Origin of the sequence: Sphaerisporangium perillae (assembly GCF_023276435.1) — a bacterium.
Taxonomy (GTDB): Bacteria; Actinomycetota; Actinomycetes; order Streptosporangiales; family Streptosporangiaceae; genus Sphaerisporangium; species Sphaerisporangium perillae.
Genome location: NZ_JALLPO010000020.1, coordinates 1 through 56,163 on the forward strand (window position 1 = coordinate 1; position 56,163 = coordinate 56,163).

Consider the following 56,163-nt stretch of genomic DNA (forward strand, 5'->3'; position numbering starts at 1 on the left):
GCGCGTGGCGCGCGCCCTGATCGCCGGGGACGTCCGTGACGGGGCCGTCATCCGGGTCGACGAGTCCGGCGGCGAGATCACCGTCTCCTACCAGAACCCGGCAGACGAGGAAGCCGAGCAGGCGGCCTCCGGCCGGAGCGCCGCGTACTGATCCGGCGCGTCCACGCGTGCCGGCGCGCACCAAGAGGGGAGGCCAAGCGATGTCATCCTCGACCGTCGTGAAATGCCGCGTGTGCGGGCACCAGAACCGGGTGCCCGCCGCCGCGGACGGCAAACCGCGCTGCGGGAACTGCCACGAGCCGCTGCCGTGGATCGCCGAGGCCGGCGACGACGACTTCGCCGAGGTCGTGGAGGCCGCCGCGATTCCGGTCGTCCTGGACCTGTGGGCGGTCTGGTGCGGCCCGTGCCGGGCCGTGAGCCCCGTCCTGGAGGAGCTCGCGGGCGAGATGGCGGGCAAGATCAAGCTGGTCAAGGTCGACATCGACCACGCGCCCAAGCTGGCCGACCGGTTCGGCGTCCAGGCCGTGCCCACCTTGATGGTCATGAAGCGCGGCCGGGTCGTCGCCCAGCGCGCGGGCGCCGCCCCGGCCCCCGTCCTGCGCGCGTGGATCGACGAATCCCTGCGCGCCGCCTGAGCATCCCGGGTACGGGCGGACGGGCACAGGAACGGGGACGGCATGAGCGAGCGGACACAGGAGACGCCGGACCTCTACGGGGCCTATCCCCGGCTGAGCGAGCAGATGATCGCGATGCTCGCGAACCACGGCGAGCTACGGTCCACGCGGGTGGGGGACGTCCTTTTCCAGGAGGGAGAACGCGACGCGCCCTTCTACGTGGTCGTTTCCGGCACCGTGGCGACCGTCGAGCCGTACGGCGAGGAGGAGCACGTGCTCGGCGTCCACGGCCGCGGCCGGTTCCTCGGCGAGCTGGGCCTGCTCACCGGCCAGCCCGGTTTCCTCCGGGCCGTGGTGCGCGAAGCGGGCGAAGTGCTCGCGGTGCCGGTGGAGGAGCTGCGCGCCCTGGTCAGCGGCAACCCCGTGCTGGGCGACCTGATCCTGCGGGCCTACCTGATCCGCCGCAGCATCTTGATCGAGCTCGGGGCCGGGTTCCGGATCATCGGGTCGCGGTACTCGCTGGACACCCGGCGGCTGCGCGAGTTCGCGGCGCGCAACCGCCTGCCGCACAAGTGGATCGACCTGGAGGAGGACAAGGACGCCGAGAGGCTGCTCGACCAGCTCGGCTTCGGGCCGGAGGACACCCCGATCCTGATCCTGCGAGGCGAGCACGTACTGCGCAACCCTTCCAACGCCGAGCTGGCACGGGTGATGGGCCTGTGCACGCCGCTCGCGCGGGAGATCGTCGGTGATCTCATCATCGTCGGCGCGGGACCGGCCGGCCTGGCCGCCGCCGTGTACGGGGCATCGGAGGGGCTCGCGACCGTGGTGATCGACTCCGTGGCGACCGGCGGGCAGGCGGCGACGTCCTCGCGCATCGAGAACTACCTCGGCTTCCCCTCCGGCATCTCGGGAGGGGAGCTCGCCGACCGGGCCGTCGTCCAGGCGGAGAAGTTCGGCGCGCACATCTCGGTGCCGGCCGAGGCCCTCTCGCTCGGCCGGCGTGAGGGGTACTACGTGGTCGGCCTGGATGAGGGCAAGGAGGTCAGCGCCCACGCAGTGATCATCGCGACGGGGGTGCGCTACCGCAAGCTGGACGTGCCGCGCCTGGAGCGGTTCGAGGGCGAGGGCGTCTACTACGCCGCGACCCTGTTCGAGGCGCAGATGTGCCTGCGCGACCCCGTGGTCGTGGTCGGAGGGGGCAACTCGGCCGGCCAGGCGGCCGTCTTCCTGTCCCGGCACGCCGCGATCGTCCGGCTGCTGGTGCGCTCGGACGACCTGAGCCGGGACATGTCCCGCTACCTCATCGACGAGATCGCGCGCAACCCCGGCGTCCAGGTGCTGTTAAACACCGAGGTGCGGGAGCTGGTCGGCGAGCGGGTGCTGGAGGGGGTCATCGCCGAGAACAACCGCACAGGGGAGCGGCGGGAGATCGAGGCCAAGGCGCTCTTCGTCTTCATCGGCGCCGTGCCGCACACTCAGTGGCTGGCCGGCGACGTGGTGCTGGACGAGAAGGGATTCGTCCTCACCGGGCACGACGCCGTACGCGCCGGGCTCGACGGCGAGCGGTGGGCCAAGGAGGGAAGGCCGTTCCTGCTGGAGACCAGCAGCCCCGGCGTCTTCGCCGCGGGGGACGTGCGCAGCGGGTCGATCAAGCGCGTCGCCTCGGCGGTGGGCGAGGGGGCGATGGCCGTCCGCCTCGTCCACGAACACCTCGAGACCGGCGGACTGCCGCCTCTGTGACGCAGGCGGTTTCTCCACCCAGGGGTGGAGAAACCGATGTCCACCGCTGCGCCGATCCCTCCAGGCGCGCGCGTTTCTACTGTTCAACTCATGAACCCCATCGAAACCGCCCCCTTGGCGATCGCCGTGACCGCCTTCGTGGTCTACCGCCAGATGAGGATCCGGGTCGCGACCGGCTACGGCCTGCAGATCTTCGCCCTGATCATGATCGCGGTAGGGCTGCTGTCCGGCGGTCTCATCGACACACGCGACCTGGCGCTCAGCGTGGCGTTGATGGCCGTGGACCTCGCCTGCGCCGTCGCCTTCGGTTTCCTGCGCGCCGCGACCGTACGCGTGTGGCGCGACGAGAAGGGGGTGACATGGTGCGGGGGAACCGTCTGGACGCTGCTCGGCTGGCTGGCGTCCATGGTCGCCCGGATCGCCCTCTACGTCGTGGGCCGGGCCTTCGGGATGGCGCCCGCCCCGACCGCCATGCTGCTCTTCGTCGGCGTGACCATCGGCGCGCAGGCGTTGCTCGTCGCCCGGCGTGCTCGCGCGCTCTCCGCCTCCGGTGCGGCCTCCGTCCCCGCCGGAGTCTGAGTACCGCCGGCTTGTCGGTATGTTTCACAGCATGGCGGGACTGCGAGGGCGGACGGCGACCATCGCGGCGCCCTCGCGAATCCTGCTGGTCATCGCCTTCGTGGCGGCCCAGGCCGGGCAGAACCCGGGATTCCCCCTCACCGGCCGCGGGATGCTCGACGCGGGGCTGACGCTGACGGTCGCCGGCCTGCTGGGCGCCGCGCCCCGGCGCGGTGCTCCCAATGCGTCGTCGCCGAAGACGGTGCTCGGGATCCCGGTCAGGCTCGGCACGGTGACGCTGGCCTCGCTCACGCTCCTCGTGGCGTCTCCGGACAGCAAGCCCCCCATCGCCGCCCTGCTCTTCGCGGTGGGAGCGGCCGCCATCAGGTATCCGCTGCTCAGGGCCCTCCCCGTAGGGCTGCTCACCCTCGCCGGCCTGATCGTGGTCGGCATGGCCGGCGGGCACTGGGACCAGGAGCTCAGCCTCGCGGTCAGCGCGTGCGTGGTGTTCCTGTTCGCCTACTCGATCCGGCAGGGCCGCGCGGCCAAGGACGCCGAGGACAGGGAGGCCGTGCTCGCCGAGCGGGCGAGGATCGCCAGGGAGATCCACGACATCCTGGCCCACTCCCTGTCCGCGCAGATCGTCCACCTGGAAGGTGCGCGCCTGCTCCTGCGGGCCGACCGCCCGCAGGAGGCGCTGGACCGGGTGGAACGGGCCAGGGACCTGGCCAAGAGCGGCCTGGAGGAGGCCCGCAGGGCCGTCTCCGCGCTGCGGGAGGACATCCCGCCGCTGCCGGAGGCGCTCAAGGTCCTCGCCGAGGAGTTCCGGGCCACGACCGGCGAGGAGTGCACGCTCACCGTGACCGGCGCCGAGCGCCGCCTCGCCCCCGAGGCCGAGCTCGCGGTGATCCGCACCGCGCAGGAGGCGCTCACCAACGTCCGCCGTCACGCGCCGGGCGCGGCGGCGGCCGTACGGCTGTGCGCCGAGGACCGGGGGTGCGAGCTGGAGGTCACCAACCCCGCCGGTGACACGCCTGGGACCCCGGGTGGAGGATATGGCCTCGTGGGGATGCGGGAACGGGCCGAGCTGCTCGGCGGCGAGCTGGAGGCCGGAGCGGTGGACGGCGGCTTCCGGGTCCGCCTGCGCCTGCCCGTGACCGGTGCGCGGGCATGACGAACGGGCTCGTGCCGACCGGCGGCGTGCGGACGGGGTCCGCATGACCGCCCTGTGTGCGGACGGGGCGCACATGGCCGCCCGCGTAGGGATGAGGGCCGCGTGACCGCCCGGGTGCTGGTGGTCGACGACCAGACGGTCGTGCGCGAAGGGCTCACGCTGCTGCTCGGGCTGCTGCCCGGCATCGAGGTGGTCGGCTCGGCCGGCGACGGCGAGGCGGCTCTGCGGCTGGTCGAATCCGAGCGGCCGGACGTGGTGCTGATGGACCTGCGAATGCCGAGGATGGACGGCGTCGAGGCGACGAGGCGCGTCCGGGCGGCCTATCCGGACACCCAGGTGGTCGTCCTCACCACCTACTCCGACGACGAGTCGGTGTTCGCCGCACTCCAGGCGGGAGCCCGGGGATTCCTCACCAAGAGCGCCGAGGCGGAGGAGATCGCCCGGGCCGTCGAAACCGTGATGCGGGGCGGCGCCCAGCTCGACCCGTCCGTGCAGCGCCGCCTCCTGGAGACCATGGCCCCGCCGGCCGCTACAGGTACGACCGGCGGCTCCGAAGCGGGGCATCGCGGCGGTAGAGGGCCGGGCGATGTGCCCGGTGGCCTCACCCGGCGGGAGGCCGAGGTACTGCGGATCATGGCGCGGGGAAGGTCCAACGCCGAGATCGCGGCGGACCTGTTCATCAGCGAGGCCACGGTCAAGACGCACATCAACAACCTCTTCGCCAAGATCGGGGTGCGCGACCGAGCGCAGGCCGTCGCGTACGCTTACCGCCAGGGCCTGGCAGACCTCTGACCAGCACAGACCACACCTGACCGCCCAAAAGCACATCTGACCGGCGCGAACCAGACCTGACCGGCACGCAGGCGCGAGGGCGCGTCCGGGAGCCGGTGGAGCATGGCGACCATGCCGGAGGTGGACTACGAGCAGGATGAGATCTTGCCGGTGGCCACGCTTCCGGAGGAGATCCGGGGAGGACCTCAAGACTCGTCGAAGATAAAGATGTCAAGGAAAATTCATTGTAAGCGGAATACGTTTAAAGCTGAATTCGCCTTCAGTGAAAATGTGCCGACAGTGAAAAAGGTGTCAGCCGGTCGGGATTCCTGGCACGGTGGAAGTCGTATTTCGTCGCGGGTAATACCGCGGCGAGCAGACGACCCATCTGGGAGCAGGTGACAGCGGTGACCCCGAGCAGTCCTTTCCGCGACCCCTTCGCGACGACCTTCCAGGCCGCCTCGCGCCCCGTCGAGACACCCCCGGCCGCGCTGTTCGACCCCATCGGGCAGCGGTTGCTGCGCGAGCGCATCATCTTCCTCGGCCAGGAAGTGGACGACGAGATCGCGAACAAGATCTGCGGGGAGTTGCTGCTGCTCTCCGCCGAGGACGCCAGGCGGGACATTTTCCTTTACATCAACTCGCCGGGCGGTTCCGTCTCAGCGGGCATGGCCATTTACGACATCATGCAATATGTCCCGAATGAAATCTCGACGGTGGCGATGGGCCTCGCCGCGTCGATGGGGCAGTTTCTGCTCTGCGCCGGCACCGCGGGCAAGCGTTACGCGCTGCCGCACACCCGCATCCTGATGCACCAGCCCCTCGGCGGCATCGGCGGCACGGCGTCCGACATCAAGATCCAGGCCGAGCAGATGCTCTACACGAAGAAGCTGCTCGCCGAGCGCATCGCCTTCCACACCGGCCAGCCGCTCGAGCAGATCGAGAAGGACTCCGACCACGACCGGTGGTTCACGGCCCAGGAAGCCAAGGATTACGGCTTCGTGGACCAGGTCGTGGGCAGCGCGAACCTGGTCTCCTCCGCCGGCCCGGTCTCCTGACCTCGTGCAGGCGATGACCACAGACGACGAAGGGAACCGCCATGCCTGAAAACCGACGCCCGGCCCTCGGAGGTGTCGCGCCCATCCACGGCCGGTACATCATGCCGACCTTCACGGAGCGCACGTCTTACGGCGTGAAGGAGATGAGCCCGTACAACAAGCTCTTCGAGGACCGCATCATCTTCCTCGGCGTGCAGATCGACGACACCTCGGCCAACGACGTGATGGCCCAGTTGCTGACCCTGGAGTCGCTGGACCCCGATCGTGACATCAGCATCTACATCAACTCGCCCGGCGGGTCGTTCACGGCCATGACGGCGATCTACGACACGATGCAGTTCGTCCGCCCGGAGATCCAGACCGTCTGCATCGGCCAGGCGGCCTCCGCGGCGGCCGTCCTTCTCGCGGCCGGCACGCCGGGCAAGCGGGGGGCGCTGCCGCAGTCGCGCGTCCTGCTCCACCAGCCGGCCATGGAGGGCAGCTTCGGGCCCTCCAGCGACATGGAGATCCAGGCCCGCGAGATCCTGCGGATGCGCTCGCTCCTGGAGGAGCTCATCGCCAGGCACTCCGGCCGGACGGAGCTGAGCGTGCGCGCCGACATCGAACGGGACAAGATCCTCACGGCCGCCGAGTCGAAGGCCTACGGCTTGATCGACGACGTCTTCTCCAACAGGAAGCGCACCCCGGCCCTGGTCCGCTGAGGCGCCGGCCCTGGTCCGCTGAGGCGCCGGCCCTGGTCCGCTGAGGCGACCGGCACCACGAAACGGCGAAGGCGCCGCCCGCCGAGGAGACCCTCGACGAGACGGCGCCATCGCCATGAGATCCGGACTGCCCGGCGTCAGGCCTGGCCGGCCTTCTCCAGGGCGGCGCAGCAGGTGCCCACGATCAGGCGGGTGACCACGTACGGGTCGCAGTTGGCGTTGGGCCGGCGGTCCTCGATGTAGCCGTGCTTGTCGACCTCGACCTGCCACGGGATGCGCACCGACGCGCCGCGGTCGGACACGCCGTAGCTGAACTCGCTCCACGGAGCGGTCTCGTGCATGCCGGTGAGGCGGTGCTCGATGTCGGCGCCGTACCCCTTGACGTGCTCCTGGGCCTTCTGGGCGAGCGCCTCGCAGGCGGTGATGATCGGGTCGTAGCCCTCACGCATCGCCTTGGTGGAGAAGTTCGTGTGCGCGCCCGCGCCGTTCCAGTCGCCCTTCACCGGCTTGGGGTCGAGCGTGGCCGACACGCCGAAGTCCTCGGCGATGCGGTACAGCAGCCAGCGGGCGACCCAGAGCTGGTCGGCCACGGCGATCGGCCCGGCCGGGCCTACCTGGAACTCCCACTGGCCGGGCATGACCTCGGCGTTGATGCCGGAGATCGCCAGACCGGCCTCGAGGCAGGCGTCGAGGTGGGCCTCGACGACTTCGCGGCCGTACACCTCGTCGGCGCCGACGCCGCAGTAGTAGAAGCCCTGCGGGGCGGGGAAGCCGCCGACCGGGAAGCCGAGCGGGCGGCCGTCCTTGAAGAAGGTGTACTCCTGCTCGATGCCGAACCAGGAGTCCTGGTCGGCGAAGCGCTCCGCGATCGGGGTGAGCGCCGCGCGGGTGTTGGTCGGGTGCGGCGTCATGTCGGTGAGCAGCACCTCGCACAGGACGAGGACGTTGTCACCGCCCCTGATGGGGTCGGGACAGGTGAACACCGGCTTGAGCACGCAGTCGGACGCCTTGCCCGGTGCCTGGTTGGTGCTGGAGCCGTCGAAGCCCCAGATCGGCAGTTCGGCTCCATCGGCAAGAATCCTGGTCTTCGACCTGAGCCGCGCGGTGGGCTCGGTGCCGTCGATCCAGATGTACTCGGCCTTGTAGGTCACGACGATCCCTTCAGCAGGTCAGACTCCACACGTGTCCGCAACGCCGAGATTGTCAACCAGCCGTTTCGAAGCTGTTGCCCGTTTATGAACGCCATGTGAAATCGTGCACGAGCCGGAGTGGCGTTCCTCACACATCATGCCTGGTCAGGTACCCCGTCCGGGATGCCGTCCGATGTGGATGCGGGCGAGGTCGGCCGCGTAGGCGCGCAGGAGGTCGTGCATGGCGTACGTGCCGGTCCGGCCGCCGGGGCCGATCAGGTGTGCGTGGGCCAGCACGCCGAGCAGACGGCGCGCCTCCTCCGGCCCTTCCCCGATGAGCGCGGCGGCGGCGTGGGCGTCCAGGTCGGGGCCGGGATGCAGGCCGAGCACCCGGAACGCGCGCGCGGCGTCCGCGGGAAGGCGCCGGTAGGACCAGGAGAAGACCGCCCGTATCGCCGCGTGGGCATCCCCGCCCGCGTCGAGGAGGTCCAGCCGCCGTCGCTGGTCGGCCAGTTCGGTGACCAGATCCGCCAGAGTGCCGGCCGGGCGTGCGGTGGCCAGTTCGGCCGCGACGCGCAGCGCCAGCGGTAATCGCGCGCACTGGCCGGCCAGCACGGCGGCGGCCTCGGGTTCGTCCTCGACCCGCGCGCCGATGAGGGTGCGCAGGAGCGCGGCGGCGTCGGCGGGGGCGAGCAGGTCGAGGTGCAGCCGGTGCGCGCCGTGCAGGGCGACGAGGCCGGCCAGGGAGTCCCTGCTGGTCACCACGACCACGCATGACGGCGTGCCGGGCAGGAGCGGGCGGACGTGCTCGACCGACGACGCGTTGTCCAGCACGATGAGCATCCTGCGGCCACTGAGCTCGGTGCGGTAGCGCGCCGACCGCCCGTCCAGGTTCGCCGGTACGTCCCGCGAGGGCACGCCGAGGGCGGACAGGAACCCCGCCAGCGCGCCGGCGGCCGACACCGGTTGCCGAGGAGCGTAGCCACGCAGGTCGACGTAGAGCTGGCCGTCGGGGAAGTGCTCGCGCGCCCGGTGCGCCCACCGGATGGCGAGGGCGCTCTTGCCCACTCCCGCCGTGCCGGACACCGTGACGACGGCCATCGTCGGCCGGGCACCGCCCGCCCGCCTGGTCTTCGCGGGAAGGAACAGGGAGAGCTCCGCCAGCTCGGCGTCCCTGCCGACGAAGCCGGGTACCTCGGCGGGCAACTGGGCCGGGATCGCCCACCTCCTGCCGATATCCCTGGCCGCACCGCCGGAGTGCCCAGCGGTGCCGCCGGCTTGGCCGGCCGCACCGCCGGTGGTCTGCCGGAGGGTGCCGCGGAGGATCGCCTGGTGGATCTCGCGCAGCTCCGGGCCGGGTTCGGTGCCGAGACGGTCGACGAGCTGGGCCCGGACGACGGCGTAATGGTCCAGCGCCTCGGCGTCCCTGCCCGTCGCGGCGAGCGCCCGCATGAGCACCCCGGCGAGCGGCTCGGCGAACGGGTACTCGGACGACAGTTCCCCGACCGGCGCGAGCACCCGGTCCGGCCGGCCCAGCCGCAGCTCGGCGCGGCCCCACTGCACGGCGGCGTCGAGCCGCTGCCGGTTCCAGCTTTCGCGCATCCGCGCCGCCCACGCCCCGGGAAGATCGGCGAGCGCGGTCCCCGCCCACAGGCCTAGTGCCTCCCTGAGCAGCTCTGACCGTTCGGGGTCAGGACGCCTGTGGTCGTAGGCGGCGAGAACGAGCCTGCGGAACCGGTGCAGGTCCACCGATTCGAGCTCCACTTCGAGCGCGTACCCGCCGGTCCGGCGCACGAGTGCCGCCGCCTGCTCCCTGGCCGGGGGTCCCCGCTCCAGCACCCGGCGGATCCGGTTGACGTAGGTGTAAAGGACGCTCCGGGCGTCCGTCGTCGGGGCCTGGTCCCAGACACGGTCGATGAGCGCCGACCAGGGCACCAGCCGTCCGGCGTCGGTGAGCAGCACGGCGAGGACCGTCCGCTGCTTGGCCGACCCGAGATCGACCACGCGGCCGTCCACCGTCCACGCGACCGGCCCCAGCAGCTGGAACACCGCTACTCCCCGTTAATCCGCCAAAGGCGACATAGCGCTTGAAAATGGCGCTTCAAATTTAATCCAGATTCCTTCCAGGCACCTCGTGGATGATCCAGATCGATGAGTTGATCACCGCTCGCGCGGCTCGAGAAGGGTGCATTCCATGGGGGTACGACAGGGTGTACGACACGGTGTCGCGGGGCTTTCCATCGTCTTCGCCGCCATCACCTCAGGGTTGCTGACCGCGTCCCCGGCCTACGCCGAGCTGTCCTCCGCCGAGCTCGCGGCGAAGACCGACGAGTACATCTTCCAGGTCTCCATCGAGAGCTTCCTCAGTGCGCGGGCCGCACAGCCGTACGCCGACCAGCTCGACTGGTCTTCGGACGGTTGCTCCTGGGCGCCGGACAAGCCGGAAGGGTTCAACTTCCTGCCCTCCTGCCAGCGTCACGACTTCGGTTCCCGCAACTACAAGCGGCAGGGCCGAATGAACGAGGATGCTCGCGGACAGATCGACCTGAACTTCAAGGACGACATGTACGACGTCTGCCGTAAGTACAGCGGGCTGCAGTCGTACAAGGGCGTGATCTGCCGCCGCACGGCGGACGTCTACTACACGACGGTGCGCAACCTCGGCGGCTCATGAGGTCAGATGCCGCGCCGCATCGTGCGGGTGCCCCAGGCCAAGGCGGCGGCGCTGCCCGCCGGAGAGGGTGCCCGGCTTGCGGGCCGCCAGCGGTTCGAGGTCCAGCATGCCGAGCACCTCGTCTGCCCGCCGTCGCGTAAACATGAACGTCGCGTTTACATTTCTCCGCTACCTGCGAGAACGCGTTTCGGCATGCCGCCGGCAAGGGCGTTCACGGGCCTTTTTCCGCGGCGGAACACGTCCCCGGCCTGCGCTTTTCCACAGGCGATGAAGGGGAGGCGAAAAAATATCTCCGCGATTTCCCTGGAGTGGGTCAGGCCCGCCGGTCGTTCAGCCGGCGGGCTTCAGGGAAACGCGCGCCCAGAATGGGGAGCGGACGCCGGGCAGGTACGGGCTGTCGAGGCGTTTGGCGAGGACGGCGGGGATGCCCTGCTCCTTGGCGACCTTCAGCACGGACTTCCCGTCGCCGGGGAACCACGGGGTCGGCTGCCAGTGCGGGCCACGGAGCGAGAGATGGTCGAGCGTCCGCCTCCGGTCCTGGTAACTCCTGCCGAGCAGGTCCCCGGTGTTCAGGCGCAGCACATCGAAGATCATGTAGATGGAGGCGCCGCCAATCTCCGCGATCTGACCGTCGAGCACGGCGGGCAGGCCCCAGATGCTCTTGCCGAGACCTTCCAGGCCCGGATGATCCTCCAGGGAGAGCGCCGCGCCGTCCGCGCCGACGAAGCGCGCCCGCCCGTCGCCGAGGACGGCCAGGGCCCGCGTCCCGCCGAGGTCGAACTCGAAGCCGTACGCCTCCTGGTCGCGCGGCAGACGCTTGCGCTCCTCGGCGAGCATCGGGCGCAGCTCGCTCGCGGGCGGCAGCGCGTCCTCCGGCGCCGGGTCCATCCGGTGGATCATCCAGTTCTTGCCGTTGGTCGGGAACAGCACGTACCGGCCGGCGGCCCGCGAGCCGTGCAGGACCACCTTGACCTCGCGGTCGGTCCACTTCTCCGTCTCGTAGGTGCCCCGATCCCAGATGAGCATCAGGCCGCCGCCGTACTCGCCCTTGGCGATCTCGCCCTCGAACGTGGCGTACTCCAGCGGGTGGTCCTCGGTGTGCACGGCGAGGTGGTTGGTCTTCGGGTCGAGCGGCAGGCCCTTCGGCACCGCCCAGGAGACCAGCACGCCGTCGCGTTCCAGACGCAGGTCCCAGTGCAGGCGGCGCGCGTGGTGCTCCTGGATCACGAAGGTGTCGTCATGCCCGGTCGGGAGCGGACCCGGCTCGGGCACGGGCTCGGGCGTGCGGGCGGCGTCGCGCTTGCTCCGGTAGGGGTCCAGCTTGTCGGGCGACATTGCCGTTTCGTACCCATACTCCAGTGGTGACGCACCCGCCACCTGACCGGCGCTTAGCTTTCCCCCATCGCCGCGTGCCCGTCGGCGGGAAGCTCGTGCCGATCCGCCGGGGCGCCGGCGGGCGGGTCCGCTTCGGGGATGGGAGTCCAGGCGGCGGTCAGGGCGCCGCCGAGCAGGCCGAGGATCATCCCGATCAGGAAGCCGCCGATGTTGGCGTAGATCACCGACATGATGGACAGCAGTATGGCCACCACGCCCAGGAACACCCGCTGCGCCGGCTGGAACAGGATGAGCAGGCCCACCATGATCATCGTGATGGAGAGCAGGTACGTCAGCCCTGCTTGGGGCGAGCGAATGATCAGCGTGATGGCATCGAGCGTGAACGGGATGCTGAGCAGTTCGACCCCGGCCACAACGATGATCAGCCCGCCCCAGAACGGCCGCGAGCGCCGCCACGACTTCACGTTCCTCCGTCCTTTCGGGCGCGGGGCGAGTATGGATGCGCCTGGCTCCCGGCCGCGCTCCTGGCGGCGATCCCGGCTGTGCTCGTCGTCGCGATCCTGGTTGTGCTCGCGGTGAGATTCTTCGATGACTAGAAGCACGGGTGATCGCCGACCAGAACGCGCAACCTGCTGTCCGGAAGAGTGATCTTGGCGGCGCTCAGGGCGAGCAGGATCTGCCTGGAGTTCCGCGTGACCACCGTGGTCGACTGCTGGCCGAAGGTCCCTGGCGGTCCGGTGATGCCGGGAACGGTGTCCAAGGTGCTGGCGTCCCGGCCGACCTCGAGGTCGGTGTAGGTGGTATCCCCCGCGATCATGAGCGCCTTGGTGACCTGATGCTCGCTGGTCACCGGCTCGCCCTGATCACCGGCGGTGGTCTTGAGGGTCACCGGCCCCAGGGGGGTGGGAAACTTGACGCTCTGGCAGAGGTCGAACGTCTCCACGCGCCGAGCGCCGACGACGTACACGGGGATCACCTTGCCGTTCTTCATCTCGACGGTGCTGCCGAACTCGACGACCCCCAGCGCCTTGATCAGGCTGGCGGAGATCTTGATCGGTGTTCCCGCGACGACGAACGAAGCGCCGATGGCGCCCTGCACCGCGGCGCCGACCAGCAACGTCGCCACCACTGTCGCGGGCACGAAAAGCAAAGCGAAGCGCTTCCACCGCACGCGACCCTGTTCACGCATGGTCACACCTCATATCGCCTGCTCGGTGACGGACGCCTGCCGGCGATCCGCACGGCTTCGAAGCGACTATGAGGATCTTTCCCCCCGCTCATCAACCGGCCACGCCGGACATCACCGTACGTTTGCGCCGATCAGAGTCGCGTCCGTGAAATAGGGACCGCCACGGCAGGGCGCTTGACACGCCGCGGCGCACGGCATGAATCGCCTCTCCCGATGCTCCCGCCGCTCCCGCCGCTCCGGCGCCGGTCACCCGGTGCCGGAGCGGGTCCCGCGCGGGTCGGAACGGTTCCCGGAGGCGGTCAGGAGGACGGACCCCACTGGGCCCCGACACCGGCGCTAGCTACCCGCCGGTTCCTCCGGCGTCCAGGCCTCGGCGCCGGTGGTGACGCTCGTCCCGGTGCGGAGGGACTCGCCGATCGCCAGGCTGATCAGGTGGTCCTGGCAGCCGTCGGCCAGGGAGTAGGGCTCCGGCGCGTCCCCCCGGCACCACGCCGTCATCCGGCACAGGAGCGAGACGACGGCCAGGTCGTCCTCCGAGAAGCGCGCACCCTGGTACTCGTTGCGGTAGACCACCCGGCCGTCGAAGGAGATGTGGTCCAGGTCGAAGCCTTCGAGGTTCAGGTCGATCCCGGTCTGGCGCCGGATCAGGTGCGACTCCACGGGCGTGCTCGGATCGACCAGGCGCACGACCCGGTCGTCCACGATCTCACCCAGCGATCCCCGGATGACGATCCGGCGCGCGCGCAGCGGATTCCACCACTGGTTGTCGGTGAAGTCGTAGAGCCCCATCCCCGCGGGGAACTCCAGGGTGGCGATCGTGGTCGCCATGTCCTTCGGCGTCGCGCCACCCGTCCAGCCGTCCTTGGACAGCGGGTCGGCCAGCGGCGCGGTGAACGAGCGCGCGTTCACCGTCGCGTCCTGGAAACCGGCGCCGAGCAGGTGCCGGATGACCGACACGGCGTGGTACAGGTGCGTCGAGGACATCTGCACCGAGGTCACCTCGCCGATCACCCCCTCGCGGACCAGCGCCAGCCGCGCCGCGTGCCCTGGCATGTGCAGGTACTGCTCCGCCACCTGCACCAGGCCGCTGGAGCCCACCGCCGCCCACAGGTCGCGCAGCCCGTCCAGGTCGGCCGCCGGCGGAGTCTCCGCCAGCACCGGGACGCCGGACGCCACCAGCTCCTTGGTCACCTCCGGGGTGACCGGCCACGGCACCGAGGGGATGACGAACTCCGGGCGTTCCGCGGCGAGCAGGTCCCCGACCGAGCGGAACGTCGGCACCCCCCAGCGGGACTCCACCTCGGCACCTCGTTCGGCCGTCCGGGTCACCACTCCCGACACCGACAACCGCTCCGGCAGTTGCCTGGCCAGCCGCAGAAAGAACTCCGACCGCCACCCGCTCCCCACCAGGCCGAAGCGACCTGCTGCCTGCCTACTCATGATTTTCCCCTCATATGGCCATATGGCGAACCGGCCGGCGGCCTGGCTCGGACCGGAGCCGCGTCATCCCAGCCAGTCCTCTTTCGGCGCCGCAGATGCGCCGCTCGCTGTCGCCGCCGCCGTACCCGTTCGAGGTGTCCACGAAGTTGATCTGACCCTCGAACACCTCGAGCATGATTGTGACCGCGCGCTCCGCGCTCATCTCGTAGCCGTAGAGCCCGGCATGCTCGCCAGCGGGCTCGTCCCGACACACAAGGGCGTCACCGCCGGCCCCGTGGCTCCCAGCGGACCAGTCCGCACGAGCACCCCGTCCTTCCGAGTCGCGTACCGCCGGCGCCCCACCCGGCGTCCGCCGGACTTTCGCCCGGCCGGAAAGAATCATTGCCTAACAGCGGACAAAACGGAATCACAGCGGCTCGTCCCTCGAAGAGCGGCCAGCGTCATCTCCTGGCTGTGGGCGTAGAGGTTGACGCCCGACGCGACGACGGCCCGCAGGGCGCGCACTGGCACGGAGAACAAAGGCGCACCCCGAGCGCCGCGTAGGGGAGCGGGAGTGGGGTGTGAAGTCGGGGGATACAGCACGATCGGGATGTTCGTGGGCGAGGAGGGCGGGCGATACTGGGCGGCATGGAGCCGGAGACGGAGAAGGCTGTTGAGTGCGACGTGACCGATCAAAAGGCTGTCAACGGCGACGTGACCGATCAAAAGGCTGTCGACGGCGACGTGACCGCTCAGAAGGTCGTCGAGGGCGACGTGGCCGGGCAGCAGGCCGTCGAGTTCGACGCGTTCGAGCGGGCCGGGTGGCGGGGCCGTAGTGAGGCGTACGGCCGAGGGGTCGCGCAGATCACCGGTCAGATTGTGGGGCCGCTCCTTGACGCGGCGCAGGTCGGTGCCGGGATCCGGGTCCTGGACATCGGCTGTGGCCCCGGCGGCGTGAGCGCGGCGGCCCTGGCCCGCGGCGCGGTCGTCACCGCCGCCGACGCCGAACCGGAGATGGTGGCGGCCACAGCCCGGCGCCTCCCGGGGATATGGGTCGAGCACGCGATCCTGCCGGTCCTCCCGTTCGAGGATGGCGAGTTCGACACGGCCGTCGGCAACCTCGTCATCAACCACGTCGGTGACCCGCCCGCCGCCGTGCGAGAGATCCGCCGGGTGGTCCGAACGGGCGGCCGGGTGGCTTTGAGCTGCTGGTTCTACCCGGCGATGCGCGCCACTGTCGTCTTCGACGAGGCGGTCGCCCTGGTGGGCCTGCCGCGCCCCGCCGACGTTCCGCAGACGGCCCCGTTCCAGGTGTACGCCCAGCCCGAGCCCTTCGCCGAGTTGCTCGCGAGTGCCGGCCTCACCCAGGTACGCGTGGAACTCCTGGAGTGGCGGCATCGGGTCGATCCGGACGCCTGGTGGACCGCCATCCTCACCGGAACGGCCCGGACCGCCGCTGTGATCGCCCGCCAGAACCCGGCCACCATCGAGCGGGTGAAGGAGGCGTACCACGAGATCCTCATTCCGTACCTGACCGGCGACGGCCACGCCGACCTCCCCGCCGCCGCCCTCATCGCCTCCGGCACCGCTTGAGCACGCCGCCTCCGGCCGACCGGCGGAGGCCGGCTCAGGTAACAGCCGCCCGACGCCAAGTCCCACGGACGTCCAGTCAGCCAAGTCAGCGGAGTCAGCCGAGTCAGCCGAGGTCGAAGCGGACGCCGGTGAGCTGCTCGGACAGGGTCCAGAGCCGTCTGGCGGTCTCGGGGTTCTTGGCCGCTTCGATGGGGACCACCAGCGTCGGATAGCCCCTGGACTCATTGCGACCATCCGGGCCGATGAACTGGCCGGTGGCAGCGTCCGGATCGGTGGCGGCGTACAGCTGGGGCAGCACCCCCATGCGGACGTCCTGCGCCGCGAGCCGGTTGCCCACCTTCATCAGCAGGTTGAGCAGGCCGGTCGGGCCGCTGGACTGGAGGTTCGTGTCCGTGTAGCCCGGGTGGGCGAGGATGCTCTTCACCGGGTTCCCGGCGGCGCGCAGCCGACGGTCCAGTTCCAGGGCGAAGAGGACGTTGGCGATCTTCGACTGGGCGTACGCCCCCATCGGCGAGTACTTGCGCTCGCTGTTGATGTCGTCGAAGTTGATGGACCCGCGCCTGTGCAAGGTCGAGCTGATGGTGACCACTCGCGCGTCTGAGCCGCTTTTCATCGTGCCGAGCAGCAGGCCGGTGAGTGCGAAATGTCCCAGGTGATTGGTCGCGAACTGCAGCTCGAACCCCTGTTTCGTCAGCGACCGCGGGCACATCATGATCCCGGCGTTGTTGACCAGCACGTCCACCGGCGTACCGTCGGCGATGACCGTCTCGGCGAAGGAGCGCACCGAGTCCAGGTCGGAGAGGTCGAGGTGGCGTAGGTCGAGCGCTGCCTCGGGCTGCTCGGCACGTAGGTCGTCCAGCGCCTGCCGGCCCTTGTCCAGGTTGCGCACCGCCATGATGACCCGCGCGCCGCGGCGGCTGAGCGCCCGGGTGGTCTCCAGGCCCAGGCCGCTGTTGGCCCCGGTCACGATGAAGGTTCTGCCGGTCTGGTCTGGAATGTTGTCCGCTGTCCAGCGTTCCACGATGATCCCTCACGTATTGGGCGGCGTCCTGCTGCCGTCACATGATATCGACGCTTTGGCAGAAACTGTCAATCATGACAGAGTCTGCCTGAGAGTGCGGTCCTTGCTGCCTCACCTCGGTATGGTGGTCGCCGTGACACCTCCAGGGCAGCCCGGACGACCATCGAGCCTCGCCGAGAGCAAGCGGAGGCTCGTGCGCGACGAACTGTCCTCGGCCGCCCTGAAACTGCTCGCGGTTCAGGGCTTCGAGAACACCACGATCGACCAGATCGTCGCCGCCGCGGGCGTGTCGCAGCGGACGTTCTTCCGGTACTTCAAGTCCAAGGAAGACGTCATCATCGAGTTCATCGGTGACCTCGGCGCCTGCCTCCGCACCGGGCTGGCCGCCCGCCCGGCGGCCGAACCGGCCGGTGTGGCCCTGCGGCACACGTTGTCGGTCTTCGTGGACGCCTACACGGCCTTCCCCGCGAAGTCGCTGTCGCTGGTCCGGCTCACGCTGGGCACCCCCGCGCTGCACGCCCGCTACCTGGAACGCAAGGCTCGGTGGCAAGCCGAACTCGCCGCCGAGCTGGGCCGCCGCGCCGCACTCGACCCGGACACCGACCTGCGTCCCGCCCTCACGGCCGCCGTCGCCCTCGACGCGTTCGACATCGCCCTGGCCCACTGGGCGGCCGGTGACGGAAAGTCCGCTCTCGCCGATCTCCTCGACGAGGCCTTCGCCCTCGTCGCCCACACGCTCACGATGATCGACCCCGAGTAGGGGCGTGTCGGGGCCGATCTCAGCCGATCTCAGCCGATCGGACGGCATCGACCGCCGGCGTCAGCCGAACCGGTCTTACACGCGGCCGGCCATCGTGCGGCAAATCAGGTGACTCAGGTGGTAGGCCCCGGTTAGCCTTCCGGTGATGTTGGTCCGCGCCTGGAGGTAGTGATGCAGCAGAGCAAGGTCACGGCCACCGCTTCGACGCGAGGGCGCGCCCGCTAGCAAGCAGGCTGACGCTCCTCGCCGCGAGGCGGTCTCCGGCCCATTGACCGCTTCCTTTGCTGAGGAGCTCTGTTTTGCGTGCCCTCCTGTCCGTGCGACTCGGCGCGGACTTCTCCAAGCTCTGGACCGCCTCGGCGGTGTCCAACGTCGGCGACGGCATCACCATGGCGGCAGGACCGCTGCTCGTCGCCGCACTCACCAACGACCCCGCGAGCGTCGCGGGAGCCGCGCTCGCCCAGCAGTTGCCTTGGGTGATCATCGCCCTGTTCAGCGGCGTCTACGTCGACCGGCTCGACCGCCGTCGTCTCGTCATTGTCGTGAACGTGCTTCGCGGCCTCGCGCTGACCGTACTGGCAGCGACGATCGCCACCTCCACCGTCTCGGTCCCGCTCATCTACATCGTGTTCTTCCTGCTCGGCGTCGGTGAGACCCTCGCTGATACGGCGTTCTCCGCGCTGATACCCGCCACGGTCGCACCGGAGCAACTGACCTCGGCCAACTCCCGGCTCACAGCCACCACCATCCTGGGCAACCAGATCCTGGCCAAGCCGCTGGGTGGGTGGCTGTTCGCGGCCGGCGCGACGCTTCCGTTCGCCGCCGACGCGCTCACCTTCCTGATCGCGGCGGCACTGACCTCAGCCGTACGCATCCCCCCGCCAGGGCCGGCCGCGGACGACGGCGCACGCATCTCCTCGCCGGAGTCCACGGCGGACGGCGGCACACGCGTCTCATCGGCGGAGCCCACGGTGGCGCGGCGCAGCGTACGTGAGGACATGCTCGCCGGGATCCGCTGGCTGTGGCGGCATCGGCTGCTCCGGACCCTCGCGATGAGCATGGGCATGGCCAACGTGGCCTTCTGCGCGCCGTTCGCGGTCTTCGCGCTCTACGCCCAGCAGCGGCTGGACCTGAACGAGGTCGGGTACGGCCTGCTGCTCACCGCGTTCGGCGCCGGCGGTCTGGCAGGCAGCGCGCTTGCCACCAGGCTGCAGGCCAGGTTCCGGGCCACGGTGCTGCTGCGCGGCGGCCTGATCGTCGAGATCGTCACCCACGCCGTACTGGCCGCCACCACGGAGCCACTGGTCGCGGCGATGATCCTGACCATCTTCAGCCTGCACAGTGTGAACTGGGGCATCATCGTGGCCACCCGGTTCCAGAGGGAGGTGCCGGACGGACTGCGCGGCCGAGTCGGCAGCGTCTACGCGTTCATCCAGGTGGGCGGTGCGGCGGCAGGTTCACTGCTGGGTGGCCTGATCGCCCAGACGGTGACGATCACCACCCCGTTCTGGGCGGCGGCAGCCGCCATGACCATTATCACGGCAATCGCTTGGCGCCCCCTGCGTACCGCCTGAACAGGGACCCCGCCGATAGGACGAGAGCCCGCCGGCGTCGAGCCGCCTCGACACCGGCGCCGGCGGGTGGACTCCAACCGCGATCGTTTACTCGAAACGGGACGGGTCTCCTGCTCCTCTGCGGAGGATCTCCGGTTCGTCCTGTGAGAAGTCGATGACCGTCGTCGGCACGGCGCCGCACTCACCGGCGTCGATCACGGCGTCCACCACGTGGTCGAGCCTTTCCTTGATCTCCCAGCCTTGTGTCATGGCGTCGGTCTCGCCGGGCAGGAGCAGGGTGCTCGACAGCAACGGTTCGCCGAGTTCGGTCAGCAACGCCTGCGCGACGACGTGATCGGGGATCCGGACGCCGACGGTCTGCTTTCTGGGGTGCATCAACCGGCGCGGCACCTCCTTCGTCGCAGGCAGGATGAACGTGTAGCTGCCGGGAGTCGCCGCCTTGATCGAGCGGAACAGCGCGTTGCTGACGTGGACGAACTGGCCGAGCTGAGCGAAGTCCTTGCACACCAGGGTGAAGTGGTGGTGGCTGTCGAGCTGGCGGATCTCCCTGATCCGGTCGATGCCCTCCTTGTTGCCCACTCGGCAGCCGAGTGCGAAGCACGAGTCGGTCGGGTACACGATCAGCCCGTCCGCACGGACGATGTCTGCCACCTGACGGAGCACCCGAGGTTGCGGGTTGTCCGGATGCACGTCGAAGTACTTTGCCATGCATGGGAGCTTAGAAGCGATCGCTCCGGCGCCACGCCCCCTGACCCGCGATCCGCGCGCTGCGCGGTTCATCGGGTACTACAACAATGGCTCCAACCAGGACTCCTACGCCGCGCTCCTGGGCGAAGGCGGCGATGGCGTTCCCTGATCTCTGGTGCACTGCGAGCGGCGTGCTCGGCAGGGCTTCAGCGGGTGGAGAGCGCCGTCACCGCGGTCGCGTACATGGTCGACTTGATCGTGCCGAGCGTGGGACGGTCCTTGCCCGCCAGCGGCCGGACCCGTTCCGCGGCGGCCTTGAGCAGGCCGGCTTCGTCCGCGACCTCGTCTACCAGCGCGAGGTCGCGGGCCTCGACGCCGCCGAAGCGCCGCCCGGTGGTCATCGAGGCGACCGCGGCGGCGGGGGTCAGCTTGGCCTGGATCAGCGCGGCCATGCCGGCGGAGAAGGGGATGTGGATGTCCACCTCGGGGAAGCAGAAGTAGCCGCGGTCGGCCCGCATGATCCGGAAATCGTGGGCGATCGCGAGCATCGCCCCGGCGCCGAACGCGTGCCCGTTGATGGCGGCGATCGTCGGGACGGGCAGGGTGAGCATCCTGGCCAGCAGGGCCTGTACGTCCGCGACATAAGGCATGAGCTGGTCGCCGTGGCCGGCGAGCCACTCCAGGGCGAGCCCGTTGGAGAAGAACTTGCCCTGCCCGACGGTGACCAGCGCGGCCGGTCCAGGGTGGTCGACGACGGTGTCCAGTAGGGAATGGACGCTCTTCATCCAGTCCGGCGAGAAACGGTTCTCCCCGTCCCCGAGGTCCAGCACGAAGACACCGTCCTCCTGACGCAGCTCCGGCATGATCAATCCTTTCCAGAAGGGACGGGCCGCTCACCCTGTGCGGAGGGGGCGGAGGGGAGGGGCGGCTCACCTTGTGGGACGGGTCGCTCACCCTGTGCGGATGGAGAGGGTTGCTCACTTTGCTGGGTGGCGGCGGGCGGGGCCGCCCGCCCAACTCGCGGGGGTGGCGGTGGGAGGCTGAGGACCGCGCGGACCGCGGCCTCCAGACGTTCCCGGCTGTCGGCCCCGATCACAACTCCGCCGTCCATGGACGGCGCGGTCAGCGCCCGGCGGAACACGGCCGTCGGCAGGTCGACCACGCACAGCGTCACCACCTCGACGCTCGCCCCGTCGGCCCGGCCCCACAGCGCCCGCGCCAGCCGGACCAGCAGTGCGACCAGCCGCTTGTCCAGCGCGAACATCGCCTCGGCCAGCTCCTGCGGCACCTCAGGGCCGAGCAGCCGGTCGCGGCGGATCTCCATGAGCATCCGCGCCGCCGCGGGCCGCCGGTCGGCGAACACCGCCGGCGCCCCGGCCGCGGCCACCACCGCCGCGACAGCCGCCTCGCGCCCGTCTTCCCGCACCGCGACGACCGGCTCGGCCTGCACCGCGTCAACCTGCTTCGCCTGCACCGCGTTGAGTGGCTCGGCCCGCACAGCGTCGGCCGGCTCGGCCTGCACTGCGTCAACCTGCTTCGCCTGCACCGCGTTGAGTGGCTCGGCCCGCACAGCGTCGGCCGGCTCGGCCTGCACTGCGTCGACCAGCTCCACCTGCAGATCCAGGAAATCGCCCGCCGCCCTGAGCCACACTCGCCCGAGCAGCGCCGGCAGCGACCCGAACGCGTGATAGATCGCGCCGTTCGACACCCCGGAGGCCGCCGCGAGCCCTCGTACCGTGAGCCGCTCCGGCCCGCCGTCGGCCACCAGCCGCTCGGCGACGTCCAGCAACCGATCGAGGTCATGAATCCGAGGCCGAGGCACCCCGCCACAATAACAGAGCACCCGCTCCATAACAGCCCCTCGCGCCGGAGCCGCCCCCGGGATCCCCGCGGCTCGCGCGGGTCACGCACGGGCGGGGGGACCGTTCACCATGGCCGCGAGCCGGGTCTGCGGACGGGTGTCACGCGTAGGCGGGCCGGGCTCCGCGGACGTTCATCATGATCGCGTATACCGACGTCGAGGCGGTCATGAAGAGCCAGTTGCGCTTGAGGCCGCCGAAGACCAGGTTGGACGTCTTCTCCGGCAGCCGCAGCTTGCCGATCAGGGTGCCGTCGGGGGCGAAGCAGTGCACCCCGTCATGCGTGGCGGCCCAGACGCGTCCGGTGTCGTCGAGCCGGATGCCGTCGAACGAGCCCGCCGTGCACTCGGCGAGCACCTTGCCGCCGGACAGCGTGCCATCGTCGTGCACGTCGAACACCCTGAGGTGCTTGCGCGGGGTGTCGACGATGTACAGCAACCGCTCATCCAGGGAGAACGCCAGCCCGTTGGGCCGTTCGAAGTCACCCGCCACGACGCGGACCTCGCCGGTGACCGGGTCCGCGCGGTAGACCTGGTCCGCGCCGATCTCGCTCTCCGCCCGGTTTCCCTCGTAGTCGCTGCTGATGCCGTACGAAGGGTCGGTGAACCAGATTGAGCCATCCGACTTCACGACCACGTCGTTGGGACTGTTGAACCGCTTGCCTTGCCAGCGGTCGGCGATCGTGGTGATCGAACCGTCGTGCTCGGTACGGGACACCCGGCGGGCGCCCTGCTCGCAGGAGACGAGCCGGCCCTGGGCGTCGAGGGTGTGGCCGTTGGTGTAGCCGGCCGGGGCGCGGAACGGCCCGACGTTGCCCGTCAGCTCGTCCCAGCGCAGCATGCGGTCATTAGGGATGTCGCTCCAGGCCAGGTAACGACCGGCCGGCACGTACACCGGCCCCTCGGCCCACCGGCAGCCCTGGTAGATGCGCTCGACCCGCTCGTCACCGCCGACCGAGGCGAAGCGTTCGTCCAGCACTTCCAGCTCGGTGGGAATGGTCTCTGTCATACCGATAGCAAAGACCACAGAACCTGATCGCGTCAAATCCCATTTTATCTTGATAATGTTCGGTAATGGACGATATCGACAGGATGCTGATCGGCCTCCTCCAAGAGGACGCCACCCAGTCGTACGCCGCGCTCGGCGCCGCCGTGGGCCTGTCGAGCGGCGCCGCCCACGAGCGCGTGAGGAAGCTGCGCGAGCGCGGAGTGATCCGGCGCACCACCGTGGACGTCGACCCGGTCGCCGTCGGCCGAGGCGTGCTGGCCTACGTGATGGTCGACGGCACCACCTGGATGGGCGACACCCGCCAAGCCCTGAGCGCCATCCCCGAAATCGAGGAGGCCCATGTCATCGCCGGCCCGGCGTCCCTCCTCATCAAGGTCAGAGCCGCCACCACCCAGGACCTCCAAGCCGTCCTGCGGAGGCTGTTCGACATCAACGGTGTGACCCGAACCCAGACCATCGTCGCCCTGGAGACCTTCTTCGAACGCCCCGTCCACATCCCCACCGGCCCGTGACGGTCGTGGTCTGATCCCGACTGTGACCGGGCGACAAGCCGCTTGACGCGTGAGCACGCGACACGGTCTGGGCTGGGGGTGCGTCAATGGAGGGCACCCGGTGCAAGAAGCGCTTCAACGGCAACGGCCCGAAGAGCTGAGCGGTCGTCGTCACACACTCCATGGCGCCGGGCGGTCCCTACAAGGGCCGCCCGGCGCCGCTTTGAGCGGAAGCCGGTGTACTCCCGGTCCGCTCTCAGTCGTGGGTTCGGTCCAGCTCCATGATCGTCGCACCGAGGACCTGGATCCCGGTGCGGATGTGATCGAGCTCGGACCACTCTTCCGGGCAGTGGCTGCGTCCGGCCTTCGACGGGACGAAGATCATCCCCATCGGGCAGAGCCGCGCCATGTGGACCGCGTCGTGGGTCGCACCGCTGGGCACCGGCTCCCACGCGATTCCTAGCGTGTCCGCCGCTCCCGAGATCGCGTCGTGCACCGCGGGGTTCGCCGGCACCCGCTCGTTGTCACGGGACCATTCGACTTCGACCTCGACTCCGTACCCTGCGGCCTTCAATCTGATCTCCTCGGTCAGCCGGCGCATCGCCGAGGAGAGCCAATCGGAGTCCACGCTGCGCATCTCGGCGTGCATGCGCACCGTGCCGGGCACCACGTTGGGCGAGCCCGGCTCAGACGACAGCCGCGAGGTCGTCGCCACACCGTGTGTCGGCGCACCGCACCCTTCCCGCCGGACCGCGAGCACCGCCTCCGCGGCCGCGACCAGCGCGTCGCGCCGGTCACCCATGGGCATGGTCCCCGCATGGTCGGGGCGCCCTGCGAAGGTCGCCAGCATCCGCTCGATCCCTGTGATAGCGGTCACCACCCCGATCGACACGCCCCGCTCTTCGAGTAGCGGTCCCTGCTCGACGTGCAGTTCCACGTAGCGGTGCAATGGCCGGGCCGCGGTCCAGCCGGAGGCGGCGAGCACACCGGAGGGATCAAGTCCGAACGCGGTGTAGCGGTCACCGAGGCGATCGCCGCGGTAGTCCCTGCGATCGAGGTGGGCGGCGGTCAGCTCGCCGGCCAGCGCACGGCTTCCCAGGCAGCTCAGGCCGAACTCGTTGGACTCCTCACCGAGGAAGTCGATCACCAGCAGGTCCCGCTCCAGGCGGATGTCGTGCTCGGCGAACTGACGTACCAGCTCCAGCGCGCCGAGTACGCCGACGATCCCATCGAAGCGACCGCCCGATTCCACCGTGTCGGTGTGCGATCCGGTGACGAGCGCCGGCGCCGCCGGGTTACGCCCATGCAGCACCCCGACGAGGTTCCCCGCGCCGTCGGGGTGCACGTCGAGACCGGCGTCGATCATCCGGGACCGCACCCACTCCCGCGATGCACGGTAGGGCTCGGAGAACACCGTTCTGGTCCATCCGCCGCTCTCCGGATCGCGGATCCGCGCCAGGTCGAGCAGGTCGCGCTCGACCCGTTCCGGCACCGGAGCCAGCGCTTCGGATTTAGACGACATTCGCTCGTTCCTCATTCCCCAATTGCGACGTGGTCGGCCGACGGGTTGTCACAACGTCGACCGGGCCAAGAAGCGGCCGCGTCCCTCTGACCCGATGTACTTCCCGCCCCGCGCGACCAGCTCTCCGCGCGCGTAGACGGCGTCGATGGCACCGGGCAGCGTCCAGCCCTCGTAGGGCGTGTAGTCCATCCGCTGGTTCTGAGTCTGCGCGGAGATCGTCGTGGTGCCGTTCGGGTCGAGGATCACGATGTCGGCGTCGGCTCCGCTGACGATGGCTCCCTTGCTCGGGAACAGCCCGAACTGGCGGGCGGGAGCGGTGGCGATCAGGTCGACGAACTTCTCCAGCGAGATCCGTCCCTTCTGGACCCCTTCGGCGTACATGACGATGAACCGGTGTTCGACGCCCGGCCCGCCGTTGGGAATCGCCCGGAAGTCGTTCTCGCCCAGGCGCCGCTTCTCCTCCAGGCAGAACGGGCAGTGGTCGGAGCTGACGACCCCAAGGGTTCCCGCGCGCAGCCCGCGCCACAGTGCATCACGATGCTCCTTGGTACGCAGCGGGGGCGTCAGCACCACCTTGGCGGATTCGAATCCCGGGGCGTCGTAGAGCGACCGGTCCAGGGTGAGGTAGTGCGTACAGGTCTCGCCCGCGACCGCCCAGTCCTTCGCCCGCGCCTCGGCGACGGCCTCGACGGCGCCCTCGGTGGACAGATGCACGAAGTAGAGGGGAGAGTCGGCCATACGGGCGATCTGGATGGCTCGCCGCACCGCCTCGACCTCGGTCGACGGCGGACGCGACACCTCGTGCGACCCGGGCCCGGTACGGCCGGCGGCGACCAGATCGGCGGCCAGCCGGTCGATGACATCGCCGTTCTCTGCGTGCACGCACACCTGGCCGCCCACGGCGCTGGAGCTGCGTAGTACTTCGAACAGCGCGCCGTCGTGCAGCATGAGGCTTCCGCGGTAGGCCATGAAGACCTTGAAACTGGTGACCCCGGATTGCATGATCTCGGCGAACTCGTCCGTCGCGCCCTCGTACAGGTCGGTGACGCACATGTGGAAGCCGTAGTCGATGACTGCCTTGCCCTGTGCCTTCGCCCGATGGTTCTCCAGCGACTGCAGCAACTTCTCCCCTGGCGCCTGCATCGCGAAGTCGACCAGCGTGGTCGTCCCCCCACATGCGGCTGCTCGGGTTCCGGTGGCGAAGTCGTCCGAGGTGGTCGTGCCCATCATCGGCGAGTCGAGATGGGTGTGCACGTCCACGCCACCGGGTAGCAGCAGCCGACCCGTGCAGTCCACTCGTTCGACATCCGTGAGGGTCAATCCCGAGAGGTTTCCGACCGCCTCGATTTTCCCGTCGCGCACCAGCACGTCCGCATCGACGGTCCCGCCGGTGTTCACCACGCGACCACCGGTCAGCATCAGGTACGTCATCTCGAAGCCTCCTTGTCCATGAGTTCGATCATTAATCAGTTGTCAGTCGGCCGCGGGCACCGGATCGGCGGACCGATGGCGCTCCGCGACGGGCTCCGCCGCCCGCGCCGCCGCGTCCGGCCGAAGGCGGTCCCTCCACACGCCACTGTCGCGGCGAGGGCCGAGGTCTTCGTTGAACAATCGGGGGGTGGGGGGGCAGGCTCTGCCAGAGATCAAGATCTTCCTGAGCACGTGGAAGGCCGAGATCAGGCCCGCTTCGCCGGTCAACGCGTTCGGCGTTCTCGGCGGAATCGGGACGGCTCTGAGGTGAGGTGCCACCTTGGGACCGTCCGACATGGCGTCGGCCTATGCGGGCGCTCGCCGTAAGATCGGATTCGCCGAGCAACCCAAACGTTTGCGCTTGATTATGGACAAACGTTTGCGTCCAGGTCAATGGCACGTTGTGATGGTGTTGCGCGGCAGGCCGCGCTCGTGTTGTCACCGGGGTCACGGCACGAGGGGTCAGCGCTGTCCAGCCTCCCCCCGAAATCGGGCAGACTCATCACATGCCTGTCTCCAAGCATCCCTCTCGCACGGGCCCGGTGACTTTGGCGTCAATCGCTGCCCACGCAGGCGTGCACCTCTCAACCGTGTCGCGTGCCCTGAGCGCGCAGCCGGACGGGGTCGGGCCGGAGACGGTGGAGCGGATCCGCACACTCGCTCACGAGCTGGGGTACCGGCGTGACGCCGCCGCGCACACGCTCCGCACGGGCCGGACGCGGATGATCGGCGTGCTGGTCCCGCGTCTCACCGATGTCGCGCTCGCCACCATCTACGAGGGGATAGACCAGGCGGCTACGCGGGCCGGGTACAACACCGTCGTCGCCAACACCCGTGACGACGTCGAACTCCAGCGCTCGTGCCTGGACCTGCTGCTCTCACGACGGGTCGACGGGCTGATCCTCGGCGACTCCCGGACCGGCTCCAACCTGATTCCTGAGCTTCAGCGCACCCAGGTGCCGTTCGTCCTGGTCATGCGACGCCTCCCCGGTCAGATATCGATCACGACCGACGACGTCGAAGGCGGCCGGCTGGCCGCGGAGCACCTCCTGGAGCTCGGGCACAAGCGCGTCGGTGTGGTTGCCGGCGATCCCTCGGCCAGCACAGGGGCGGAGCGCACTCGCGGGTTCAGAGACACCTTCGCCAAGGCCGGGTTCCCGATACCCGACGAGTACGTCATCGACTCCGACTTCCACGTACGGGGAGGCCGCCGAGCCGCCGAACGCATCCTGCGGCTTCCCGTGCGTCCGAGCGCGATCTTCGCCATCAACGACTTCACCGCGATCGGTGTGATGGGTGCTGTCCGCGACGCCGGCCTGCAGGTGGGCTCGGAGATGGCCGTCGTCGGCTACAACGACCTCGACCTGGCAGAGCAGCTACCGGTCGGTTTGACCTCGGTGCGCTCGCCGCTGACCGAAATGGGCGAGCTGAGCGTGCACACCCTGCTGGACATGCTGCAGGGCAAGAAGGTCCGCTCCCGGCGCCTACGTCCGGTGCTGATGGCCCGGGCATCGACACTCAACTCACGCTGACCCCAGGGGAAGCCCGCGCCTGGCAGTACACCTCTATCGCGGAGAATGATCGCCTTTGCCCCAGGTAATCGCCTTTTTGGAGGGCTTCGAGGAGGCTGAATCCGAAGGCCGAGAGGGCGCGACTGTCGGAGCTGACGACGCCACGCGAGACGGCCAGCAGGCCTTCGTGATACGCGTTGCCCACGCCCTGCGCCAGACGCCAGACGGAGATCTGTCGGCAGACCTCGCTGAATGGGATCGCCTGTGCGGGTCGCGCCAGGCGGACATCAGGAAACCGTGGTGGCAGGGAGTTCGGCGTGAAACCGCCAAGGTTGTTGGCAGCGAGCCAGACAATGCCACCGGTCACCGTGAGCATCGCCGTGATGACGCACACGAGGAGAGCACTCGCGAAGCTCCCCATACGTAGTAGCGGTCCTGGTGCCTGGAGATCGTCAGGCCAGTGATGGCGGTACCGGCGTACGAGGCGCAGGCTCGTACGGATCCCGGCACCGATGGCGACGGCGATCACTCCTCCGAACAGTGCCATCGACACGTGTGTGAGAAAGTGCACCCCCAGCACGTTGGCGATTGGTAAGGGCGTGCATATTCCGGTGCCTGTCTGGCACGCGCGAATGAGCGCGCGGCCCAAGAAGACCAGGACGAGGACGCTCCCGCTGAGGTATGCCGTCAGCAGCCCATAGATCGGGCCGAGGCCTGCGCTGCCTGGGCGATCGCTCATCACCGTGGTCACCAGGGCGGCGATGGCGGCCACCATCGCGACGAGCGTCACCCCCACCCACACCCTGCCTTGGGACTCTGCCTGAAGATCGGGAAAGAGGCTGAGGCCGAACGACTGAACCGTCGGCAGCAGCCCAGCGGGCAGGACGAGATCGGCGACCAGGCTGAGCAGGAAAACGGCCGACACAGGGATCAGTACCGCTCCCCGGGGCCGCCGGGACCCGGGAAGCGGAGCGCGCGTCGCACGCAGCCGGGCGCTGAGTGGGAAGAGCACCGCGACGATGAACGGGAGCAGCACGACGATCTCGAACAGGCTCGTCACCGTCTGGAAGAACAGCTGGTACCCCGGACTGCCGAGGGCCACGACGTTCAGAGCCGCCGACCAGCTGCCGAGTAGAGCGCCGAAGAACAGGCCGCCCAGCGGCACGGCCAGCAGGAGAGGACGCCGGGCGACGGCGACGACCGGCAGCCACGCGGCCGCGGTGACCGCGCTCCAGCGGCAGAAAGCAACGCAGATGACCGCTAACAGAGCCGCCGCAGCCGCCGCGAGTCGCCAATCCCGTAGGACCAGCGCGGCCAGACTCCCCTCCGTGGTGGAGAACGTGGCGCCGAATCCGAGCAGCAGGCCCAGGGCGAGGACCAGTCCTGGCCTTATGCCGTTCGGCACGCCGCCGCGCAGGCTGAGCGCGAGCAGCGTGGCCCGCCACATCATCGTCCCCACGACCGCGGCCACCAGCAGCCCTACGACGAACCCGCCCAGCAATTGTCCGTAGCGTCCCTCGCCGCCGAGTGCGTACGTCGTAAAGCCCACCAGGTACGGGTAGGCGAGCCCTGCGGAGACGCCGGTGGCCAGCGTATCGATCAGGCTCACCCGGAGAAGCAGGTCGGGCTCCTCGACGACCTGCTGCCGCAACCTGGTCGGGGGGTGCCAGAGCAGGAGACGCCGCCACCCTTCCTGACCCACACCGAACGCGGCGACGAGAAACGCCGGGTCCCCCGCGGCCCGGTTGACCTGGGCCGCTCGTACGTCGGCATAGTGCTCACGGGAGCGTCCGATTCCGACGGAGATCACCAGCACGATGAGGAGTGCCGGCACCAGCGGGATCCCCTGCCTGAGAATCAGAGCGGGGACTTCGATGAGCAGGATGACCGCTGCGGCGATCGTGATGGCGAGGAAGACCCACCAGGAGACGAGCGCGAGCGAAGTGATGTCGAGGTCGCGATTGCGGATGTGCGCCAACTCGTGCCGCAGGATCGCGCGAAGCCGGGGACCCGACTGCGGATACTCACGCACCAGGCCGACGCTCAGCCGGATCCGGTTGGAGGAGAACCGTCCGAACGCGCGACCGGCCACCCCTCCGTCGTACGCGTCGATGAGGATCCCCGGCCGACGGCGGCCTCCGCCTTCGGCGACCAGGTGATCGATCTCGGCTGACGCCTCGGGATAGGTTCCGGCCGGCAGAGGCAGCAACTTCTGGCGGCGGACGGTCAGCCAGGGCTTGACCGCATGCCCGAGCACGACGACGGCCAGGAACGTTCCAGCCACGAGGACGGCGAAGAGAGCCCTGCTGAACTGCGCGTGTGTGTAGCAGTCCAGGTAGGCGCCGGTCACCTGCGCGGCGGGCGTGCTGGCGGCGATGTCGTCGGCCCAGGTGGCGCACGCCCGCTGGATCTCTCCCCAGGAGACCATTCCGTCCGCGAGGTGCATCGCCGTGGTGATCGTCAGACCGATCAGCAGGATGAACCGGGTGGTGGTCGCCGAGGGCAGCGCGAACGGGTCGGGCCTCATCGCGGTGCGACCCAGTGGCCGGCGACCGCATTGGCGATCTTCGGGGCGGTCTCCTCGTCGGCGCCGTGCCGAATCGCGGACTGATGGGCATGGACAAGGAGGGCCGCTCTCTGCTCCGGAGGGTACGGGGGAAGCGGCTGGTCACCTCGTTGCCGCCGGAACCGGGCTTTCAGCCTCGTTCCCAGGGATCGCCCCGATGCCAGCAGCAGGTCCTTGCTCAGATCGGTGATGACCGCCACCACGATGCCGCTCAGGATCGGCGCCGCAGTCGCCCATGCGGACGCATTCGGCTCGTTGCGGCCGTCCCGTGCGCGGCGGGCGGCCCTGGGATGGGCCAGATGAGCCTGAGCGACGAGGTCGAAGTCCCGAAGCTCGTCGGGAGCCAACTCGGCGACGACCTCACGGGCAAGGTCGATAGCGGTCTGGGGCACAGTGCCTCCGACGGAGAGGTGATCCGAACGTGCGCCCCGATGCCGCCCAGCGTAACCTCCAAGGAATCTCCATGGCCCCTGTCGGCAAGAGTTTCCCGGTACACCACGGGGCGTGCGGAGTAGCACCGTTCAGCCGTACGGTCGATTGGCTGAGAGGCGTTACGTACGCCCATGACGCGGAGGAGCAGGAATGAGCGCTTCAGGTCTGTCGACGGTACGGCTCGGACGGATGCGCGAGGTGCTGACCGGGCATGTCGCACGCGGCGACCTGCCGGGCCTGGTCGCCCTGGTGGCTCGGCGCGGCGAGGTGCACGTGGAGGCGATCGGCACGAGTGAGGCCGGCGGCGACGGTGGGCCGATGCGCCGCGACGCGATCTTCCGCATCGCCTCGGTCACCAAGCCGGTCACGGCGGCGGCGGCGATGATCCTGGTGGAGGAGTGCCGGCTGCGGCTGGACGACCCGGTGGACGAGTTGCTGCCCGAACTGGCCGACCGCAAGGTCCTGAGGCGCCCAGACGGGCCGCTCGACGACACGGTTCCGGCACATCGGCCGATCACCCTGCGCGATCTGCTGACGTACCGGATGGGCCTCGGCGCGGTGATGGCGCCGCCCGGGGCGTACCCGATCCAGCGGGCGATGAACGAGGCCGGGCTGTCGCCTGGCCCGGAGGCCGCACCGATCGAGCCCGATGAGTGGATGAAGCGGCTCGGTGACCTGCCGCTGGTCCACCAGCCGGGGGAGAAGTGGATGTACCACACCGGCTCCGACGTCCTGGGAGTGCTCATGGCCCGGGCCATCGGGCGGCCGCTGGAGGAGTTCCTGAAGGAGCGACTCTTCGGACCGCTCGGCATGAAGGACACCGGATTCCACGTCCCCACCGACAAACTGGACCGGCTGACCGCCTCCTACCGGCCCGATCCCGGGACGGGGGCGCTCATACTCGACGACGACCCCCACCAGACCCGATGGGACCGGCCGCCGGCCTTCCCGTCCGCGGCCGGGGGACTGGTCTCTACCGCCGACGACCTGCTGGCCTTCTGCACGATGATGCTGAACAAGGGGCGGTACGGCGGGGAACGCATCCTGTCCAGGCCATCGGTCGAGCTGATGACCACCGACCAGCTCACCGAGGAGCAGAAGGCGGAGAACGCCGTGTTCTTCGGAGGCGGAAGCGGCTGGGGACTTGGGGTCAACGTCGTCACCCGGCGGAGCGACCTCGCGGCCGGCCCCGGAGGGTTCGGCTGGAACGGCGGCACGGGTACCTCCGTCTACACCGACCCGGCCGAGGAACTGATCGGGATCCTGCTGACCCAACGGCACATGACCTCCCCGATGGCCCCTGCCGTCTTCCGCGACTTCTGGACCTGCGCCTACCAGGCCATCGACGACTGAGCGGAGCCAACCCTCCCGAACGCCCCCTCCACATTCCCGCCCCGACCAGTGGATGACCCCGCGCTTCAAGAACGTCACGGTCGTCCGCTGCCGGCCGCCTACCCGTCGGCGTTCGCGTCGAGGAGCAGGGTGTCCAGACCGCGCACCAGGCCGGTGCGACCGCTCACCGCCCGAATGGCGAGCAGGGTGCCGGCCACGTACGGCGTCGGTGTGGACCCGGCGTCATGCCGGATGACGAGGCGCTCATCCGGAAGCGCGAAGACGACCTCGGTGGACACGACGAAGCTGGGCAGCCGCAGCGAGTGCACCTGGGTGCCCGCCACCGTGGCGCCACGGGCTTCGACGTACCCGCTCGTCTCGCCGATGGGGACCTGAGGGGCGGGCACGTTCACCTCGGCGAGGCGCTCGGCCAGCTCGCGAGCCGTTCCACTGGGCGCGTCGGGCTTGCCCGCCGAGGCGTAGTCGATGATCTCCCTGTTCGGGAGGTGCCGGGCCACGAGGAGGGCGGCGGCCTGGGCCATCGCCGCCGTGATGGAGAAGTTTCCGGCCGCCACGACCCCGACGCCGGCTTCCCGCGCCGCGGAGTCGATGCCCGCGAAATCCTCCGCGCTCAGGCCGGAGGCGCCGATGATGACGGACACGCCGCGCGCGATGGCGGCCAGCGTGTTGCCGAGAATCGCGTCGTGCGAGGTGTAGTCGACCAGCACGTCCACCCCGTCCAGCGCATCGGCGACGCGGCCGAACACCGGGACGCCGTTCGGATCGCCATGCCAGACCTCCCCGAGGTCCCGCCCGGCGGCCGACCGGCTCACCGCCGAACGCAACTCCAGGTCGTCCGAACCGAGAACGGCCTCGGCCACCGGCCGCCCGGTCCAACCGGTCGCCCCGGCCACACAGATGGAAAGCATGAGAGACTCCTCCGGTTCGGCGACCACGATCAGCCCGTGGTCAGTGCGGTCACCATGATCCCGTACATGGTCGACTTGATCGCGGCGAGGGTGGCGCGGTCCCATGGACGGCATGTTCTTCCCACGCCGCACGGTTCATGGGCGAGGAGGCGTACGGCCTCGGCCAGGTGACGGCGTACAGTCCGTATGTACGCCGGGTCGGCAACCGCAGCCTGGCTGCGTTCAAGGTGATGCGATGAAGTGCAACTGGGCGTGGGGGCCGTGCAGGCGCCGCAGTTCGCGGAGCGTGTCGACGGTGATAAAGATTCGTCCGTGAGGCGATGGAACGTGTGCGCCAGGCCGCCGTCGCGGAGCAGGACTTCGAGCGCAACGGCTTCATCATGCATGTGGGGACAGCCAGATCGACCACCTGGACGAGGAGATCAACCTGTCGTGTCGTTCGTCGAACTCGTCCCGCCGGCCAGCGGATAACGCTGATGTGCGCCGACCCCGCCCGCCCGCCCGAGACGGTCCTGCGCGTCGCCCTGTTCGTCCTCTACACCGAGAAGATGACCGAATGCAGGGCCTTCTACGAACAGCTGGGCCTACGGTTCGAGACCGAGAAGCACGGTTCCGGTCCCGAGCACTTCGCCGCCGTGTTCCCTGACGGCTGCGTCTTCGAGATCTACCCGGCCACCGCGGGGAAGGTGACAGGCGCCGTGCGGCTGGGGTTCGCAGGGTCAGGCGCGTCGTTGACCCCGCCGCTGGACCCGGGCCGCCACCTACTCAAAGACCCCGACGGCCGTACCGTAGAGATCTCAGCGAAATGACCCGCCATGCGATCGCCCTGCTGACCGCAGTGTCCTCCGGTTCCGGCAGTGGACGGCTTGGTCTGTCAGCCGGCGGATCGAACGCTCATCCGTCGGCTCGGCTGAACCCTCTTGTAGTCACGGCGGTATGAAGCCAAGGCAGCAGCGCGCCGCCGAGAGTCGCCGCGCTTGGGGGTCGCCATTCCGGTGCCGGACGAATAGCCTGATTTCGTGACTGAGCGACGCGCCGGTGAAATCCACGGGGCTCTGCGAGCCTCAGACGCGGACCGTGAAGCGGTGTCGGACCGGCTGCGTGTGGCCGCCGGTGACGGCCGGATCACCCTGGAGGAGCTGGAAGAGCGACTCGAGGCCGCGTACGCAGCCAAGACCTACGCTGAGCTTGACACGCTGGTCGTGGATCTTCCGCAAGGTCGGTCGGTGGTGCCCGATGCGCAGCCGTTGGTTCTTGAGACCCGTTCGGGGACGATCAAGCAGGTGGGGCGCTGGATTGTGCCCGAGTGGATCACAGCCAAGGTGACGATGGGCAATATCACGATCGACTTCACCGAGGCGGTGTGCCGTCATCGGGAGGTGCGCCTGGAGGCCACCTGCGGGTCGGGCCGGATCGTCGTCATCGTGCCGCGCGGCTGGATCGCCGTCGCCGACGGGCTCGTCACGGGGATGGGCCATGTGATCAACCAGGCGAACGACCCTGCCGACACGGAAGTGGCGACGACGCTGCGAGTGAGCGGCAAGGTCGGCATGGGTCGCATCAAGATCAAGTACTCCCGCCGCTGACAAGCCGGACTGAAGTCTCCATCGAGCCGGGGCGGTTCAGCTGCCGCCTTTTCCCCTGCATGGTGGCCGGTCTCAGAGTGATCGACGATCAGGCCGAATCTCTGAGTCGCGAATTGGCGGCCTCAAGATCGAGTGCCCAGGCTCTGACAGTCTCCAGATGCTCCTGCTGAAGGCCGACCTTCGGATCCGGCTGGACGAGAAGCGTAGGGATTCCCGACAATGCACGGGCTACCGCCCATGTGTGGTCGAGGGAGGTGAAGTCGTCGTCGATCCAGGCGGCAGGAGCCGTGCCGAGGAAAAGCTCGACCGGGTCTCGTTTCCAGAGGTAACCGTTTGGGTGGCTCGTTGTGATCTTTGGTCGCCCGAGTTCGACGTGTGGGAACGCGGGTAACCCGAGCGCGGGACCGATCAGGATGCTCGCATCGCCGCGCCAGCTGGTGCACCAGACAGGAGCAAGCGGCACCTCAGCGAGCAAGCCCAGGAGCATCGGGCCGTGAGTGCGGTTCAGCCAGATCGGGACCGGCTTGGCGGGATCGTAGCCGGTGGGGACGACGAGGTGACGGGTGTGGGTCTCAGGGCCGTGGCCCGCGCTGTCGGGGAACGGGATGAGGACGCCGTCGATGTCGATGAGCAGGAACGCGACGGACATGGAGAAACTCCTCCTTCACGTACGTGGTCAGAGACTTCGTGCGGTGATGATCAGAGTCAGCGGATTCGCCGAGGCGTTGGAAACCTCATGCAAGTCCTGGACGCGGAGCCCGGCCCTGGCCAGCAGACTCGGCCAGGCTGAGACGGCCGGCTCCCAGCGCTGGATTGGGAGTCGGTTGCCAAAGGGCAGGATGAGCGTGTCGCGCATGAGCCGACCGCGACGGTCGGGATGGGGAACGCTGAAAGCAAGCAGGCCTCTGGGCCTCAGCGTGTCGGTGATTGCGGGAAGCAGGAGGTCAGGCGGAGTGAGCCCGACGGCGCCGAAGACCGAGTAGCACGCATCGAACTTCATTTCCGTTTTGGTGAGGAACTCCACGGCGTCGCCTGCCGTGAAGGCGACTCCGGGCAGATGTCCGTACCGTGCGCGTGCCCGCGCTATCTGGCCACGTGCGATATCGACGCCCATAACGCGGGCACCGCGGTATGCGACAAGGTGTGCCAGGTGGTGCCCTGCACCGCAGCCGAGCTCGACCACCGTGGCGCCCCCAAGGTCTCCGAGGATCTCCGCACCGGGTCCGTCGCTCATATGCTGGGTCCAGTGCATGCGCCCTGGCGCTGGGCTCGGGGTCGGCGTCTCGAAGTCTTGGCGTTGTCGGGCGTGTTCGTCCCATGCCGCGCGGTTCATGGGGCAAGCAGGTGGATTGCTTCGCTGAGGTGACGGCGGACGGTCCGGAGGTAGGCGGGGTCGGTAGTGGGGTCGGCGATCCAGTGAACCGCCTGATCCATGAACCATTCGACGATCCAGACGCGGTGCCATCCCAGTGCCCATGCCTCAGGGCTCAGCCCACCCCGCGACACCCGGGCCTCGGAAGGGCCACCCGACGCCAGGTAGGACTCGATCAGCCCGCCCACCCTGGCTGGATCCGCGGCGTCGATGGTGCCGGGCCAGGAGGCCAGGTCGAGCAGGCCGGGACCGTTGAAGGCACGAGCGAAGTCCAGCAACCGCCACCCCTTCTCGCCGATATGGAGCGAGGACGGGTGAAATTCCGAATGGCAGAGGCCGTACGGCGGCAGCTCGGCACCCTCCGACCGAGCCGGTGCCGCCTTCTCCGCCGCGTGCAGCATGTCGGCGATATCGGTCGCATCGGTCCACCGGCCGACCTGCTGCAGGTAGGCCAGATGCGTCAGCGCCCGCGCAGGCAGAAGTCGCAGTCTGGCCACCTTGAGATTGATCGCGATGATCTCCGACGGGCGGACGGCGTGCAGTCGCACCGCGGCGATGGCCGCGTCTTCGTCGGCGGCTTCGCGGACGGGCTGGCCGAGGTCCTCCATGACCATGCCCAGGGTCTCATCGAAGACAGCTGATCCGTACAAGGCGGGGACGGGAACGCCGTATGCGGCAGCGAGTTGGAGCGCCTGGTCCTCGGCGGTGAATGGCTCGGCTGCGTATTTGAAGATGGCGGTGCTGCCGTCGGGGAAGCGCAGGCGCTCCACGGCCGACAGCGACCAGGCACGCATCGGTTCGCGGACCGGCTGGCCGGTGAAGGCCGACTTCGCGCACAGTTCGGCGCAGAGCCGGGTGACGGTCGCCTCATCCACAGAGGTCTCCTTGCGATCAGTCAGGCCTGTACGACTCCCGCTGAGCGATAGCCGTACAGGCAACGGGTTTCAGAGGACGCGGCAGGCGTAGACCTGGGCGATCCACTCCTCGCGGAAGCGGGTCAGCTCGGTGCGGAAGTTGTCCATGGATGCGCCGTACGGCACGCAGGCGCCGCCGGACTGGTCGGGTACGGACTGACACCCGTGAACCAGGCGTCCTCCGAGCGCGGCGTGCGCCTTGATGGACTCGATCCGCCGATACTCGTTGAACCAGGTGCCGTGGTAGACCTCGTCGAGCATCCCGCCATCCGCGTCGTCGAGGTCGAAGACGACCGATGTCGCCGCGGGGAAGAACCAGCAGGGCCCGACGTTTGAGATGTGCCCATTGAGCTCAACCTTGTTGAGAGCCATGAACGTAGCGGCCTCGCGGAGCATACGCAGGTGGTCGGGGGTCACCTGCGGGAGGCCGAGGCTGGGCAGGTGCTCCGCGCGGAACAGATAGCTGTAGACGTTCCAGGCCGTGACGAGGACCTGTCCAGCGTCGGAGGTGGAGATGCCGTGTGTCTTCACGAAGTCGAGAGCCAGCTGCTCGACGGCGGTCTCCGTGGTCTCGTCCGTCGAAAGGAGGTCTTGCTGAACGAGCGGCCAGTCGCACAGTAGCCAGGAGTGCGACTCGAAGCGGAAGAAGTACTTGGCGGCGTCGATGGCGACTCTGGTGCCGTCGACCGTGATACCGGGCAGACGGTTCCAGCGTGGGTCGAGAGGCTCCGGCAGGTCCGTACTGATGGCCTGGGATGGCGGGGCAGTGATGGTCATGGGTCACGCTCCACTGAGGCGAATCGTTGACGCCCCATAGCGTCCCTGTCCTGCGTCGGGGCTACTGCCACAATCTGTGGCAGCCTCTATGTCACCCGCGCCCAGGCGGCGAAGGCCAGGAGGGACTCGCGAGAGGCCCTTTGCAATCGCAGCATGGTGGTCAGCATTTCGCGCACATGCCGGTGTTCACGGGTGTGCTGTGGCGCGATTCGGCGTGCGAACTGTAGCGACGCGAAAGCATCGTCGCGTCGTCCTGTCCACAGCTGAGCGCGCGCCAGGTCGATGTAGTAGTGAGAGCGGCGTTCCCGTGGAAGGTCGTCAGGCGGTGCCCAGGCCCCTACCGTACGGATGGCTCGCTCGCCGTCGCCGAGTTCGGTGGACACGGACACCTCGTGAATCCGCACGGATGACGTGCCGAACGCGGTGCCGTTGTAGACGCCTTCACGGACCATCAGTGCCACTTTCCCGGCCTCGCGCAGGTGATCCCACGCGGTCTCCCGCATGCCTGCTCGGCCGGCGACGACGGCTGCCCGCATGTGCAGGGCTCCGTAGGCCGCGGCTGCTTCCTCTGACCTCGCCGGCCTCAGCCGTGCCGCGGCCTGGTCGAGTACGCGTAGTGCGGGCTCCAGATGGTTGTCTGCGAAGAAGATCTCGGTCCTGACGTAGGCCGCGGTGGCGGCGACGGTCTCGTCACCGCTCTGGTCGGCGGCCCAGCGCATCAGTTCTATGGCGCGTGCGGAGAGGTCAAGGTAGCCGTACTTGAATGCCACTCCGTCGGCGGCGCGGCACGCCAACGCGAGCAGCGTCGCTATGCGTTCCCGATCGCCGACGACCTGCGTGTGCAGCGCCCGGGCGAGATCTTGCATCAGCCCGGGAATCACGCGGGCCAGCTGGATGTACTGGGCTCCGAGCCGCCACGCGATCGCCCTGCCGACCGCCGCCTCCAGTTCCGCCAGTGATCGACTCGGCCCATCAGCAGGCAGATCGAACAGGGCGATGGCCCGCCGGATGTCCGGGATGGCCGCGTGCACTTGACTGTCCGTGAGGGCCGACGTTCCGGACAGATGCGCGGGATCGACGTCCAAGGCGTGGGCGATGGCGGCAAGGACCTCAGGACTGGCACGCCGAGACCCTTGCTCTATCTTGCGCAGCAGACTGATCGATATGTTCGCCGCTGTGGCCAACTGGGCCTGGCTCATCCGGCGACCGGCACGTACGGCCGCTATCCGCTTGGCGTAATCGGGGAGGGACATGTCGGCTCCGCTCCGTGACCTCGGTCAGACCGTACCGCTCGATGCGTCTCCCGTAAGGGCGGATCACTGTAACCGGGAGAGAAGCGCGGGAAGCTCCGTCAGAGAGCTGATCCTCCAGTCGGCCGTGTCGTGGACCGCAGGATCATCGGCCCACAGATGTCCCCACGGGCCTCGCCGAATGAAGGCGGTTCGCAGACCGGCAGCCTTGGCAGGGACGATGTCGTTGTCGCGGTGGTCGCCCACGTAGACGATTTCGTCGGGCTCACCTGGAGCCATCTCGATGACGCGGGCGAAGAATCGGGGGTCCGGCTTCGCCACCCCCCACTCGGCAGACGTCGCGATCTGGTCCACAGGGAGTTCGAGGTCCCGCAGCAACTCGGCCGCCCGGGCGGTCTGGTTACCCGCGATCCCTACCCACAGGCCCGCCTGGCGCAGTGTGGCCAAGGCCGGGCGGGAATCCGGATAGAGATCCTCCTCGTCGATGCGTTCGCCCTGCCCGGCTTCCTCACGAAGAGTGCGCTCGCGATGCAGGTCGAACCCCGGACGGAAGTACGTGAAGGTCTCGGCGTTGTCCCGGCCCTCGGCGGTGACCGCGCCGAGCACCGCCGAGAAGGTGTGCCTGGGTACTCCGATCCAGTCTGCCCACGCGCCGAACTCCCGGCTGTCGTCCAGCAGCGTCTCACCGACGTCGAACACCACAGACACGATCACATCGACAACTTACGCTTCCGGGCATTGCCGCTGAAGCGCTCATTCGCGGGCTCGGCCGAAGCCGAAAGGGTCGGCGGCTTTCGCGAGTGTCGGCTCCCCGGGAGGCGACACTTTGCCATCATCTCCTCCGGGCATTCCGACCCGTTCGGCCTCAGGTGACGAGAGCAGGCAGCGGACCTGCTTGCCGATGGGCGTGAGAGCGACGTCCCAGCCTGGGGCCAGGGCGTCCAGCAGCCACAGGCCGCGGCCGGACTCGGCGTTCGGATCGTCGGGGGCTGTTCCCGACCGTACGGGAAGGCGAGCCGGGTTCGGGTCGTGCACCTTGACCCAGATCCCCTTGACGTCCTGCTCGACCTCGACGACGACCGGGGCCCAGTGCCCGCACGCCCGCACGGCGTTCCCGATCAGCTCCGACGCGACCAACCGCGCCGACTCGGCCACTTCCATGTCGACTCCGGCCGCAGCCAAGATCTCCAGTGTCACCGCCCGTACAGCCTGGAGGTTCTGCTCACACACATTCATGTGCACCACGAACCCCCTCGCCCCCCGAGCCAGATAGAACCCCAAAGCAGCTTCCGTCCGCTCCGCCCGCATGGTGACTCCTCCTGATACGCACGTACGAGTCCGAGTACCGCCACTCGTAGTCGCGGATTGAAGTAGATCGCTTACGGGGCGTGACGGTGACTTGCCGTAGATGATGAAGGCTTTCCGGTCATGGGCGCAAGCTTTCTACCTAACTCGGTGTGAGAAGTCGGTGACTGGCTGGTTGCTGGAGTGCCAGACTGCGCTCATGCCCAACGCTCCTGTGGTGCCGACCGTTCGGCGACGACGCCTCGGCTCCACGCTGAGACGCCTCCGCAACGAGGCCGGCCTGACTCTGGACGAGGCGGCTGCCGCCATGGGCTGGAAGGCCCCGAAGATGTCCAAGATCGAGAACGCGTCCGCGACCATCCGGCCTGCGGAGGTTGTCGCCCTGCTCAAGGTGTACGGCGTGAGCGATCGGGAAGTCTTCGATGCTCTAGGGAACCTGGCCAAGGACGCCGGCAAGAAGGGCTGGTGGCAGACCTACAGTGGGGTCGTCTCCTCCGCCTACGCGGACTACATCTCCCTGGAATCGGACGCCGAGCGGATCTGCGAGTGGTCGCCCTTGCTCATCCCCGGCCTGCTGCAGACTGCGGCGTACGCGCGGGAAAACATCGCAGGCATCACCCACTTCCGTAGTCCGGAGGAGGTCGCCGCTCTCGTGGAGGTTCGCCAAGCTCGCCAGGCCGTTCTCAGCCGTCCGGGCAACGCAGTGGAACTCTGGGCGATCATCCACGAGGCCGCCCTGCACCAACGCTTCGCCATCCGCCCGGCCACAATGCGCGAGCAGCTTCGCCGCCTGCTTGATGCCGCTGAGCTGCCAAATGTGACAGTTCAGATCATGCCGTTGGACTCCACGGCACACCCGGGCATCTTGGGAGGTTTCAGCCTAGTCACCTTCCCGAGACCCATCCCTGACCTCGTGTTGTTTGAGAACCTCAGCGGCGCGACCTACGTTGAAGGCGGCGACACGACAACCTTCGCAAAAGCCGTTGAACGCATACGCGCCTCCGCGCTATCAGTGGAGGACTCCCTCGCACGTATCGCACAGCTGGAAGAAGGTAGCAAGACGTGGACGGACCCAAGGCGGAGCTCTACGCGTACGACCTCTCCGCCGCCACCTGGCGCAAGTCCTCCGCCAGCGGCGCCGAACACAACTGCGTCCAGATCGCCAACCTCCCTGGCGGCGCCAAGGCCGTACGAGACTCCAAGAACCCCAACCGCGGCCCACTCCGGTTCACCGTCTCGGAATGGGCCACCTTCCGTCAGGGCCTTCTCGACGGAGAGCTCTGACGATTAACGCAAGCTTGTTCACCTTGCATTGAGGTCCGTTACCCGGCGATAGCAGCGCGGCGGAACAGGTCGGCGGGCATCTCCTCGTCAAGTTGCCAGGTCACGGCCATGGGTCTCTCTCCCCTGTGTTCCACGTACCGAGCCGTGCCGTGGAAGACGAACGGCTCGGGGTGCCGGTTCTCATCCTCTTTACGTTCCCGCGTGAACAGCAGCACGTGGCTGCCGTCTCGTTCATGGTGCTGATAGCGGAGCCCAGTGGTCGACAGTGCGCTCGTGCGGTGTTGGGATTCCCAGTGGAAGAGGCTTGGGGTGAGCGCGAAGTCCCGGTACATGGTCTGTGGTGAGAACTCCTTTTCATTTTTGTGCAAGGTGACGAGGAGCGCATCACACTTCGTGGTCGGGATCCAGGCGACGCCTTCCCTCATCGTCGATGGTACGGAGCCACCCAATGTCGCCCACCCAAGAGCCGCAAGGATCTCGTCGCCCGAGTACCTGGCGTTTACTGCGAGGGGTACTTGCCCCAACGGCTCGGGGAGAGGTTTGGCTACGTGTCGGGGACGCTCCGTGCCATAGCTGATCACTTGCCGGATCTCTTCGCACAGTGTGGATTCTGCACGCAGTCGCGCGAGAGCTTCGTCGTAGGAACTGAAGCCTCCGCCGTCACGCCAGAAAGAGAAAAACAGCATGCGAGCGAAGGCCTGCCCAGTAGGCGAGCACTGGTCATATGGGGGGCCATCGGCCTGGAGTAGCCGCGCATAGGCCTCGGCTCGGCGCTGGTCGTCCACGTGAAGCAGTGCTCGCACGCGACGTCCAAGCGTCTCCTCCATAGGGGAGGCATCTCCGTCGATAAGCCCCGTACGGCGCAGTAGCCAGGTCCAGTAGCGACGGTTGCGATACACGTCGCGGATGTCGCGCCCGGTGGTTTCGAGATAGCCAATAAGGGATGTTTCTGCGTAGGAGCGGATTTCCTGAGTAAGTGTGGTGACAGTTGCGCTGAGATGGACCTTAAGCTCGGCGAGCAGGCGGTCCTTGGTGACCCGATCAAGGACGACCTGGCATCCTGACGGTAGTAGGGGAAAGTCTTCCTTTGCCTGACCTTCCAGCCGCCCCCGAGCAAACCCGGTCAGCGCCTGGTACCGGTTGCCGAACCGGTACTCCTTGCGGTGCTGGCCGACGAAGTCGAGGACTGTCAGCACGTCTTTGTCGGGTGTACGGCGGAGCCCACGACCAAGCTGCTGGAGGAATACAGTCGCGCTCTCGGTTGGGCGCAACAGGAGCAGCGTGTTGACATCTGGTACGTCCAGGCCCTCGTTGAACAGGTCCACCGCGAATAGGAACGTGACCGTCCCATCGCGCAGGGCGCGCAACGCCGCCTTACGTTCGGCATCATCGGTGGAGCCGTCTACGGCTAACGATTTCAGGCCGGCGCTCGTAAAGAAGTTGGCCATGAAGTGCGCATGGGCTACCGAGACGCAGAAGCCTAGCCCGCGGACCGCCGCCAGGTCGCTGGTCTTGTCCAGCAGCGCGTTGAACACTAGCCGAGCGCGGGTGGTGTTGCCTGTGAACACGTCGTCGAGCGCACGGCTGTCATACGAACCCCGAGACCACTTGACCTCACTGAGATCGGTCTCGTCGTTGATCCCGAAGTAGTGGAAGGGGCAGAGCAAGTCGGCGTCGAGTGCGTCCCATAGTCGGAGTTCGGAGGCGATGCGCCGGTCGAAAAACTCATCTTGAACCCAGATGCCGTCGGCCCGCTCGGGGGTAGCGGTGAGCCCGAGCAACTCCTTTGGCTTGAGATGGTCGATGATCTGCCGGTAGGTGCGGGCGGCAGCATGGTGGAACTCATCGATGACCACGACGTCGAAATGGTCGGGGGTGAAAGTCTCGACGCCACGGGAGTTGAGTGACTGCACCGAGGTGAAGACGTGCCGCCAATGCCTGGACCGCTCGTCCCCAACGTGCAGCTCGCCGAAGTCGGGTACTGCTAACACTTGCCGGTAGGTGCCCAGTGCCTGTGCCAGGATCTCTCTGCGGTGCGCGACAAACAGCAGGGAGGGCTGGCGGCCGAGTTGTTGTTGCAAGTTGCGGTAGTCGAAGGCGGCAACCACCGTCTTTCCGGTCCCGGTTGCGGCCACCAGTAGGTTGTGGTGCCGGTCGTGCACGGTCCGCTCGACGTCGAGGTCTTCCAGCATTTCTCGCTGGTGCGGGAAAGGATGCGGGACCAGCGCGGGAATGTCGAAGAGCCGCTGACCGGCCTTCGAACGGGACAACGCCTCGTCGAGCCGTTCCCCGTCGGACGCTGGGTCGTACGGCTCGAACTGTGGCCGGTTCCAGTAAGAGTCGAAAGTGCCCTCGAACTTGTCGAGCAGCCGCGGGGCGGTCACTGACGACAGGCGGACGTTCCACTCCAGGCCATCGAGTAGAGCGGCGCGCGACAGGTTAGAGCTTCCAATGTAGGCGGTGTCGAATCCGGTGTGGCGGCGCAGCAGCCAGGCTTTGGCGTGTAGGCGAGTGGAGTTCTGTTCATAGCTGATTCGAACCTCGGCGCCGAAGTCGCGTACCAGTCGGTCCAGCGCGCGCCGCTCGGTCGCACCCATGTAGGTGGTCGTGATGACGCGCAACAAGGCACCACGGCGCCGCAGCTCAGCGAGCGGCTGCTCCAGGATGCGCAAGCCAGACCATTTGACGAACGCGCACAGCAGGTCCACCCGATCGGCGCTGGCCAGTTCGGTCGCGAGTTCGTGGGCCAGGTTCGGGTCCTCACGGGCATTCGTGAGGAGCGCCGCCTGCGACAGCGCGGTCAACGGTCGCTTGGGAGGGGTCGAGCCAGGCGCGTTCTTGATGATCGAAAGCAGCCTGTTGGGACCGTCCTCGATCGCCTCGGGGTCGGCCAATTGCTGGAGAACCCGATTTGCCAACTCGACCTGCTCGTCGGGACTCTTCAGCGCGGCCAGCGCCCGGCCCGCGGCCTCACCGATGAACCGGCCGAGCAGGTGCGCGACCTCTTCCTCATCGACCTGCGAGACTTCGACACCATAGCCCGAGGCACGCCAGCCCTCCGCGCGTCGCGCGAGCTGACGAGTGAGCACCGAGTCGTACAAGCCCAGAACGGGTTCGTTGTCCACAGGCAGCCGCCTCCTATCGACGAATCCGAGGAGGCAATCTCCTTGATCGACGATTAGGGTAGCTTCTCCCCAACCGTGATCAAAAGTCCAGCCCTTTAGCGGTGGGGAAGAGCCTATTGCCGAAAAGGCCTGCAGATGTCAGTGGAGTTGCACAGCGGCTCGCAGAAGTTCCGGTCCGCCAGGTTGACCATTCCGGGGCCGAACGCGTCCACAAGGTCGTCGGCCAGGGGTTGCTCCCCGGTTCCATAGGGGCCGATCGCCGCCGCGCGTGCCCATCGGGTCGCACACGTGACTAGGGTGACCACTCGGGCATGCGGGTTGTTTCCGCCGGTAGGAACGGCGAACTGCTCCGCGCACGAGCCGATCGATGGCAGCGCCATCGTGGTTCCGTCGATGGCGGTGACCACCAGCCAGAACGCGTATGCGCCGGAGATGTCAGCGCTCATCTGCGGTTCCATCGCGGCGGCCTGGCCGAACAACTCGCTCAGCGGGGCCTTACGCAGCCGAGTCTTGGCCGAAGAGAACGCCCCCGGTGGGCACCGTGGCGGCGGGGAAACGCGGAGGAAGCTGGGCGAAGGTCCGCGCGAGCACCGCGTCGTAGCCTTACCCGCTGTACAGGCAGCAGTTCAGCACAGCCGCCAACGTCACCTCGCCGGGCAGGTCCCGCCGCCGCTGATCGACATACCCGGCTGCCTCCAGTGCCGCGATCACCTGCTCTGCGCTGACCAGGCGGCCCAGCAGCGACGGCCACCGATGTCCGCATTCGTTCCCATTTCGGCCGCCGGCCCGGCGGCGATCAACTCGCGCAGCGACCGCCGGACTTCCTCACCGCGTCGGCGGACACGTTCGGCGGAATGGTGGACGCCGTGGACGAGACGAGCGCGGGCATGTCAGACTGCGACAACGAAGCTCCTGGATCGACGTTGGATCTCGACAATCCCCGTCCTACAGGAGCTTCTACGTTGCAGGCGGCGACCCACACGATCTTGCTGAGGGTCCAGTCCCGCATGTCGTCCTTGACTTGCTTGATGACGACCTGGTCGGAGGCGTTGCCGGGCCAGCACCAGCAGCGGACCGGGATCCCGTCCCGGGTGACGGCCATACCGATCACGATCTGCGGGAGATCGTCGCGGGATTCCTTGGACTTGCCGTGGGTGCGAAACCCGGCCGGATCCACCCCCTCAGGCGCCTGCTGCCCGTCGGGCAGCACCTCGCCCCGCTCGGTGCGCCCGACCCCTCCAACTCGAAGTAGGTGGAGGTGGTGTCGAAGAACAGCAGGTCGACCTCGAGGTTCAACAGGTTGGCGACCTGGTCGAACACCTGCTTCTCCAGATCGTCGCGGACCTCGTGCAACCAGTCCATCGCCCGGTAGCAAGCCTGCTCGCCGATCTCGGCAAGGCCCTGGATGTGTACGGTTCGTCGATGCGCTGGCCAAGCAGTGGGGTATCACCCGGCGGCGTGGGGACGGCATGGCGGTGTGGTTCGGCGTCGACGAGAAGCTGCCCGAGGCATGGCTGGACCTGCGGCTCGCTGACGAGAGCTGAACCAGGAGGCTGCGGTATGTCCCACCTCAGCGACAGGGACCGCCAGGCGCTCCGTCTGGCGTCCGAACTTCGTCAACGCATGCACGACTGGCTGGGGCGACGCGGGATTCCCACGTCCCTGTTCGTCTCGCCCTTCGTCGATCGGGCCGGCCAGCAAGCGTCCTGATCCGAATGAACGCTCATGTCGCTCTAACGATGATCCTCGGTTTCGAGGAGCAGCAACAGATGCAGCATTCCCGCGTGCCACCCGACGTTCCGACCTGGCCGCCGCGCAACGGGCGCTCATGATGTCGATAGACACCATAAACCGCTGCCGAGGTGATCAAGAAGGTCTGTGGGCCGAGAACCACGCCACCCAGTACGGCGAGTTACGGGATCAGAGGCGGCGGGGCCGTTGCTTGGCCGCGTCAAAGGATGCCGGCGAGATCGGCTGTGATCAGCCTGTGCGGAGCAGGTGGCGTAGGGCTCGCGCGGAGGGTGTGCCCGGGTCCGCGGTGATGAAGACGACCTGCTGGTCATCGCCGGGGACGGTGAGCACATCGCAGTTCAGGCGCACCCGGCCCACCTGCGGATGGGTGAGCGTCTTGGTGCGGTGACCGGGGGCGTGCACCGGGTTGGCGTCCCAGATCTCGACGAACTCCTTGCTATCGGTGTGCAGTTCCGCCAGCAGGCGGGTGAGTGCCCCGTCGTGGGGATAGCGGTCGGCGGAGCGGCGCAGCCGGGAGACCACGATGTGGGCGAACTCCTCGGCGCTCGAGCTCTCGTGAAGACGGCCAAGGCGCAGGAACCGCCGGCGGGCCAGGTTTGGTTCCGTGCTGAGATCGCCGCCCAGCAGGGCGTTCGCGAGGGGGTTCCAGGCGATGACGTCGTAGGTGGCGTCGGTGACGATGGCCGCCGTGTCGGGAATGCGGCGCAGCAGGTCCGCGACGTGCGGGCGCACATGCCGCACCGGGCCGGCGGGCGGTGTCGGATTGGTGCCGGCCAGCTGGAAGAGGTGGATTCGCTCGGCCGGGGTGAGCCGGAGTGCACCGGTGAGGGCGTCCAGGATCCGCGGCGACGGGCGCGGGCCACGAGATTGTTCGAGGCGGGCGTAGTAGTCGACGGACATGTGCGCGAGCACGGCGACCTCTTCCCGGCGCAGTCCGGGGGTTCGGCGGTGCCGGTCGGTGGGCAGCCCGACGTCGGCGGGGCGCAGGTTCTCCCGCCGATCGCGTAGGAAACGGGCCAGCTCCTGCCTCGCCATGGGCGCCTCCTTCCGGCTGCCAGGGATCGGGTGTCCCTGGATCGGCCCAGGTCAATACGGAATTGTCGACGCTATGAACGGTTCCACAGCACCAAACGATTCCACTGCGCTGGTCACCGGTGCCAACAAGGGCATCGGCAAGGAGATCGCGCGGCAGCTCGCCGCGGCAGGGATGACCGTCTACGTCGGCTCCCGCGACGCCGGACGGGGAGCACGGGCCGTCGAGGAGATCGGCGGCGACGCCCGGCTGCTGGTCCTCGACGTCACCGACGGCAGGAGCATCGCCGACGCCGCGCGCCAGGTCGACCGCCTGGGCATTCTGGTCAACAACGCCGGCATCATGGTGGACAGCGGTTCGGCGATCGAGGCCGACATCGACAGCTTCCGCCGCACATACGAGACGAACCTCTTCGGGGTCCTCGCGGTCACCAACGCGTTCCTGCCCGCGCTGCGCCGCTCCACCCGGCCCCGTATCGTGAACGTCTCCAGCGGGACCGGATCGCTGACCTGGAGCGCAGACCCGGAGCACCAGTTCGCGCTGGCAGCCGGCTCCAGCGCCGCCTACCGCTCATCCAAGTCGGCCGTCAACGCGGTGACCCTTTTCTACGCCCAGGCGCTCGCCGCCGAGGGGTTCAAGGTGAATGCCCTGGCCCCGGGTCTGCGGAAGACGGACCTCAATGCCCGCGCCACCGCCAGCGACGGAGATCCGGCCGAGGCCGCGGCCGGGGTCGTCAGACTGGCCCTCCTGCCGGACGACGGCCCCACCGGCCAGTTCTTCTCCTGGGACGGAACCGCCGTGCCGTGGTAGGGGCCCTTGCCAGGGCGTAGTGCAGCCCGGTATCGCCGGGAGTTCACGTGTCGCCCCGGCTTCACACGTTCGGCAGCGGGGGAGTGGGGACATTACGCCGGCCCATCTTCGCCCGGCGCTCGTTGATGAAGTCCTCCATCGAGAGCGCACCTTCCTCCGTGTCGGCCGGCGGGAAGGCCGCGCTGAGGCGGGGGAGTCTGCGGGCGCGCCGGGTCTGGCCTTCGTCGATGCCGTCGTCCTCGGGGTCCGGGTTGATCGGCAGGTCGATGCCGCGTTCTTCCAGGACGCGCCAGAGCCCGTCTTCCTCCCCCGTGGCCTTCTCATACGCGTCGTCGGCCACGTAGTCGAGGATCTCCCACTCCGGCCATTCCACCTCATCGTATGCAGGACTGGCTGAGCGGCCGAGGGGTTCCCACGTCCCTGCTCGTCTCGCCCTTCGTCGATCGGCGCTCGTGAACGGATCACCGTGTTCGGCGATGAGTCGGTCAGTGCTTCTTGTCGCTGTTGTGGTTCTTGCCCTTCACGACGATGAGGTCGTCCGCGTCGTCGTGGTTGCCCACGGTGGCGGTCACCGTGTACGAGCCTGGCTTGGTGCGGTTCGACACTTTGAGGGTCTTCCTCGCTTTGCCGTCGTGGACGGCCACGGTGTAGCTCTTGCCGTCGATGCCTTCGACCGTCGCCGAAGTGCCGTTCCTGACGCCCTTGGTCGCGATGTCGACGGTGTAGGAGTCACCCTGCCGGACCTTCCCCGAGCGGGGAGAGCCACCAGCCCGCAGCATGGATCCCGCTGGACCACGACTGGGAGGGCGCTTTCCCGGAGGACCGGCCAAGCATCCGCGAGTACGCGAGGCAGCTGACGGGCACCGCCCGCTAGCGCTAGCGACGCGCTCGGTCTCGTCGAGCTTGTGGAACTGGGTGATGGCCAGTCCGACCTCTTCTGAGTGGGCGTTTGAGCGGCGGCCACGCGATCGGTCCGATGGAGTAGACGACCACGATCACCAGCGGGATCCACACGCGGTGCACCGCCTGGTAGACCGGTCCCGGCGGGCGGACCCCGGCCGGCCTCGCCGCGACGGTCAGGCCGGAACCCGGCCGGGTCCTTCTTCGATCGCCCCTCCCGGACCGGGTCGACGGGCCGGCTCCTCCGGGAGGCGGTTCATGAGGTTCGCTCGCGGGCCACCTCTCGGACGTCGCCATTACATGTCGGTGTCATCTGGTTTGGGGACCTTGATCAAGCGTCGGTCTCGTGGTGCTGTAAAAGTGCGAGGCGTGCTCACATCGGCGCGGAGAATGCCGCCGATTGCTCCTACCACCCCCACCACGCCGACGCGACCCACGTCATGGAGCCAGTCCTTCGAGAAAGCGGAAGAATGCGAAAACTGTCGTCATTCACGTCGACCGCGAGGGCATCGAAGTCAGCGACCGTGTCAGAGAGGAGCACATCGTCCCCAACGTTCTTCAGGCGTAAGCGTTCCCGGCTCGGGATCGTGCTCGGTGCCACCGCTCTTTTGGTCGTGATCCCCGCGTCGGCGGCCTACGCCGATCCGCCGCACAACCTTCCCCAGTCGGCCGGAGGGTACGAGCAGTCGTTCTCGCCGGCCTACGACTACGACGGCGACGGCTGCTACGCCACCCCCGCCATCGGGCCGGACGGGACGCTCGCCCCGGGGCTGAACCCGACCGGCGCGGTCAACGGCAACTGCCGTGACCAGTCGGACCTGGACAACTCGCAGACCTACGCCCGGTCCAAGTGCAACAACGGCTGGTGCGCCGTCGTGTACGCCAGCTACTTCGAGAAGGACCAGGCGCTGCCCGGCATCAGCCTCGGCGGCCACCGTCACGACTGGGAGCACGTCATCTCCTGGATCAACCAGGCGTCCAACCAGGTGGAGTACGTGTCGACGACGCAGCACAGCAGCGTCGTGACCTACACGCGCTCGGAGGTGCGCTTCGACGGGTCGCATCCCAAGGTCGTTTACCACAAGGACGGCGCGTCCACGCACTTCTTCCGGCTCGCCAACGGCAATGACGAGCCGCCGGAGAACCACTACCACAACTGGCGCTATCCCCCGCTCGTGGACTGGAACGGCTGGCCCAGCACCTCGCTGCGCGACAGGCTGATGAACGCGGACTTCGGTTCCGCGACCATCAAGATCAATGACGGGAGGTTCGGGGGCCTGCTGTCGAGCGCCAAGCCAAGTGGCATCCCCTTCGACCCCTCGGCCTGACGACCCCGATAGGTTCAGACTCCCGTCAGCCTCGCGAAGGCGGGCTCACAGCGTGCTGGTGGGCCGGAGTTGCGAAACTCCGGCCCACCAGGACGGCGATGGTGCCTTGCGTTGTGCGGGACCAGGTGGGTGCGTTGAGCGCACGCCAGCGGGCTTGGGCTGACTCGGCCGACGTCGTATCCAGGGGGCCGCCGGCCAGGGGTATCTCGGTGCCGGTCATCGGTCGGCTTCACTAAAACCGTGTCCCATTTGGGGGTGAATGGTCGTTTAGTGTGTCATTGAGCGGGTCATGTCCGAGCTGTCTACAGTTGCGTTCTCGCCTCCTCAACCTGGCGCATGATGGCCTGGGCGCCGCTGGCGTCGGCGATTGAGCCCGCCTCGTCGATCAGCGCCAAGGCATGATCACGGCGGCCTTGTGCGGCTGCGACGTAGGCCAGCCCGACCAGGTTCGCGGCAACACCGGGCAAGAGCCCGATCTCTCGCCGAAGCCGCGTCGACTCCTCCAAACGCTCACGCGCGGCGTCCAGCCGGCCGGCGATGTGGTCCGCGTACCCCAGATGCCGAAGCGCGTACGACATCGTGAGCTTGTCGCCGACCTGCGCTGCAAGTTCATATGACCGTTCGAGAAGGGGAACCGCGGTGTCGTTGTCCCGCATGGACATCTGGTGGTAGGTGCCGACCCAGAACAGCGCCTCGCCTTCGCCTCGTACGTCGCCGAGCCCCTGATAGAGCTCGGTGGCGCGCTGGAACATGGCCAGTTCGTCGGGGTTCTCGGTTCGCTGCTCATGAGAACGAGCCTGCATGATCCGGCCGCGTGCTACGGCGAGATCGGCCTCGACCATGTTCAACTCCCGCTCCGCTGTGTCCAGCGCATCGACATCGCCAACGAAGACGGCCCGTTGGCAAGCTTGCCTGGCCCGTTCGATTCGATCTTCTGTACTCATCGTCTCCCCGTCCATATGCGTCTGCGTGGCCCAAGGTCGCACAGCGCATCACGCTAGGGCGTCCCGACCGGGTTCGAGCCCGCAGCAAGACAGCGCCGGTATGGCCGATAGGCGAAGCGTCGGAGGGCCGTCAGGCCCTCGGAAATACTGCCCGAGCCGAAGGCGAGGACCATATCCCTGCAAGGGGGCGGTCAGAGTGTTGTTTCGTAAGCCGTCGCGTTCGCCGGGCGGGGCTGGTGGGCCGGAGTTGGGGCACTCCGGCCCACCAGGATGGCGATAAGTGTTCTACGGGGCTGGGTACTCCGGGACGTACACCGGCACACCGATTTTGGTCGTGTCGGCCGGGCCGCCCACGCCGTTGACGACGTGGTCGATGATTCCGGCGCTGAGGTTGACGGTCATGATGTGGTGCAGCTTGACCCCCGGGCTGTCGGGAACCTCGAAGCCGTTCTCGGTGTGGATCGCCGGGTTGTTCTGGTTGAAGACGTAGACGCCGGCGCCGTAGAGGTTGTGGGTCTTCACGCCGTTGCCGACCTTGTAGCCGGCAAAGCCCTCGACGTCGCCGTTCATCCAGTCGGCCTGGGTCGGCGGGTCGTACGGCAGCTCGTTCTGGTACAGGATGGTCGTGCCGTCGTCGCCGTTCCAGACCGTGTTGTACCGCTGGAAGTGCTCGACGAACAGGCCCGTGGCCGTGACGTGGTCACCGTTGATGACGGCGCCGTAGCGGCCGATGTTGGTGTTCCACCGCTGGGTGTCGGTGAAGCCCTCGACGCCGTGGTCGCCACGCCACACCCAGGTGTGGTCGATGAGCACGTTGTCGCTGTTGACCTCGAGCGCGGTGTCGGCCTTGCCGACGTGCGGTCCACCGACGCGGAAGTACACGTCGGACAGGGTCGTCGGGTTGTCCGCCGAACCCGGAGGTCTGCCGCGGTCGTCACCGTTGCCGTGGTCATCGTCCTTGCCGTGGTTCTTGCCCACCCGCAGCAGAACCGACGATTTCTCGAGGCCCGCGTCGACCGTGACACCGGCGATGACGACGCCGGGGACGTCGGCCACGTCGAGCGGGGTCGAGCCGTTGACGGCCGTGAGCGTGGCATGTCCGATGCCCAGGACGACCGAGTCGGGGCGCTTGACCTCGATGCTCCGCGCGATGTCGTACACGCCGGGCGTGAGCAGCAGGTGCTTGCCGCGCGCGAGCTGGTTGTTGATGACCTTCACCGAGTCGGACGGCTTCGCGACGAAGAAGTCCTCGATCGGCAGCGTACGGCCCGGCGTCATGCCGTTGGCCCATGTGATGCCACGAGTGTTCTTCTGAGCGGAGGGCACGCGGACGTTGTACCTGCCCTGCGCGTCGACGAACAGGTACGGCTTCTCGCGGCTCACCGGAGTGGTGTCGAGGGTCGTGTACGGCGGGTTCGGGAAGGCAGCGTCGTCCGGAGCGCCGACGACACCCGAGAAGACCTGGTTCCACACTCCGTTGGACCAGCCGGCGACCTCGCTGTTGCGGGTCAGCCACTGCTGCTGCGAACCGTTGGTGACGGACGGCAGCTTGGAGTCGGCGATGAAGCCGCCGCTGGCGTACTGCGGGCCGGCGGTGCAGTAGTCCATCAGCGACAGGTTGCCACCGCTGACGTTGAGGCGGCGCATGGACACGGCCTGGGAGACGGCCCAGAAGTTCGCCGACGACCTGCAGCCGTCCTGGCCGGCGGCATTGACGTTGATAGACAGGTTGGACAGGGTGCGCCAGAAGTTGACGAGCGCGAGGCAGTTGCTCGTGCCGCCGTTCTCCAGGCAGCGGTTGTAGACCTCGACCTTGCCGTTGATGACGACGTCGGTTGGCGAGGCGCCCAGGCCGGCGATCTCGGTGTAGTAGCCGACCTTGATCTGGAGCGGGTGCTCCGCGGTGCCGTACGTGCCCGGCCTGAACAGGTAGGCGTGGCGAGTAGTGCCCATCTCGTTGTCGACCTGCGTGGCGTGCGCCGCGTCCAGGGTCGCCTCGATCTCGCTGACCGGCATGCTGGGATCGAAGATGGTGACGTTCGGGCCGAAGTCGGGGGTGCGGGGTTCCGGCGAGGCGGCGGTGGCGGAGGTTCCCGTCGTCATGACGGCGGTCATCAGCCCGAGACCGAGCGCGAACGCCTGGCCGAGTCGCCTGCGGGTGGGGCGCCGCCTCGCGGAACCTCCACTGCCAGGAGGCTGGGTCGTCATACGGTGCGTCCTTTCCGCTGGGCGTGCGGCGCTACGTGGACAGAAGACGTCGGGTGGATGGCGGACATGAGGACCAGGCGAATGGGGTGCTTCGAGGGGTGCGGAAGCGCTCTCGCGTGCCGGGCGTTCACAATGGTCATCGACCTGTCTGCTGGGGGACGGTGGCCGGACACTAGGGGTCGAAGCTGGGAGAGCGCTCTCTCGCTACGAGACATGTGTCCAGCCGTGGAAGATGGATGTTGTTGGGATGTTTCTACCGTGTGAATCGGTCCAGCGCTATGTCCGCGCGGCGGTTGATTTTTCCGGACGAGCGCTCAGGGGTCCGCCACCGGCGGGCTGGGTCGACGGCGCCGGGAGGATCGTTCAGCGTCGTCTGCGCACGGTGAAGACCTGACGGGCATTCGACGTGATGGTGCTCGACCGGACTCCTTACCGCCTGAGTCCTCTTTCGCGCCGCCCGGGCCGTAGTCCGCGCAGCACGAGCACGCCGCCGGCCAGCAGGAAGGCGAGTGCGACGACGACCCAGCCAGCGCCGAGGGTCGCCAGCCGGCCCGAGATCAGGCCTTGCACCGCCGTCGCGGCGCCCACGATGGGGTCCTCGGCGGATCCGCCGTCCAGCACGCGCAGCTCGTACCAGCCGTAGTACAGGACGTACGCCCCGGCCAGCACGAGCAGGCCCCCGCCGGCCCGCGACACGTACGGCAGGATCCGCCGGAGTCTGGCCACCGCGGCGGCGCGGGTCAACGCCACCGCGAGCGACAGTACGGCGACGACCAGCCCCATCCCGAGCGCGTACGCCACGAAGGCGCTCGCCCCGCCCACCAGACCGCCGCCGGCCACGGAGGCGGAGGTCACCGCCAGGAACGGGCCCACCGTGCACGACAGCGAGGCCACCGCGTACGACAGGCCGTACCCGTACAGGGACAGCGGCGAGGCGGTCGGACGCCCGGTGGCCAGCCCGGGGAGACGGACCAGCAGCTCGCGTCCGCTCAGCAGCCAGGCGCCGAGACCGATCAGGAGCGCGCCGATGACGAGCGTCGCCCACGGCAGATAACGACCGGCCGACACCGCGAGCGCGGTGACGGCGAGCCCGAACAGCCCGAAGACGGTGACGAACCCGGCCGTCATCGCCGCCGGCAGCACCAGCGCCCGGACCAGCGGTCCGCGCCGGTCCCGCCCGTCGTCGGCGATCAGCATCGTCAGGTAGGCGGGCAGCATGGCGAAGCCGCACGGGTTGAACGCGGCCACCGTGCCTGCGGTGAACGCCAGGGCGAGCGGCAGATCGGCGGCGGTCATGCTCGCCCTCCCGAGGGGACGTTGATCACGGCCGCTGCCGGTCCGGTCACCAGCATGGCGGCGCTACCCGGCCAGCAGTTTGCGGACATGGCCGTCCAGCGCGTCCTGGCCGAGCGGCCCTGAGGCCTTCGTCGTGCTCCCATCCGGTCTCATGAACACGAACGTGGACTGCTCACTAACGGCAAGCTTCGTCCACACCGCGCCCTTCTCGTCCGAGAGCTGCACGATGCCGCCGGTTCCGGTGCGCTGGACGAACTCCTTCATGGCCGCCTCGGTGTCCAGGCCGGCCACGCCGACGAACGCCACATCGCCGTACCGGGCCGCCGCAGCCTTGACGGCGGGCGCCTCGGAGCGGCACTTGGGACACCACGGCGCCCAGAACCAGAAGACGACCGGTTTGCCGGCGAGGTCCGCCCCGCGGAACTGCTGACCGTCGAGCGTCTTGGCCGAGAACTCCAGCGCCGCGGGCACCGCCGCCTTCACCGCCGGACCGGCCGAGGACGGCGCCGTCGCCGGGGCGGAGGTCACCGGGGCCGACAACGGCGCGTCGTTGCGGACCGGGTTGGCCGCATCGTCCCATCCGGCCCCGCACGCGCCGGTCATCAAGACCGCCAGCGCCACGACGGCCGCCCTACGAGCTGTGATCATGCGATCAAGCGTAGAAGCGTTTCCCCTCGCCAGACCTTACGAGACCATGACGGCTCCGCGCACGCTCGCGACGTTTGGCCACGCGCATGCCCATGCCGCTGATGGCGGTCATCGCGAGGAAGGTGTCGGGCATGTCGAAGAGGCCCTGAGCTGACCGGTCAGCCGCATGATGCCCTGGCGGAGGCGGCGCGGGTCACGGGCGGAGATCTGTCGGAGGTCTCTGGCAGGATCGCTTTCATGGGCGAATCGCTGAAAGGAAAGGTCGCGTTGGTCGCTGGGGCGACTCGGGGGGCGGGGCGGGGCGTTGCGGTGGAACTGGGAGCGGCGGGGGCGACGGTGTACGTCACGGGCCGCAGCACGCGAGAGCAGCGTTCGGAGATGGACCGGCCGGAGACCATCGAGGAGACCGCCGAACTGGTCACCGCCGCGGGCGGTCAGGGAATCGCGGCGCAGGTCGACCATCTGGAAGCCGAACAGGTCCGGGCGCTGATCGAGCGCGTGGAGCGGGAG

General features: G+C 68.4%; 55 protein-coding genes and 2 pseudogenes (1 of these 57 only partly in view). 21 read left to right on the top strand and 36 right to left on the bottom strand.

The genetic code is table 11. The features are described from left to right. The first annotated feature begins 200 nt into the window (after positions 1–200). From trxA to MYF83_RS20220, 7 genes are all read left to right on the top strand, one after another. A complete protein-coding gene (gene trxA / locus MYF83_RS20190) occupies positions 201–635 on the top strand; it encodes a thioredoxin (protein WP_248962033.1) in 435 nt (144 codons plus the stop codon). A gap of 42 nt (positions 636–677) precedes the next feature. Continuing rightward, entirely contained in the window at positions 678–2,357 is a 1,680-nt protein-coding gene (locus tag MYF83_RS20195; protein ID WP_248962034.1) for an FAD-dependent oxidoreductase, read from the top strand. 90 nt (positions 2,358–2,447) lie between these two features. Continuing rightward, complete coding sequence (locus MYF83_RS20200; protein WP_248962035.1) at positions 2,448–2,936, top strand: hypothetical protein; 489 nt, start codon at positions 2,448–2,450, stop codon at positions 2,934–2,936. 31 nt (positions 2,937–2,967) lie between these two features. Beyond that, positions 2,968–4,089, top strand: a complete 1,122-nt coding sequence (locus MYF83_RS20205) for a sensor histidine kinase (RefSeq protein WP_248962036.1) — start codon at positions 2,968–2,970, stop codon at positions 4,087–4,089. Positions 4,090–4,191: 102 nt separating this feature from the next. Further along, positions 4,192–4,881, top strand: coding sequence for a response regulator transcription factor (locus MYF83_RS20210; protein WP_248962037.1), 690 nt, complete (start codon positions 4,192–4,194; stop codon positions 4,879–4,881). 470 nt (positions 4,882–5,351) lie between these two features. After that, positions 5,352–5,918: an ATP-dependent Clp protease proteolytic subunit gene (locus tag MYF83_RS20215; protein WP_248962215.1), complete on the top strand. Its 567-nt coding sequence runs from the start codon at positions 5,352–5,354 to the stop codon at positions 5,916–5,918. A 41-nt stretch (positions 5,919–5,959) separates the two neighbouring features. Continuing rightward, on the top strand, positions 5,960–6,619 hold the full coding sequence (locus MYF83_RS20220) for an ATP-dependent Clp protease proteolytic subunit (protein ID WP_248962038.1): 660 nt from the start codon (positions 5,960–5,962) through the stop codon (positions 6,617–6,619). A gap of 137 nt (positions 6,620–6,756) precedes the next feature. On the opposite strand, the gene glnII is transcribed toward MYF83_RS20220, so the two are convergent. Continuing rightward, complete coding sequence (glnII, locus tag MYF83_RS20225) at positions 6,757–7,770, bottom strand: glutamine synthetase (protein WP_248962039.1); 1,014 nt, start codon at positions 7,768–7,770, stop codon at positions 6,757–6,759. Positions 7,771–7,914: 144 nt separating this feature from the next. Next, complete coding sequence (locus MYF83_RS20230; protein ID WP_248962040.1) at positions 7,915–9,798, bottom strand: AfsR/SARP family transcriptional regulator; 1,884 nt, start codon at positions 9,796–9,798, stop codon at positions 7,915–7,917. Positions 9,799–9,943: 145 nt separating this feature from the next. Here MYF83_RS20230 and MYF83_RS20235 point away from each other — a divergent pair, with 145 nt between their 5' ends. Next, positions 9,944–10,423, top strand: a complete 480-nt coding sequence (locus tag MYF83_RS20235; RefSeq protein WP_248962041.1) for a phospholipase — start codon at positions 9,944–9,946, stop codon at positions 10,421–10,423. On the opposite strand, the gene MYF83_RS20240 is transcribed toward MYF83_RS20235, so the two are convergent. The 6 genes from MYF83_RS20240 to MYF83_RS20265 form a co-directional block, all read right to left on the bottom strand. Beyond that, positions 10,418–10,567, bottom strand: coding sequence for a hypothetical protein (locus MYF83_RS20240; protein WP_248962042.1), 150 nt, complete (start codon positions 10,565–10,567; stop codon positions 10,418–10,420). The genes MYF83_RS20235 and MYF83_RS20240 overlap by 6 nt on opposite strands. Before the next feature lie 186 nt (positions 10,568–10,753). Beyond that, positions 10,754–11,758 (bottom strand): DNA polymerase ligase N-terminal domain-containing protein, encoded by a 1,005-nt coding sequence (locus tag MYF83_RS20245; protein ID WP_248962043.1) that lies wholly within the window; start codon positions 11,756–11,758, stop codon positions 10,754–10,756. A gap of 53 nt (positions 11,759–11,811) precedes the next feature. After that, positions 11,812–12,222 carry a DUF6114 domain-containing protein gene (locus MYF83_RS20250; RefSeq protein WP_248962044.1) on the bottom strand — a complete coding sequence of 137 codons (411 nt, stop codon included), beginning with the start codon at positions 12,220–12,222 and terminating at the stop codon, positions 11,812–11,814. Positions 12,223–12,350: 128 nt separating this feature from the next. Continuing rightward, positions 12,351–12,947 carry a DUF6230 family protein gene (locus MYF83_RS20255; protein WP_248962045.1) on the bottom strand — a complete coding sequence of 199 codons (597 nt, stop codon included), beginning with the start codon at positions 12,945–12,947 and terminating at the stop codon, positions 12,351–12,353. A gap of 336 nt (positions 12,948–13,283) precedes the next feature. Then, positions 13,284–14,387, bottom strand: a complete 1,104-nt coding sequence (locus MYF83_RS42900; protein ID WP_279339808.1) for a Gfo/Idh/MocA family protein — start codon at positions 14,385–14,387, stop codon at positions 13,284–13,286. A 10-nt stretch (positions 14,388–14,397) separates the two neighbouring features. Beyond that, positions 14,398–14,589, bottom strand: a complete 192-nt coding sequence (locus tag MYF83_RS20265; protein WP_248962046.1) for a hypothetical protein — start codon at positions 14,587–14,589, stop codon at positions 14,398–14,400. A gap of 461 nt (positions 14,590–15,050) precedes the next feature. Between MYF83_RS20265 and MYF83_RS20270 the strand changes: the two genes are divergently transcribed. After that, positions 15,051–15,959 carry a class I SAM-dependent methyltransferase gene (locus MYF83_RS20270; RefSeq protein WP_248962047.1) on the top strand — a complete coding sequence of 303 codons (909 nt, stop codon included), beginning with the start codon at positions 15,051–15,053 and terminating at the stop codon, positions 15,957–15,959. A 103-nt stretch (positions 15,960–16,062) separates the two neighbouring features. Here the strand turns inward: MYF83_RS20270 and MYF83_RS20275 are convergent, their stop codons facing one another. Continuing rightward, complete coding sequence (locus tag MYF83_RS20275; RefSeq protein ID WP_248962048.1) at positions 16,063–16,980, bottom strand: oxidoreductase; 918 nt, start codon at positions 16,978–16,980, stop codon at positions 16,063–16,065. A gap of 133 nt (positions 16,981–17,113) precedes the next feature. On the opposite strand from MYF83_RS20275, the gene MYF83_RS20280 reads away from it, so the two are divergent. Further along, on the top strand, positions 17,114–17,740 hold the full coding sequence (locus MYF83_RS20280) for a TetR family transcriptional regulator (RefSeq protein ID WP_248962049.1): 627 nt from the start codon (positions 17,114–17,116) through the stop codon (positions 17,738–17,740). A gap of 299 nt (positions 17,741–18,039) precedes the next feature. Beyond that, positions 18,040–19,314, top strand: coding sequence for an MFS transporter (locus MYF83_RS20285; RefSeq protein WP_248962050.1), 1,275 nt, complete (start codon positions 18,040–18,042; stop codon positions 19,312–19,314). An 87-nt stretch (positions 19,315–19,401) separates the two neighbouring features. Here MYF83_RS20285 and MYF83_RS20290 read toward each other — a convergent pair whose 3' ends face one another. From MYF83_RS20290 to MYF83_RS20305, 4 genes are all read right to left on the bottom strand, one after another. Beyond that, positions 19,402–20,022 (bottom strand): L-threonylcarbamoyladenylate synthase, encoded by a 621-nt coding sequence (locus tag MYF83_RS20290; protein WP_248962051.1) that lies wholly within the window; start codon positions 20,020–20,022, stop codon positions 19,402–19,404. 185 nt (positions 20,023–20,207) lie between these two features. After that, positions 20,208–20,864, bottom strand: coding sequence for an enoyl-CoA hydratase-related protein (locus MYF83_RS20295; RefSeq protein ID WP_248962052.1), 657 nt, complete (start codon positions 20,862–20,864; stop codon positions 20,208–20,210). Positions 20,865–20,866: 2 nt separating this feature from the next. Next, the gene (locus MYF83_RS20300; RefSeq protein ID WP_248962053.1) at positions 20,867–21,790 is read right to left on the bottom strand and encodes a helix-turn-helix domain-containing protein; all 924 of its coding nucleotides are present in this window, start codon (positions 21,788–21,790) and stop codon (positions 20,867–20,869) included. 172 nt (positions 21,791–21,962) lie between these two features. Next, the gene (locus MYF83_RS20305) at positions 21,963–22,868 is read right to left on the bottom strand and encodes an SMP-30/gluconolactonase/LRE family protein (RefSeq protein WP_248962054.1); all 906 of its coding nucleotides are present in this window, start codon (positions 22,866–22,868) and stop codon (positions 21,963–21,965) included. Positions 22,869–22,933: 65 nt separating this feature from the next. On the opposite strand from MYF83_RS20305, the gene MYF83_RS20310 reads away from it, so the two are divergent. Next, on the top strand, positions 22,934–23,380 hold the full coding sequence (locus MYF83_RS20310) for an Lrp/AsnC family transcriptional regulator (RefSeq protein WP_248962055.1): 447 nt from the start codon (positions 22,934–22,936) through the stop codon (positions 23,378–23,380). Positions 23,381–23,615: 235 nt separating this feature from the next. Here the strand turns inward: MYF83_RS20310 and MYF83_RS20315 are convergent, their stop codons facing one another. Beyond that, positions 23,616–24,881 carry a M20 family metallo-hydrolase gene (locus tag MYF83_RS20315; protein WP_248962056.1) on the bottom strand — a complete coding sequence of 422 codons (1,266 nt, stop codon included), beginning with the start codon at positions 24,879–24,881 and terminating at the stop codon, positions 23,616–23,618. A 48-nt stretch (positions 24,882–24,929) separates the two neighbouring features. Further along, positions 24,930–26,312 (bottom strand): dihydropyrimidinase, encoded by a 1,383-nt coding sequence (hydA, locus tag MYF83_RS20320; RefSeq protein ID WP_248962057.1) that lies wholly within the window; start codon positions 26,310–26,312, stop codon positions 24,930–24,932. Positions 26,313–26,857: 545 nt separating this feature from the next. On the opposite strand from hydA, the gene MYF83_RS20325 reads away from it, so the two are divergent. Beyond that, positions 26,858–27,883, top strand: a complete 1,026-nt coding sequence (locus MYF83_RS20325) for a LacI family DNA-binding transcriptional regulator (protein ID WP_279339810.1) — start codon at positions 26,858–26,860, stop codon at positions 27,881–27,883. Here MYF83_RS20325 and MYF83_RS20330 read toward each other — a convergent pair. Both MYF83_RS20330 and MYF83_RS20335 read right to left on the bottom strand, forming a co-directional pair. Continuing rightward, entirely contained in the window at positions 27,870–30,389 is a 2,520-nt protein-coding gene (locus MYF83_RS20330) for a M48 family metalloprotease (RefSeq protein WP_248962060.1), read from the bottom strand. The two genes, MYF83_RS20325 and MYF83_RS20330, sit on opposite strands and share 14 nt — an antisense overlap. Next, complete coding sequence (locus MYF83_RS20335) at positions 30,386–30,820, bottom strand: hypothetical protein (RefSeq protein ID WP_248962062.1); 435 nt, start codon at positions 30,818–30,820, stop codon at positions 30,386–30,388. The genes MYF83_RS20330 and MYF83_RS20335 overlap by 4 nt, the downstream gene beginning before the upstream one ends. A gap of 190 nt (positions 30,821–31,010) precedes the next feature. On the opposite strand from MYF83_RS20335, the gene MYF83_RS20340 reads away from it, so the two are divergent. Continuing rightward, entirely contained in the window at positions 31,011–32,213 is a 1,203-nt protein-coding gene (locus MYF83_RS20340) for a serine hydrolase domain-containing protein (RefSeq protein ID WP_248962064.1), read from the top strand. Positions 32,214–32,311: 98 nt separating this feature from the next. Here MYF83_RS20340 and dapB read toward each other — a convergent pair whose 3' ends face one another. Then, positions 32,312–33,121 carry a 4-hydroxy-tetrahydrodipicolinate reductase gene (gene dapB, locus MYF83_RS20345; protein ID WP_248962068.1) on the bottom strand — a complete coding sequence of 270 codons (810 nt, stop codon included), beginning with the start codon at positions 33,119–33,121 and terminating at the stop codon, positions 32,312–32,314. Positions 33,122–33,597: 476 nt separating this feature from the next. Here dapB and MYF83_RS20350 point away from each other — a divergent pair, with 476 nt between their 5' ends. Further along, the gene (locus MYF83_RS20350; RefSeq protein WP_248962069.1) at positions 33,598–33,930 is read left to right on the top strand and encodes a VOC family protein; all 333 of its coding nucleotides are present in this window, start codon (positions 33,598–33,600) and stop codon (positions 33,928–33,930) included. A gap of 210 nt (positions 33,931–34,140) precedes the next feature. Then, positions 34,141–34,707: a DUF1707 SHOCT-like domain-containing protein gene (locus MYF83_RS20355; RefSeq protein ID WP_308201478.1), complete on the top strand. Its 567-nt coding sequence runs from the start codon at positions 34,141–34,143 to the stop codon at positions 34,705–34,707. An 88-nt stretch (positions 34,708–34,795) separates the two neighbouring features. On the opposite strand, the gene MYF83_RS20360 is transcribed toward MYF83_RS20355, so the two are convergent. From MYF83_RS20360 to MYF83_RS20390, 7 genes are all read right to left on the bottom strand, one after another. After that, positions 34,796–35,356, bottom strand: coding sequence for an HAD domain-containing protein (locus MYF83_RS20360; protein WP_248962071.1), 561 nt, complete (start codon positions 35,354–35,356; stop codon positions 34,796–34,798). Between the two features lie 27 nt (positions 35,357–35,383). Further along, positions 35,384–36,148, bottom strand: a complete 765-nt coding sequence (locus MYF83_RS20365; protein WP_308201479.1) for a class I SAM-dependent methyltransferase — start codon at positions 36,146–36,148, stop codon at positions 35,384–35,386. Next, entirely contained in the window at positions 36,037–36,954 is a 918-nt protein-coding gene (locus MYF83_RS20370; protein ID WP_248962075.1) for a phosphotransferase family protein, read from the bottom strand. Before MYF83_RS20370 ends, MYF83_RS20365 begins: the two co-directional genes overlap by 112 nt. 69 nt (positions 36,955–37,023) lie before the next feature. After that, entirely contained in the window at positions 37,024–37,770 is a 747-nt protein-coding gene (locus MYF83_RS20375; protein ID WP_248962078.1) for a hypothetical protein, read from the bottom strand. Positions 37,771–37,856: 86 nt separating this feature from the next. Continuing rightward, positions 37,857–39,023: a helix-turn-helix domain-containing protein gene (locus MYF83_RS20380; protein WP_248962080.1), complete on the bottom strand. Its 1,167-nt coding sequence runs from the start codon at positions 39,021–39,023 to the stop codon at positions 37,857–37,859. Positions 39,024–39,086: 63 nt separating this feature from the next. Next, on the bottom strand, positions 39,087–39,734 hold the full coding sequence (locus tag MYF83_RS20385) for an HAD family hydrolase (protein ID WP_248962082.1): 648 nt from the start codon (positions 39,732–39,734) through the stop codon (positions 39,087–39,089). Positions 39,735–39,773: 39 nt separating this feature from the next. Further along, entirely contained in the window at positions 39,774–40,256 is a 483-nt protein-coding gene (locus tag MYF83_RS20390) for an ATP-binding protein (RefSeq protein WP_248962216.1), read from the bottom strand. A gap of 268 nt (positions 40,257–40,524) precedes the next feature. Here MYF83_RS20390 and MYF83_RS44360 point away from each other — a divergent pair. Continuing rightward, positions 40,525–41,352 (top strand): annotated as a pseudogene (locus MYF83_RS44360) (helix-turn-helix domain-containing protein); the annotation flags it as partial. Between the two features lie 35 nt (positions 41,353–41,387). Beyond that, positions 41,388–41,609 carry a DUF397 domain-containing protein gene (locus tag MYF83_RS20395; protein ID WP_248962083.1) on the top strand — a complete coding sequence of 74 codons (222 nt, stop codon included), beginning with the start codon at positions 41,388–41,390 and terminating at the stop codon, positions 41,607–41,609. 38 nt (positions 41,610–41,647) lie between these two features. Here MYF83_RS20395 and MYF83_RS20400 read toward each other — a convergent pair whose 3' ends face one another. The 5 genes and pseudogenes from MYF83_RS20400 to MYF83_RS20420 all read right to left on the bottom strand — a co-directional run bounded on the left by MYF83_RS20400 (position 41,648) and on the right by MYF83_RS20420 (position 47,521). Beyond that, the gene (locus MYF83_RS20400) at positions 41,648–44,734 is read right to left on the bottom strand and encodes a DEAD/DEAH box helicase (protein WP_248962084.1); all 3,087 of its coding nucleotides are present in this window, start codon (positions 44,732–44,734) and stop codon (positions 41,648–41,650) included. Positions 44,735–44,847: 113 nt separating this feature from the next. Then, entirely contained in the window at positions 44,848–45,180 is a 333-nt protein-coding gene (locus MYF83_RS20405) for a hypothetical protein (RefSeq protein WP_248962085.1), read from the bottom strand. A 157-nt stretch (positions 45,181–45,337) separates the two neighbouring features. Further along, positions 45,338–45,475 carry a transposase domain-containing protein gene (locus MYF83_RS44365; RefSeq protein WP_372500205.1) on the bottom strand — a complete coding sequence of 46 codons (138 nt, stop codon included), beginning with the start codon at positions 45,473–45,475 and terminating at the stop codon, positions 45,338–45,340. A gap of 229 nt (positions 45,476–45,704) precedes the next feature. Beyond that, a pseudogene (locus tag MYF83_RS44790) lies at positions 45,705–46,153 on the bottom strand (IS1634 family transposase); the annotation flags it as partial. A gap of 561 nt (positions 46,154–46,714) precedes the next feature. After that, positions 46,715–47,521: a helix-turn-helix transcriptional regulator gene (locus MYF83_RS20420; protein ID WP_248962090.1), complete on the bottom strand. Its 807-nt coding sequence runs from the start codon at positions 47,519–47,521 to the stop codon at positions 46,715–46,717. 73 nt (positions 47,522–47,594) lie between these two features. Between MYF83_RS20420 and MYF83_RS20425 the strand changes: the two genes are divergently transcribed. After that, positions 47,595–48,329 carry an SDR family oxidoreductase gene (locus tag MYF83_RS20425; RefSeq protein WP_248962093.1) on the top strand — a complete coding sequence of 245 codons (735 nt, stop codon included), beginning with the start codon at positions 47,595–47,597 and terminating at the stop codon, positions 48,327–48,329. Positions 48,330–48,390: 61 nt separating this feature from the next. Here MYF83_RS20425 and MYF83_RS20430 read toward each other — a convergent pair whose 3' ends face one another. Next, on the bottom strand, positions 48,391–48,702 hold the full coding sequence (locus tag MYF83_RS20430) for a hypothetical protein (RefSeq protein ID WP_248962094.1): 312 nt from the start codon (positions 48,700–48,702) through the stop codon (positions 48,391–48,393). A 112-nt stretch (positions 48,703–48,814) separates the two neighbouring features. After that, positions 48,815–49,108: a ubiquitin family protein gene (locus tag MYF83_RS20435; protein ID WP_248962095.1), complete on the bottom strand. Its 294-nt coding sequence runs from the start codon at positions 49,106–49,108 to the stop codon at positions 48,815–48,817. Positions 49,109–49,816: 708 nt separating this feature from the next. Here MYF83_RS20435 and MYF83_RS20440 point away from each other — a divergent pair. Next, a complete protein-coding gene (locus MYF83_RS20440; protein WP_248962100.1) occupies positions 49,817–50,557 on the top strand; it encodes an NPP1 family protein in 741 nt (246 codons plus the stop codon). A 302-nt stretch (positions 50,558–50,859) separates the two neighbouring features. Here MYF83_RS20440 and MYF83_RS20445 read toward each other — a convergent pair whose 3' ends face one another. From MYF83_RS20445 to MYF83_RS20460, 4 genes are all read right to left on the bottom strand, one after another. Beyond that, positions 50,860–51,516, bottom strand: a complete 657-nt coding sequence (locus tag MYF83_RS20445) for a tetratricopeptide repeat protein (RefSeq protein ID WP_248962101.1) — start codon at positions 51,514–51,516, stop codon at positions 50,860–50,862. Positions 51,517–51,786: 270 nt separating this feature from the next. Beyond that, positions 51,787–53,709 carry a pectate lyase-like domain-containing protein gene (locus MYF83_RS20450; protein WP_248962103.1) on the bottom strand — a complete coding sequence of 641 codons (1,923 nt, stop codon included), beginning with the start codon at positions 53,707–53,709 and terminating at the stop codon, positions 51,787–51,789. Positions 53,710–54,138: 429 nt separating this feature from the next. After that, positions 54,139–55,005, bottom strand: a complete 867-nt coding sequence (locus MYF83_RS20455) for a cytochrome c biogenesis CcdA family protein (protein WP_248962104.1) — start codon at positions 55,003–55,005, stop codon at positions 54,139–54,141. 63 nt (positions 55,006–55,068) lie between these two features. After that, complete coding sequence (locus tag MYF83_RS20460; protein ID WP_248962106.1) at positions 55,069–55,653, bottom strand: TlpA family protein disulfide reductase; 585 nt, start codon at positions 55,651–55,653, stop codon at positions 55,069–55,071. Between the two features lie 237 nt (positions 55,654–55,890). Here MYF83_RS20460 and MYF83_RS20465 point away from each other — a divergent pair, with 237 nt between their 5' ends. Continuing rightward, positions 55,891–56,163 carry the 5' portion of an SDR family oxidoreductase gene (locus MYF83_RS20465; RefSeq protein ID WP_248962111.1) on the top strand. Its footprint extends 642 nt past the window's final position, so only the first 273 of its 915 coding nucleotides appear in the window; it begins with the start codon at positions 55,891–55,893; its stop codon lies beyond the right edge, outside the window.

What these genes read in the sequence shown, in the direction of transcription:
- trxA (WP_248962033.1), top strand. Translation starts at nt 201, where the DNA reads ATGTCATCCTCGACCGTCGTGAAATGCCGCGTGTGCGGGCACCAGAAC.
- MYF83_RS20195 (WP_248962034.1), top strand. Translation starts at nt 678, where the DNA reads ATGAGCGAGCGGACACAGGAGACGCCGGACCTCTACGGGGCCTATCCC.
- MYF83_RS20200 (WP_248962035.1), top strand. Translation starts at nt 2,448, where the DNA reads ATGAACCCCATCGAAACCGCCCCCTTGGCGATCGCCGTGACCGCCTTC.
- MYF83_RS20205 (WP_248962036.1), top strand. Translation starts at nt 2,968, where the DNA reads ATGGCGGGACTGCGAGGGCGGACGGCGACCATCGCGGCGCCCTCGCGA.
- MYF83_RS20220 (WP_248962038.1), top strand. Translation starts at nt 5,960, where the DNA reads ATGCCTGAAAACCGACGCCCGGCCCTCGGAGGTGTCGCGCCCATCCAC.
- MYF83_RS20235 (WP_248962041.1), top strand. Translation starts at nt 9,944, where the DNA reads ATGGGGGTACGACAGGGTGTACGACACGGTGTCGCGGGGCTTTCCATC.
- MYF83_RS20240 (WP_248962042.1), bottom strand. Translation starts at nt 10,567, where the DNA reads ATGTTTACGCGACGGCGGGCAGACGAGGTGCTCGGCATGCTGGACCTC.
- MYF83_RS20245 (WP_248962043.1), bottom strand. Translation starts at nt 11,758, where the DNA reads ATGTCGCCCGACAAGCTGGACCCCTACCGGAGCAAGCGCGACGCCGCC.
- MYF83_RS20255 (WP_248962045.1), bottom strand. Translation starts at nt 12,947, where the DNA reads ATGCGTGAACAGGGTCGCGTGCGGTGGAAGCGCTTCGCTTTGCTTTTC.
- MYF83_RS42900 (WP_279339808.1), bottom strand. Translation starts at nt 14,387, where the DNA reads ATGAGTAGGCAGGCAGCAGGTCGCTTCGGCCTGGTGGGGAGCGGGTGG.
- MYF83_RS20265 (WP_248962046.1), bottom strand. Translation starts at nt 14,589, where the DNA reads ATGAGCGCGGAGCGCGCGGTCACAATCATGCTCGAGGTGTTCGAGGGT.
- MYF83_RS20290 (WP_248962051.1), bottom strand. Translation starts at nt 20,022, where the DNA reads ATGGCAAAGTACTTCGACGTGCATCCGGACAACCCGCAACCTCGGGTG.
- MYF83_RS20295 (WP_248962052.1), bottom strand. Translation starts at nt 20,864, where the DNA reads ATGCCGGAGCTGCGTCAGGAGGACGGTGTCTTCGTGCTGGACCTCGGG.
- MYF83_RS20305 (WP_248962054.1), bottom strand. Translation starts at nt 22,868, where the DNA reads ATGACAGAGACCATTCCCACCGAGCTGGAAGTGCTGGACGAACGCTTC.
- MYF83_RS20310 (WP_248962055.1), top strand. Translation starts at nt 22,934, where the DNA reads ATGGACGATATCGACAGGATGCTGATCGGCCTCCTCCAAGAGGACGCC.
- MYF83_RS20315 (WP_248962056.1), bottom strand. Translation starts at nt 24,881, where the DNA reads ATGTCGTCTAAATCCGAAGCGCTGGCTCCGGTGCCGGAACGGGTCGAG.
- hydA (WP_248962057.1), bottom strand. Translation starts at nt 26,312, where the DNA reads ATGACGTACCTGATGCTGACCGGTGGTCGCGTGGTGAACACCGGCGGG.
- MYF83_RS20325 (WP_279339810.1), top strand. Translation starts at nt 26,858, where the DNA reads ATGCCTGTCTCCAAGCATCCCTCTCGCACGGGCCCGGTGACTTTGGCG.
- MYF83_RS20330 (WP_248962060.1), bottom strand. Translation starts at nt 30,389, where the DNA reads ATGAGGCCCGACCCGTTCGCGCTGCCCTCGGCGACCACCACCCGGTTC.
- MYF83_RS20340 (WP_248962064.1), top strand. Translation starts at nt 31,011, where the DNA reads ATGAGCGCTTCAGGTCTGTCGACGGTACGGCTCGGACGGATGCGCGAG.
- dapB (WP_248962068.1), bottom strand. Translation starts at nt 33,121, where the DNA reads ATGCTTTCCATCTGTGTGGCCGGGGCGACCGGTTGGACCGGGCGGCCG.
- MYF83_RS20350 (WP_248962069.1), top strand. Translation starts at nt 33,598, where the DNA reads ATGTGCGCCGACCCCGCCCGCCCGCCCGAGACGGTCCTGCGCGTCGCC.
- MYF83_RS20360 (WP_248962071.1), bottom strand. Translation starts at nt 35,356, where the DNA reads ATGTCCGTCGCGTTCCTGCTCATCGACATCGACGGCGTCCTCATCCCG.
- MYF83_RS20365 (WP_308201479.1), bottom strand. Translation starts at nt 36,148, where the DNA reads ATGGTTCATGGATCAGGCGGTTCACTGGATCGCCGACCCCACTACCGA.
- MYF83_RS20375 (WP_248962078.1), bottom strand. Translation starts at nt 37,770, where the DNA reads ATGACCATCACTGCCCCGCCATCCCAGGCCATCAGTACGGACCTGCCG.
- MYF83_RS20380 (WP_248962080.1), bottom strand. Translation starts at nt 39,023, where the DNA reads ATGTCCCTCCCCGATTACGCCAAGCGGATAGCGGCCGTACGTGCCGGT.
- MYF83_RS20390 (WP_248962216.1), bottom strand. Translation starts at nt 40,256, where the DNA reads ATGAATGTGTGTGAGCAGAACCTCCAGGCTGTACGGGCGGTGACACTG.
- MYF83_RS20405 (WP_248962085.1), bottom strand. Translation starts at nt 45,180, where the DNA reads ATGAGCGCTGACATCTCCGGCGCATACGCGTTCTGGCTGGTGGTCACC.
- MYF83_RS20420 (WP_248962090.1), bottom strand. Translation starts at nt 47,521, where the DNA reads ATGGCGAGGCAGGAGCTGGCCCGTTTCCTACGCGATCGGCGGGAGAAC.
- MYF83_RS20425 (WP_248962093.1), top strand. Translation starts at nt 47,595, where the DNA reads ATGAACGGTTCCACAGCACCAAACGATTCCACTGCGCTGGTCACCGGT.
- MYF83_RS20435 (WP_248962095.1), bottom strand. Translation starts at nt 49,108, where the DNA reads ATGCTGCGGGCTGGTGGCTCTCCCCGCTCGGGGAAGGTCCGGCAGGGT.
- MYF83_RS20445 (WP_248962101.1), bottom strand. Translation starts at nt 51,516, where the DNA reads ATGGACGGGGAGACGATGAGTACAGAAGATCGAATCGAACGGGCCAGG.
- MYF83_RS20450 (WP_248962103.1), bottom strand. Translation starts at nt 53,709, where the DNA reads ATGACGACCCAGCCTCCTGGCAGTGGAGGTTCCGCGAGGCGGCGCCCC.
- MYF83_RS20455 (WP_248962104.1), bottom strand. Translation starts at nt 55,005, where the DNA reads ATGACCGCCGCCGATCTGCCGCTCGCCCTGGCGTTCACCGCAGGCACG.
- MYF83_RS20460 (WP_248962106.1), bottom strand. Translation starts at nt 55,653, where the DNA reads ATGATCACAGCTCGTAGGGCGGCCGTCGTGGCGCTGGCGGTCTTGATG.